The 57671-nt window shown below is 40.7% G+C and carries 55 protein-coding genes and 1 tRNA gene (1 of these 56 running past the window's edge); 32 read left to right on the top strand and 24 right to left on the bottom strand.

What is annotated here, in order from left to right; genetic code table 11:
* Positions 1-784 carry the 3' portion of a phosphatidate cytidylyltransferase gene (locus tag AB5062_RS16120; protein WP_118292508.1) on the top strand. The gene continues 56 nt to the left of window position 1, outside the view, so only the last 784 of its 840 coding nucleotides appear in the window; its start codon lies beyond the left edge, outside the window; its stop codon occupies positions 782-784.
* Here the strand turns inward: AB5062_RS16120 and AB5062_RS16115 are convergent.
* The 3 genes from AB5062_RS16115 to surE are packed head-to-tail and all read right to left on the bottom strand — an operon-like array spanning position 776 to position 3476.
* A complete protein-coding gene (locus tag AB5062_RS16115; RefSeq protein ID WP_032945822.1) occupies positions 776-1510 on the bottom strand; it encodes a NigD-like protein in 735 nt (244 codons plus the stop codon). The two genes, AB5062_RS16120 and AB5062_RS16115, sit on opposite strands and share 9 nt — an antisense overlap.
* A 56-nt stretch (positions 1511-1566) precedes the next feature.
* On the bottom strand, positions 1567-2706 hold the full coding sequence (gene lpxB / locus AB5062_RS16110; protein ID WP_032945824.1) for a lipid-A-disaccharide synthase: 1140 nt from the start codon (positions 2704-2706) through the stop codon (positions 1567-1569).
* Positions 2703-3476: a 5'/3'-nucleotidase SurE gene (gene surE / locus AB5062_RS16105; protein WP_005845809.1), complete on the bottom strand. Its 774-nt coding sequence runs from the start codon at positions 3474-3476 to the stop codon at positions 2703-2705. Before surE ends, lpxB begins: the two co-directional genes overlap by 4 nt.
* 257 nt (positions 3477-3733) lie before the next feature.
* On the opposite strand from surE, the gene AB5062_RS16100 reads away from it, so the two are divergent.
* The 5 genes from AB5062_RS16100 to AB5062_RS16080 all read left to right on the top strand — a co-directional run bounded on the left by AB5062_RS16100 (position 3734) and on the right by AB5062_RS16080 (position 9817).
* Positions 3734-4501 (top strand): ParA family protein, encoded by a 768-nt coding sequence (locus AB5062_RS16100; RefSeq protein WP_005845807.1) that lies wholly within the window; start codon positions 3734-3736, stop codon positions 4499-4501.
* A gap of 3 nt (positions 4502-4504) precedes the next feature.
* Complete coding sequence (locus tag AB5062_RS16095) at positions 4505-5401, top strand: ParB/RepB/Spo0J family partition protein (RefSeq protein WP_005845804.1); 897 nt, start codon at positions 4505-4507, stop codon at positions 5399-5401.
* 15 nt (positions 5402-5416) lie between these two features.
* Entirely contained in the window at positions 5417-6178 is a 762-nt protein-coding gene (locus tag AB5062_RS16090) for a DUF5683 domain-containing protein (RefSeq protein WP_224205276.1), read from the top strand.
* 4 nt (positions 6179-6182) lie between these two features.
* Positions 6183-7445 (top strand): lytic transglycosylase domain-containing protein, encoded by a 1263-nt coding sequence (locus AB5062_RS16085; protein ID WP_005845800.1) that lies wholly within the window; start codon positions 6183-6185, stop codon positions 7443-7445.
* Between the two features lie 101 nt (positions 7446-7546).
* The gene (locus AB5062_RS16080; protein WP_005845799.1) at positions 7547-9817 is read left to right on the top strand and encodes a bifunctional (p)ppGpp synthetase/guanosine-3',5'-bis(diphosphate) 3'-pyrophosphohydrolase; all 2271 of its coding nucleotides are present in this window, start codon (positions 7547-7549) and stop codon (positions 9815-9817) included.
* A gap of 91 nt (positions 9818-9908) precedes the next feature.
* Here the strand turns inward: AB5062_RS16080 and AB5062_RS16075 are convergent, their stop codons facing one another.
* Together AB5062_RS16075 and AB5062_RS16070 are read right to left on the bottom strand one after the other, a co-directional pair.
* Positions 9909-10256: a MerR family transcriptional regulator gene (locus tag AB5062_RS16075; protein ID WP_005845797.1), complete on the bottom strand. Its 348-nt coding sequence runs from the start codon at positions 10254-10256 to the stop codon at positions 9909-9911.
* 33 nt (positions 10257-10289) lie between these two features.
* Positions 10290-11258 (bottom strand): M23 family metallopeptidase, encoded by a 969-nt coding sequence (locus tag AB5062_RS16070; protein ID WP_005845796.1) that lies wholly within the window; start codon positions 11256-11258, stop codon positions 10290-10292.
* A gap of 139 nt (positions 11259-11397) precedes the next feature.
* Here AB5062_RS16070 and alaS point away from each other — a divergent pair, with 139 nt between their 5' ends.
* Positions 11398-14016: an alanine--tRNA ligase gene (gene alaS / locus AB5062_RS16065; RefSeq protein ID WP_005845795.1), complete on the top strand. Its 2619-nt coding sequence runs from the start codon at positions 11398-11400 to the stop codon at positions 14014-14016.
* Positions 14017-14337: 321 nt separating this feature from the next.
* On the opposite strand, the gene AB5062_RS16060 is transcribed toward alaS, so the two are convergent.
* Positions 14338-15756, bottom strand: a complete 1419-nt coding sequence (locus tag AB5062_RS16060; RefSeq protein WP_005849066.1) for an ATP-dependent RecD-like DNA helicase — start codon at positions 15754-15756, stop codon at positions 14338-14340.
* A 97-nt stretch (positions 15757-15853) separates the two neighbouring features.
* Between AB5062_RS16060 and AB5062_RS16055 the strand changes: the two genes are divergently transcribed.
* The 3 genes from AB5062_RS16055 to AB5062_RS16045 are packed head-to-tail and all read left to right on the top strand — an operon-like array spanning position 15854 to position 17918.
* Positions 15854-16540: a hypothetical protein gene (locus AB5062_RS16055; RefSeq protein WP_005845793.1), complete on the top strand. Its 687-nt coding sequence runs from the start codon at positions 15854-15856 to the stop codon at positions 16538-16540.
* A 2-nt stretch (positions 16541-16542) separates the two neighbouring features.
* Entirely contained in the window at positions 16543-17367 is an 825-nt protein-coding gene (locus tag AB5062_RS16050; protein ID WP_022508866.1) for a DUF3822 family protein, read from the top strand.
* Entirely contained in the window at positions 17358-17918 is a 561-nt protein-coding gene (locus tag AB5062_RS16045) for an RsmD family RNA methyltransferase (RefSeq protein WP_005845790.1), read from the top strand. The genes AB5062_RS16050 and AB5062_RS16045 overlap by 10 nt, the downstream gene beginning before the upstream one ends.
* On the opposite strand, the gene cls is transcribed toward AB5062_RS16045, so the two are convergent.
* The 3 genes from cls to AB5062_RS16030 form a co-directional block, all read right to left on the bottom strand.
* A complete protein-coding gene (cls, locus tag AB5062_RS16040) occupies positions 17887-19323 on the bottom strand; it encodes a cardiolipin synthase (protein ID WP_005849070.1) in 1437 nt (478 codons plus the stop codon). The two genes, AB5062_RS16045 and cls, sit on opposite strands and share 32 nt — an antisense overlap.
* Before the next feature lie 92 nt (positions 19324-19415).
* Positions 19416-22313 (bottom strand): TonB-dependent receptor, encoded by a 2898-nt coding sequence (locus AB5062_RS16035; RefSeq protein ID WP_057249455.1) that lies wholly within the window; start codon positions 22311-22313, stop codon positions 19416-19418.
* Between the two features lie 80 nt (positions 22314-22393).
* Entirely contained in the window at positions 22394-22798 is a 405-nt protein-coding gene (locus AB5062_RS16030) for a hypothetical protein (RefSeq protein ID WP_005849075.1), read from the bottom strand.
* 97 nt (positions 22799-22895) lie between these two features.
* Between AB5062_RS16030 and aroB the strand changes: the two genes are divergently transcribed.
* Positions 22896-23957 (top strand): 3-dehydroquinate synthase, encoded by a 1062-nt coding sequence (gene aroB / locus AB5062_RS16025; RefSeq protein WP_057249454.1) that lies wholly within the window; start codon positions 22896-22898, stop codon positions 23955-23957.
* Positions 23958-24230: 273 nt separating this feature from the next.
* Positions 24231-25091, top strand: a complete 861-nt coding sequence (locus AB5062_RS16020) for a helix-turn-helix transcriptional regulator (protein WP_005849077.1) — start codon at positions 24231-24233, stop codon at positions 25089-25091.
* Between the two features lie 521 nt (positions 25092-25612).
* Here the strand turns inward: AB5062_RS16020 and AB5062_RS16015 are convergent.
* From AB5062_RS16015 to AB5062_RS15985, 7 genes are all read right to left on the bottom strand, one after another.
* Entirely contained in the window at positions 25613-25867 is a 255-nt protein-coding gene (locus AB5062_RS16015; protein ID WP_016270920.1) for a hypothetical protein, read from the bottom strand.
* A 149-nt stretch (positions 25868-26016) separates the two neighbouring features.
* Positions 26017-26946: an ADP-ribosylglycohydrolase family protein gene (locus tag AB5062_RS16010; protein ID WP_032945827.1), complete on the bottom strand. Its 930-nt coding sequence runs from the start codon at positions 26944-26946 to the stop codon at positions 26017-26019.
* 240 nt (positions 26947-27186) lie between these two features.
* A complete protein-coding gene (locus tag AB5062_RS16005) occupies positions 27187-27627 on the bottom strand; it encodes a hypothetical protein (RefSeq protein WP_008669352.1) in 441 nt (146 codons plus the stop codon).
* Positions 27628-27938: 311 nt separating this feature from the next.
* Complete coding sequence (locus tag AB5062_RS16000; protein ID WP_008669353.1) at positions 27939-28925, bottom strand: phage/plasmid replication protein; 987 nt, start codon at positions 28923-28925, stop codon at positions 27939-27941.
* A 60-nt stretch (positions 28926-28985) separates the two neighbouring features.
* Positions 28986-29291 carry an AlpA family transcriptional regulator gene (locus AB5062_RS15995; RefSeq protein ID WP_008669354.1) on the bottom strand — a complete coding sequence of 102 codons (306 nt, stop codon included), beginning with the start codon at positions 29289-29291 and terminating at the stop codon, positions 28986-28988.
* 156 nt (positions 29292-29447) lie between these two features.
* The gene (locus AB5062_RS15990) at positions 29448-30221 is read right to left on the bottom strand and encodes a hypothetical protein (protein ID WP_032945828.1); all 774 of its coding nucleotides are present in this window, start codon (positions 30219-30221) and stop codon (positions 29448-29450) included.
* Positions 30218-31489, bottom strand: coding sequence for a site-specific integrase (locus AB5062_RS15985; RefSeq protein WP_008669356.1), 1272 nt, complete (start codon positions 31487-31489; stop codon positions 30218-30220). The genes AB5062_RS15990 and AB5062_RS15985 overlap by 4 nt, the downstream gene beginning before the upstream one ends.
* A 334-nt stretch (positions 31490-31823) precedes the next feature.
* Between AB5062_RS15985 and AB5062_RS15980 the strand changes: the two genes are divergently transcribed.
* Positions 31824-31898 (top strand) — tRNA-Pro (locus AB5062_RS15980).
* A gap of 264 nt (positions 31899-32162) precedes the next feature.
* On the top strand, positions 32163-33257 hold the full coding sequence (gene dinB, locus AB5062_RS15975; RefSeq protein WP_080552590.1) for a DNA polymerase IV: 1095 nt from the start codon (positions 32163-32165) through the stop codon (positions 33255-33257).
* Here the strand turns inward: dinB and AB5062_RS15970 are convergent.
* A complete protein-coding gene (locus AB5062_RS15970; protein ID WP_005849081.1) occupies positions 33238-34026 on the bottom strand; it encodes an ADP-ribosylglycohydrolase family protein in 789 nt (262 codons plus the stop codon). The two genes, dinB and AB5062_RS15970, sit on opposite strands and share 20 nt — an antisense overlap.
* 163 nt (positions 34027-34189) lie before the next feature.
* Here AB5062_RS15970 and gpmA point away from each other — a divergent pair, with 163 nt between their 5' ends.
* From gpmA to AB5062_RS15935, 7 genes are all read left to right on the top strand, one after another.
* Positions 34190-34951, top strand: a complete 762-nt coding sequence (gpmA, locus tag AB5062_RS15965; protein WP_005849083.1) for a 2,3-diphosphoglycerate-dependent phosphoglycerate mutase — start codon at positions 34190-34192, stop codon at positions 34949-34951.
* Positions 34952-35102: 151 nt separating this feature from the next.
* Complete coding sequence (locus AB5062_RS15960; protein ID WP_032946760.1) at positions 35103-36155, top strand: class I fructose-bisphosphate aldolase; 1053 nt, start codon at positions 35103-35105, stop codon at positions 36153-36155.
* Between the two features lie 158 nt (positions 36156-36313).
* Positions 36314-37543 (top strand): 3-phosphoshikimate 1-carboxyvinyltransferase, encoded by a 1230-nt coding sequence (locus tag AB5062_RS15955; protein WP_171030725.1) that lies wholly within the window; start codon positions 36314-36316, stop codon positions 37541-37543.
* Positions 37544-37547: 4 nt separating this feature from the next.
* Positions 37548-37967, top strand: a complete 420-nt coding sequence (locus tag AB5062_RS15950; protein ID WP_005839908.1) for a hypothetical protein — start codon at positions 37548-37550, stop codon at positions 37965-37967.
* Positions 37968-38019: 52 nt separating this feature from the next.
* Complete coding sequence (locus AB5062_RS15945; RefSeq protein ID WP_005839906.1) at positions 38020-38871, top strand: metal ABC transporter permease; 852 nt, start codon at positions 38020-38022, stop codon at positions 38869-38871.
* Positions 38855-39283 (top strand): tRNA (adenosine(37)-N6)-threonylcarbamoyltransferase complex ATPase subunit type 1 TsaE, encoded by a 429-nt coding sequence (gene tsaE / locus AB5062_RS15940; RefSeq protein ID WP_005849089.1) that lies wholly within the window; start codon positions 38855-38857, stop codon positions 39281-39283. Before AB5062_RS15945 ends, tsaE begins: the two co-directional genes overlap by 17 nt.
* A gap of 61 nt (positions 39284-39344) precedes the next feature.
* Positions 39345-39566, top strand: coding sequence for an immunity 17 family protein (locus AB5062_RS15935; protein WP_032946757.1), 222 nt, complete (start codon positions 39345-39347; stop codon positions 39564-39566).
* Positions 39567-39680: 114 nt separating this feature from the next.
* Here AB5062_RS15935 and AB5062_RS15930 read toward each other — a convergent pair whose 3' ends face one another.
* From AB5062_RS15930 to dnaE, 4 genes are all read right to left on the bottom strand, one after another.
* On the bottom strand, positions 39681-41240 hold the full coding sequence (locus AB5062_RS15930; RefSeq protein ID WP_368326894.1) for a plasmid pRiA4b ORF-3 family protein: 1560 nt from the start codon (positions 41238-41240) through the stop codon (positions 39681-39683).
* Positions 41241-41419: 179 nt separating this feature from the next.
* A complete protein-coding gene (locus AB5062_RS15925) occupies positions 41420-41755 on the bottom strand; it encodes a hypothetical protein (protein ID WP_005839898.1) in 336 nt (111 codons plus the stop codon).
* 35 nt (positions 41756-41790) lie between these two features.
* On the bottom strand, positions 41791-42105 hold the full coding sequence (gene trxA, locus AB5062_RS15920; RefSeq protein ID WP_005839896.1) for a thioredoxin: 315 nt from the start codon (positions 42103-42105) through the stop codon (positions 41791-41793).
* A 41-nt stretch (positions 42106-42146) separates the two neighbouring features.
* Positions 42147-45944 (bottom strand): DNA polymerase III subunit alpha, encoded by a 3798-nt coding sequence (gene dnaE, locus AB5062_RS15915; protein WP_368326895.1) that lies wholly within the window; start codon positions 45942-45944, stop codon positions 42147-42149.
* Between the two features lie 191 nt (positions 45945-46135).
* Here dnaE and AB5062_RS15910 point away from each other — a divergent pair, with 191 nt between their 5' ends.
* Genes AB5062_RS15910 through AB5062_RS15900 form a run of 3 tightly spaced genes read left to right on the top strand, consistent with a single transcriptional unit; the run spans position 46136 to position 47896 of the window.
* Positions 46136-46822, top strand: coding sequence for a phosphatidylserine decarboxylase family protein (locus tag AB5062_RS15910; RefSeq protein ID WP_005849101.1), 687 nt, complete (start codon positions 46136-46138; stop codon positions 46820-46822).
* Between the two features lie 11 nt (positions 46823-46833).
* Complete coding sequence (locus AB5062_RS15905) at positions 46834-47541, top strand: phosphatidylcholine/phosphatidylserine synthase (RefSeq protein WP_118292506.1); 708 nt, start codon at positions 46834-46836, stop codon at positions 47539-47541.
* Between the two features lie 52 nt (positions 47542-47593).
* Positions 47594-47896 carry a DUF4834 family protein gene (locus AB5062_RS15900; RefSeq protein WP_016270938.1) on the top strand — a complete coding sequence of 101 codons (303 nt, stop codon included), beginning with the start codon at positions 47594-47596 and terminating at the stop codon, positions 47894-47896.
* Positions 47897-47899: 3 nt separating this feature from the next.
* Here the strand turns inward: AB5062_RS15900 and AB5062_RS15895 are convergent, their stop codons facing one another.
* The gene (locus AB5062_RS15895; protein ID WP_005839880.1) at positions 47900-48334 is read right to left on the bottom strand and encodes a nucleoside deaminase; all 435 of its coding nucleotides are present in this window, start codon (positions 48332-48334) and stop codon (positions 47900-47902) included.
* 1 nt (position 48335) lies between these two features.
* The gene (locus AB5062_RS15890; protein WP_008674910.1) at positions 48336-48569 is read right to left on the bottom strand and encodes a hypothetical protein; all 234 of its coding nucleotides are present in this window, start codon (positions 48567-48569) and stop codon (positions 48336-48338) included.
* A 75-nt stretch (positions 48570-48644) separates the two neighbouring features.
* Between AB5062_RS15890 and AB5062_RS15885 the strand changes: the two genes are divergently transcribed.
* From AB5062_RS15885 to AB5062_RS15875, 3 genes are read left to right on the top strand one after another with little or no spacing between them, the layout of a single operon-like run.
* Positions 48645-49010 carry a YraN family protein gene (locus tag AB5062_RS15885; protein ID WP_005839876.1) on the top strand — a complete coding sequence of 122 codons (366 nt, stop codon included), beginning with the start codon at positions 48645-48647 and terminating at the stop codon, positions 49008-49010.
* 17 nt (positions 49011-49027) lie between these two features.
* A complete protein-coding gene (locus tag AB5062_RS15880; protein ID WP_005849107.1) occupies positions 49028-49384 on the top strand; it encodes an MmcQ/YjbR family DNA-binding protein in 357 nt (118 codons plus the stop codon).
* Positions 49368-50135, top strand: a complete 768-nt coding sequence (locus tag AB5062_RS15875; RefSeq protein WP_005849109.1) for a biotin--[acetyl-CoA-carboxylase] ligase — start codon at positions 49368-49370, stop codon at positions 50133-50135. Before AB5062_RS15880 ends, AB5062_RS15875 begins: the two co-directional genes overlap by 17 nt.
* Here the strand turns inward: AB5062_RS15875 and AB5062_RS15870 are convergent.
* Positions 50132-51571, bottom strand: a complete 1440-nt coding sequence (locus AB5062_RS15870; protein ID WP_005849111.1) for a S41 family peptidase — start codon at positions 51569-51571, stop codon at positions 50132-50134. The two genes, AB5062_RS15875 and AB5062_RS15870, sit on opposite strands and share 4 nt — an antisense overlap.
* Positions 51572-51729: 158 nt before the next feature.
* Between AB5062_RS15870 and AB5062_RS15865 the strand changes: the two genes are divergently transcribed.
* From AB5062_RS15865 to AB5062_RS15845, 5 genes are all read left to right on the top strand, one after another.
* On the top strand, positions 51730-53055 hold the full coding sequence (locus AB5062_RS15865; RefSeq protein ID WP_005849113.1) for an MATE family efflux transporter: 1326 nt from the start codon (positions 51730-51732) through the stop codon (positions 53053-53055).
* Between the two features lie 38 nt (positions 53056-53093).
* Positions 53094-53804 carry a UMP kinase gene (gene pyrH, locus AB5062_RS15860; protein ID WP_005839859.1) on the top strand — a complete coding sequence of 237 codons (711 nt, stop codon included), beginning with the start codon at positions 53094-53096 and terminating at the stop codon, positions 53802-53804.
* A 257-nt stretch (positions 53805-54061) separates the two neighbouring features.
* Positions 54062-55300, top strand: a complete 1239-nt coding sequence (locus AB5062_RS15855; protein WP_032953739.1) for a glycoside hydrolase family 105 protein — start codon at positions 54062-54064, stop codon at positions 55298-55300.
* A gap of 54 nt (positions 55301-55354) precedes the next feature.
* A complete protein-coding gene (locus AB5062_RS15850; protein WP_032953740.1) occupies positions 55355-57463 on the top strand; it encodes a glycoside hydrolase N-terminal domain-containing protein in 2109 nt (702 codons plus the stop codon).
* 24 nt (positions 57464-57487) lie between these two features.
* The coding region (locus AB5062_RS15845; RefSeq protein WP_368331264.1) for a hypothetical protein at positions 57488-57671 on the top strand (184 nt) is incomplete at its 3' end.

Below are 57671 nucleotides of genomic sequence, written 5' to 3'. Positions count from 1 at the left end.
GATAGGCAGCATCGTGGAAGGGGCTGTCTCATTCGGCATCCTATTTGCCATTATCAGCGCATTGGCAATCAATGAATTCTGTAATTTGGTCAATCATGTAGAAGGAATACAAGTAAATAAACGTATATGTATTCTCAGCGGAATTTTTCTTTTCCTGTGCTTTTTCTATTTTGGAATAGATCCTTCACAAACAGGTATATTTATTCCTTATTTAGCTTTATTTATTTATCTGATGGTCAGCGAACTTTATTTGAAAAAAGAAAACCCGCTGAATAATTGGGCTTATGCCATGTTAAGCCAGATGTATATTGCCTTGCCATTCGCTTTGCTGAATGTATTGGCTTTCCACTCGGACGAAACAGCCAGCCTTTCACAATACAACGCTATTCTCCCACTATCTATTTTTATATTCAACTGGGTGAATGATACAGGTGCTTACTGTACAGGCATGCTGTTTGGCAAACATAAACTATTTGAACGCATCTCTCCTAAGAAGTCATGGGAAGGCTCTATTGGCGGCGGCATTTTCTGTATCATAGCTTCTTTCCTGCTATCTCACTTCTTCCCTTTCATGTCTACCGGAGTATGGATCGGACTAGCATTGACAGTGGTAGTATTCGGAACCTGGGGAGATTTAACGGAATCTTTATTAAAACGCCGTCTAGGCATCAAAGATTCGGGCAATATTTTACCGGGACACGGTGGAATGCTCGACCGTTTTGACAGCGCGATTCTCGCAATCCCGGCAGCAGTAGTCTATCTGTATGTAGTTTCTTTATTTTAACTCCGCCAAATCCAAAGGATTAAAGCCCGGTACATCCTCGCCAGTGAGCGGATAAGAGAAAATATATGTTTTTTCTTCCCCGTCCACAGGATTAACCAATACCTTTATTCCTTTCAATTCACTGTTTTCCGGTGAATAATCATCTAATTTAAAAGAAACCATACCAGGTACCAATCTGCCCTGACTTCCGTTGTTATTATAGCGGAGTTCCAAATGCGCATATCCGTCCTTTGTCCAAGGAATCATCTCATTCACAACCAGATTAAGAATAGGTTTCTGCGGACTGGGAAAATTCAACATAAAACGTACATTCAGATAGTCATCAGAAGGCCACATATCCTTGATCTGTACTTTCATATTTCCAATACTGTCCATATTATCGGGGTTCAATCCGATAATTTCCTGAACAGGTACTAAGGTATAGTCATTCAAACGGATATTATAAGCAAATCCACTTTCACCGGCTTCCAAAAAAGAATAATTTCCAAAAATCCGTTCTCCTGCCTTCAAATCCCGGTAAGGAACAATATGCTGCACCACCCACAACTTCTCTCCGTTGTCCAACACCAAATAAGGAGCATCATACTGAGGTTGTTTTTCTACGGTAGCCATAGCTATAGTCACCGTACTGTCCGGATCACTTTCATCATTACCACAAGATGAAAAGGAGAATACTCCGCTCAAAAGAAGCATCGCCCCTAACATAGATTGAAAAAAATATTTCATATACTTCCAGGGTTTAAGTTGTTTACCCGAAAGAACAAAAAGAGATCGTGAAAAGTTTATTTCTTCAACAAAGCTACCATTTCACGGGCTGCTGTCCCCGAAGCTCCTGCCGGACCTAAAATCTGAATAATACGATCATACTCTTCCAACACCTTATTTCTGTATACCTTATTATATAAAAGAGATTCTAACTCTGAACGCACGTTATCCACCGTCATCGTATCCGCCACCAGTTCACGAACCACTTCCTTGTCGGCTACCAGATTAACCAACGAAATATATTTCACTTTTAGAATATGCCGGCGAAGAAAAGCGATAAATTTCCCTACCGGAGTATAGTAACACACCACTTGAGGAACACGGAAAAGAGCTGTTTCCAAAGTTGCAGTACCCGAAGTCACCAATGCCGCCTGCGCGTGCTGCAACAACCTGTAGGTCTGTCCGAAAATGATTTTAACCGGTACATTCGGATTTATATAATCCGAATAATAGGCAGGGTCCATCCCCGGAGCCCCTGCCAGCACCAATTGATAATCTTTGGTAAACGGAGCAGCAGCCTCCAGCATCATCGGCAGGTTGTCTTTGATTTCCTGTTTCCGGCTGCCCGCCAACAATGCGATAACAGGCTTTTCGGACAAGCCATTATCCGCCACAAATTCCGGAAATCCATCCGGATGTTCCTTACAATAAGCATCCACTGCATCTACACAAGGATTACCCACATAATGAACAGGGTACTGATGTCCGGCAAAAAACTCAATCTCAAAAGGCAGGATGGAAAACAGTTCGTCTACATCCCGCTTGATATTTTTAATCCTATACTCTTTCCAAGCCCATATTTTAGGAGAAATATAATAGTAGACAGGTATTTTCGTCTGCTTCTTTATAAACTCGGCTATTTTCAGGTTAAAGCCGGGATAATCCACCAGAATCACTACATCAGGAGCCCAACGAACAATGTCCTGCTTACATTCTTTCATATTCCGAAAGATAGTACGCAAATGCAACAACACCGGGATAAAACCCATATAAGCCAGTTCTTTGTAATGTTTCACCCGCGTTCCACCAACAGCCGTCATCAAGTCCCCGCCAAAGAAACGGAATTCTGCTTCCGGATCTTCCTGTATCAAGGCACGCATCAAATTAGATGCGTGCAAATCGCCTGATGCCTCGCCTACTATCAAATAGTATTTCATACTTCCAGATTCCAGTTTTTCAACTCATTCATCATCCCATAAGCAGTCACATCAATTTGGGTCGGAGTTACCGCCACATACCCATGCCCTAATGCCCAGTGATCCGAATCTTCCGCTTCCGGTTCATAGTTATCAAACTCTCCGGTCAGCCAGAAATACTCTCCCCCCCGAGGATGCAGACTACGCTTCCATTCATTAATCCAAGCCCCATTCGTCTGACGGCAGATGCGTACCCCTTTCAAGGAAGCTGTATCCGGAAAGTTCACATTCAAGCAAATCCCCAAAGGCAAGCCATGCTCCAGGACCTGCTCAGTAATACGGCGTATATAAGGCAGCGATGAAGAGAAATCAGCATCCGCAAAATGATTACATAATGAATATCCGATAGAAGAGATCCCCTTCAGACACCCTTCAATCACTACCCCCATCGTACCGGAATAATGCACATTCACTGAAGAATTATCACCGTGGTTTATTCCACCTATCACCACATCGGGACGACGGGGAACCACCGTATGCAATGCCAGTTTCACACAATCTACCGGTGTGCCCGTACATTTATACACAGTCAAATCCTCCTCTTCACGTACCTTGTAATACTTCACAGGATGCTCGGAAGTGATCGCCCCCGAAGCTCCCGAACGAGGACCGTCCGGTGCCATTACGATTATCTCACCCATTCCACGCAACCCGCGTATCAATTCATTCAATCCCTTAGCTTCCACGCCGTCATCATTTGACAGCAATATCAACGGTTTTTCTTTCTTCATATTTTTCCACTCTTTTTCTCGGAGCGTAAAGATACAACTCTTTGCCGGAACTACCCCTCACCGGAAAAGAAAATTATCTTAATGTTCTACAACCCAGTGCTAAAAATAGAATAGAATTGAATGAAAATTTCTATCTTTGCCGCCGTTGAGTTATTAACAAAACCAATGAGTTATCAACAGTTTTGCTAATGTCTGCCGTTTTTTATAGGTGCAATCACCTATTATTTGTTACTTCGCAGCGAGAAAAACTGATTAATATGGGAAAAATTATTGCTTTAGCCAATCAAAAAGGTGGCGTAGGTAAAACTACCACAACGATTAACCTCGCAGCTTCTCTGGCAACACTGGAGAAAAAGGTGCTGGTTATTGATGCAGACCCTCAGGCCAACGCATCATCAGGATTGGGTGTGAACATCAAAGAGGTAGAATGCTCTATCTATGAATGTATTATCAACGAAGCCGATATACGGGAAGCAATTTATACCACCGACATTGACGGACTCGACATTGTTTCTTCACACATCGACCTGGTTGGCGCAGAAATAGAAATGCTGAACCTGGAAGACCGCGAGAAGATCATGAAAAAAGTATTAGCCCCCATGCGGGACGAATATGACTATATCCTGATAGACTGCTCCCCGTCGTTAGGCTTGATAACAATCAATGCGCTGACAGCAGCCGATTCAGTGATTATCCCTGTTCAATGCGAATATTTTGCATTAGAGGGCATCAGCAAATTGCTGAATACCATTAAGATTATTAAATCGAAACTGAATCCTTCACTGGAAATAGAAGGCTTCCTGCTGACAATGTTCGATTCACGTCTGCGTCTGGCCAACCAGATTTATGATGAAGTGAAACGCCATTTTCAAGAATTGGTATTCAAGACAATTATACAGCGTAACGTCAAACTGAGCGAAGCTCCCAGCCACGGCATTCCTGCAATATTGTATGATGCCGACTCTACCGGAGCCAAGAATCATTTGGCATTGGCACAAGAAATTATAACACGTAACAGTAAGTAAACAATGGCAGTACAGAAGAAATTTGCTTTAGGACGCGGGCTTGACGCACTGATCTCGACTGAAGAAGTAAAGACAGCCGGCTCATCTTCTATCAACGAGATAGAACTGAGCAAAATATCCGTCAACCCTAACCAACCGCGTCGTGAATTTGATCCGGTGGCGTTACAGGAGTTGGCCGACTCTATTGCCGAAATTGGTATCATCCAACCCATTACGTTGCGTCAACTGAGTGAAGACTCTTACCAGATCATAGCCGGAGAACGTCGTTACCGTGCCTCCATACAGGCAGGACTTAAATCTATTCCGGCATACATCCGCACAGCCGATGACGAGAATGTAATGGAAATGGCGTTGATTGAAAATATTCAGCGTGAAGATTTGAATTCATTGGAGATTGCACTGGCTTATCAACATTTATTGGAACAATATGCATTGACACAGGAACGGCTGAGCGAACGTGTAGGGAAAAAACGTACCACTATCGCCAATTATCTGCGCCTGCTGAAACTTCCGGCCCAGATTCAAGTAGCATTGAAAAACCGCGAAATAGACATGGGACACGCCCGTGCCTTATTGTCCTTAGATGATCCTAAGACCCAAATACGTATCTTTAATGAAATACAGTCACAAGGCTATTCTGTCCGTAAAGTGGAAGAAATTGTCAAGGCACTGAGCAGTGGCGAGACAGTGGACAGCGGTGGGAAGAAGATCAAACCGAAAGGCTCCAAATTATCCGAGGAATACACTTTGCTGCAAAGCCACCTCTGCGGATTCTTCGGTTCGAAAGTACAGCTATCATGTACAGCCAAAGGAAAAGGCAAGATCAGTATTCCGTTCAACAACGAAGAGGACTTGGAACGAATCATGGAAATACTGGATTCACTGAAAAAGAAAGAATAAAGCGTTATTACTACATTGAAAAGAAGAACATCCACATATAAACTGTTTACATTCCTGCTTTTATGCCTTATGATGGCTGGAAGCATGAATGTTCACGCCCAAAAGGCACGCAACCGCCGTATGGGTATAAAGACAGATTCTATTATACAAGTCAAAGATTCACTTGTCATTGACAGCCTGAAACTGCTGGAAGAACGGCAAAAGATAGAAAATATGGAAGCACCTGTTGATACTGCCGCTTTAGTCCGTAAAAATGATTCCATACAGAAAGCAATGGCTGCCGAAACAAAACCCCGGTTTATCCCGAACTCCAACCGTGCCATCTGGCTGGCGTTGGTAATTCCCGGCGGAGGACAGATATACAACCGTAAATATTGGAAACTGCCGATAGTATATGGTGGTTTTGTGGGATGTGCATATGCGCTGACCTGGAACAACAGAATGTACAAGGACTATTCTCAAGCCTATCTGGATATTATGGACGATGACCCTGATACCAAAAGCTACGAAGACTTCCTGCCTCATGGCATGAGCGCGGAAGGTATGGAGGACACCTTTAAAAAACGAAAAGATTTCTATCGCCGAAATCGGGATTTAAGCATATTCTGTTTTATCGGTGTATATATACTGTCTGTCATAGACGCATACGTGGATGCCGAACTATCTGATTTTGACATATCCAAAGACTTAGGTCTTCAAATACAACCTGTTATTTTTAATGACGGCCGGAGCAGGATACCTAATACAATAGGCCTGCAATGCAGCTTCAAATTTTAATCGCATGAAAAACTTTTTAATTGGTTTATTTACATTTATAGGAACAACGGGAATAAGCGCACAAACCCAAAGTATTACCGTTCACTCGCAAACTACAGGAAAAGAAGAAATTATTGATGTTCCTGAAAGTATGCAGTCAGAAATGGACAGTCTTTACTGGGACTGGCAATCTAAGAATCACATCACATTGGGAGAGAACTGCACAATGGCCTCTACCAACCCTGTTGTAAGTGATTCCATCTATATGGATCGTCTGTCACGTATTCCCTCTATCATAGAAATGCCTTACAATGAGGCAGTACGCAAATTCATTGATATGTATGCCGTCCGTCTGCGCAATAAAGTATCCTTTATGCTTGCGGCAACCAATTTTTATATGCCTATCTTTGAAGAAGCACTTGATTTATACGACCTTCCTCAAGAACTGAAATATCTGCCGATTATAGAGTCCGCCTTAAATCCTGTCGCTGTTTCCCGCCAGGGAGCTACCGGCTTGTGGCAGTTTATGCTGGGTACAGGAAAAATATACGGGCTGAAGAACAATAGTCTGATAGACGAAAGACGGGACCCGGTCAAATCAACTTGGGCGGCAGCACGTTACCTGAAAGACCTGTACGACATCTATCAAGACTGGAATCTGGTATTGGCAGCTTACAACTGCGGGCCGGGCACTATCAACAAAGCCATACGCCGTGCCGGAGGAGCCACGGATTATTGGACAATCTACAACTATCTGCCCAAAGAAACCCGTGGGTACGTTCCTGCTTTCATAGCGGCAAACTACATCATGACCTATTATTGCGAACATGGCATCTGTCCCATGGAAACACAGCTTCCCAACGCTACAGACACCATTCACATTAACAAAGACCTCCACTTACAACAAGTGGCAGAAGTATGCAACATCAACCTAGACCAGCTTCGCAGCCTGAACCCCCAATACAAAAAGGATATTATTCCCGGTAACAGCGAGTTGTGCGCACTTCGTCTGCCCAATAACTTTGTCAGTACTTTCATTGACCGCCAAGACAGCGTGTTCGCTTATAAGCCCAATGAATATCTGACCAAAAGAAAAACGGTAGCCATCAAGGAAACAACCAGTAGCAGAAACCGCTCATCCAAGGGAACTCTTTATCATAAAATCAAACAAGGAGACACATTGGGAGGAATTGCTGCCAAATACCACGTATCCATCAGCCAATTACGTAATCTAAACGGTATAAAGGGCAATAATATCAGAGCCGGAAGAAGTTTGCGGATCAGATGATTGATAAAAAATACAGATTTAACACTATACATTTTCTGAAAATACTTGCTTGAATATGTTTTTTGTATATTTTTGCAGTATAGATTATAGGAGGCAAAGATATGACGGATGAAAAGCAGACTCAGGAACAGGCGGATGAGGAAATGATAAACCAAGGGTTTCAGGAACTTTTGGACAGTTATCTAGCGACCAAGCACCGCAAAAAAGTAGAAATCATCACAAAGGCATTCAATTTTGCCAAACAAGCACATAAAGGAGTAAAACGACGCTCGGGTGAACCATACATCATGCATCCCATAGCCGTTGCTAAAATTGTATGTACCGAAATAGGACTGGGATCAACTTCCATTTGTTCGGCTTTACTGCATGATGTGGTTGAAGATACAGACTACACTGTGGAAGACATTGAAAATCTGTTTGGTCCTAAAATCGCACAGATTGTAGATGGCCTGACTAAAATATCCGGCGGCATATTCGGAGACCGGGCTTCCGCACAAGCCGAGAATTTCAAGAAATTGCTACTGACCATGAGTGATGACATCCGGGTTATCCTCATCAAAATAGCCGACCGTCTGCATAATATGCGTACACTTGGCTCCATGCTTCCCAACAAGCAATACAAAATTGCCGGAGAAACCTTATACATCTATGCGCCACTGGCTAACCGCTTGGGGTTAAACAAAATAAAGACAGAACTGGAAGATCTCAGTTTCAAATATGAGCATCCGGAAGAATATGCACAGATAGAATCCAAGCTACAAGAAACACAAGCGGAACGCGAAGAAGTATTCCGTGAATTTACAGCACCTATCCGCGCACAACTGGACAAAATGGGTATCAGCTATCAATTGATAGCACGAGTCAAATCCCCTTATTCCATCTGGAACAAGATGCAGACCAAGCATATCACATTTGAAGAAATATATGATATCCTGGCTGTCCGTATCATCTTCTGTCCCAAAAATCCGGAAGAAGAACTCAACGAGTGCTTTAACATATACGTATCCATATCCAAGATTTATAAACCGCACCCAGACCGCTTGCGCGACTGGGTAAGCCATCCTAAAGCCAACGGCTATCAGGCACTTCACGTAACTCTGATGAGCAACAAAGGCCAATGGATAGAAGTGCAGATACGCAGCGAGCGGATGAATGATGTAGCCGAACAAGGCTTTGCCGCACACTGGAAATATAAAGAAGGCGGAGGCAGTGAGGACGAGGGCGAACTGGAAAAATGGCTGCGTACCATCAAGGAAATTCTGGATGATCCGCAACCGGATGCCATGGACTTTCTGGATACCATCAAACTGAACCTGTTCGCTTCTGAAATATTTGTCTTCACTCCGAAAGGTGAAATCAAAACGATGCCGCAAAACTGTACGGCACTGGATTTTGCATTCTCCATCCATACATTCTTGGGCAGCCATTGCATCGGAGCTAAAGTCAACCACAAGCTGGTGCCCTTGAGCCACAAACTGCAAAGCGGCGACCAGGTGGAGATTCTTACTTCCAAATCACAACATGTACAGCCTTCGTGGATAAACTTTGCCACCACTGCAAAAGCCAAGGCTAAGATACAGGCCATACTGAAACGCGAACAGCGAGGTATGCAGCAGGCCGGTGAGGAAATGTTACGGGAATTCTTCTCCAGGGAGGGAGTAGAGTACACTCCCGAAAACATACGAAAGATCTGTAATCTGCATACCCTCAAGACACAGGAAGAATTGTTTGCAGCCATCGGATTCAAAACAATCATTCTAGGAGAAAACGATAAAAACGAACTGAAAGACAAACCGGTTTCCAGTAACTGGAAAAAGTATATCTCTTTCGCTTTCGGAGGCAGCAAGACAAACAAGGAGAAACCGACAGAAGAGAAGGTTCCCCTACCAAAGATAGACAGCAAGAAAATATTGAAACTGACTCCCGAAGCTATCCAAAAGAACTATGTGATAGCAGAATGCTGCAAGCCTATTCCGGGAGATGACGTTTTGGGATATATAGGCGACAATAATCGTATCATCATCCACAAACGCCAATGTCCGTTGGCTACCAAACTGAAAAGCAGTTATGGCAACCGCTTGTTGGCTGTCCAATGGGAGACTGGAAAGTCCTTGTACTTCCCTGTAAATATCTACATAAAAGGTATTGACCACATCGGTCTGTTAAACAAGGTAACAGAAATCATTTCACAACAATTGAATGTAAATATCCACAAGTTGAATATTGAAAGTAACGATGGTATCTTTGAAGGAAGAATACAGCTATTTGTGCACGATGTGGATGATGTAAAATCCATCACTACCAACCTAAGGAAAATAGATGAGATAAAAACCGTCACCCGTATCGAAAAGTTCGAAGACCAGCCGAATTAACCAATACCAGTTTCACCGCAGATTACACTGATTTGTCCATAACGATTATCTGCAACTCGTTTTTAATCCGTGCAATCTGTGGTGAATATTCTTAAGTCAGGTAATCCAGTTCTTTACGCATACTGACCAATTCCTCACGTATCAGTTTCAATCTGTCCAAAATCTCCGTAGTACGGATAGTGGTTTCCCTGTTCATCTTCAGTTTCTGCTTGGCCCCCTGTAAAGTCATCCCTTTCTCTTTCACCAGATGATAGACCAGCCGGATATTCTCAATATCCTCTTTACGATACTGACGGACATTCCCTCCCGCCTTCTTGGGCGAAATAATAGGAAATTCCTTTTCCCAATAACGCAACAAGGATTCATTTACATCAAACATCTTCGCCACTTCCCCAATGGAATAGTAAAGTTTCAATTCTTTATTCGGATTATAGGCCATGGTAAATTAAAATTAAGAATTAAAAATTCACGGCTAGTCAAATACCTTACCGTGATTGGCTGCAATCTGTATCATCTTGTCATAATCTTCCGCACTCAAATCCATGAAATAATAATTCACAGGATTCTGCACTTTTCCTTTCACGTGCACTTCATAGTGCAAGTGCGGCCCAGTACTCTTGCCCGTATTTCCTACCTCCCCTATCACTTCCCCACGTACCACCTTTTGCCCCGGGCGAACCTTATACTTGCTTAAATGTGCATACCAAGTCACGTACCCGAAACCATGATCCACCTGGATCAGATTTCCATAACCGGTTTCCCATCCCGCCTTTACCACCGTTCCGTCTCCCGTAGCATAAACAGGAGTACCTATATTGGCAGAGAAATCCATTCCCGCATGAAACTTGGCTGTTTTATAAATAGGATCTATACGTACACCGTAACCTGAAGCCGTCTTCTTCAAATTCTTATTGGATACCGGCATTATGGCCGGAATACATTTCAGCATCTCGTCATGATTCTTGCACAAATCCACCACCTCGTCAAAAGACTTGGACTGGATATAAAGCTGCCGGTTCAACATATCCAGCTTCTGAGTGGTATTGATAACCAGATCGGCATTCGCCATATCCCGCAACTGTTCATAGCGGTTTGTCCCCCCATAACCGGCCTTACGGACTGCATCCGATACAGGATCGGCCTGCAACACCACCCGATACAAATTATCATCACGCTGCTGGATATCCTGCATCACCCCCATAGCCTCATCCAGACGATGGGACAACACATTATACTGGGCCAGCAAACGGGTATTCTCTATACGGAGCTCCTTCTCGGACGGAGAACCAAAGATCAATAATAAGATAATGAAACTGCCTGCCCCCAAGCCCATTCCCACAAACAAACGGCGCAAGATGCTTAAGGCACGCTGCCTCACTGTAGGGTAAATGCGGTCATAAGTTCGGGTCTTAGGATTATAAATATAGTAGACTTTACGCATCTAATTCTGCTTTTTGAAGTTTTTAATGCACAACACATCAATATTTTGCACAATTCTTGACGACAAAAATAATAAAACCAATTATCTTTGCAAATCCTTTTTGAGAATATTAACTAGAAGACAATATATTATAAGCGACATGATGACAGCTAAAGAAATTAGAGATTCTTTCAAAAGCTTTTTCGAGTCGAAAGGACACCAGATTGTCCCATCGGCTCCGATGGTCATTAAAGATGACCCCACATTGATGTTCACCAATGCAGGTATGAACCAGTTCAAAGACATTATTCTGGGCAACCACCCGGCCAAATACAAAAGAGTCGCGGACTCACAAAAATGTTTGCGTGTAAGCGGCAAGCACAATGACCTGGAAGAAGTGGGACATGATACCTACCACCATACTATGTTCGAAATGCTGGGCAACTGGTCTTTCGGAGATTACTTCAAGAAAGAAGCTATCGGCTGGGCATGGGAATATCTGGTAGATGTACTGAAGATAGATCCGAAAGATCTGTATGCCACCGTATTCGAAGGAAGTCCCGAAGAAGGACTGGAACGGGACAACGAAGCCGCCTCTTACTGGGAACAGTTCCTGCCGAAAGACCATATCCTCAATGGCAACAAACATGACAACTTCTGGGAAATGGGTGATACAGGTCCCTGCGGCCCGTGTTCCGAAATCCATATCGACTCACGTTCGGAAGAAGAAAAAGCTCAAATCCCCGGCAACCAACTGGTAAATAAGGATCATCCGCAAGTAATCGAGATCTGGAATCTTGTATTCATGCAGTTCAACCGCAAAGCAGACGGTTCACTGGAAGGTCTTCCTGCCAAAGTGATCGATACCGGTATGGGATTCGAACGTTTGGTGCGCACACTGCAAGGCAAGACATCCAACTATGACACTGATGTGTTCCAACCGATACTGAAAGCCATTGCCGAAATGGCAGGAACCACCTATGGTCAAGACAACCAGAAAGATATCGCCATGCGCGTTATAGCCGACCATATCCGTACCATCGCATTCTCAATCACCGACGGCCAGTTGCCCAGCAACGCAAAAGCCGGCTATGTAATCCGCCGTATCCTCCGCCGTGCCGTCCGTTACGGATATACTTTCCTGGGACAGAAACAAGCATTCATGTACAAGCTGCTGCCTGTATTGATTGAGAATATGGGCGAGGCCTATCCGGAGTTGAACGCACAGAAAACACTGATCGAGAAAGTGATCAAAGAAGAAGAAGAATCTTTCCTGCGCACACTGGAAACAGGTATCCGTCTGTTGGACAAGACTATGAACGATGCCAAAGCTGCCGGGAAAAAAGAGATCAGCGGTGTGGATGCCTTTACATTATATGACACTTTCGGTTTCCCCCTCGACCTGACAGAACTGATTCTCCGAGAAAACGGCATGACTGTAAACGAAGAAGAGTTCAACGCCGAAATGCAGAAACAAAAAGAACGCGCCCGTAACGCGGCAGCCGTTGAAACCGGCGACTGGATCACCATAAAGGAAGGTGACACCCACTTTGTAGGTTATGACTTTACCGAATATGAAACCAGCATCCTGCGCTATCGCCAGATCAAGCAGAAAAACCAGACACTGTATCAAATTGTACTGAGCGATACTCCTTTCTATGCCGAAAGTGGTGGTCAGGTAGGTGATACAGGGGTGATCGTAAGCGAATTCGAAACCATTGAAATCATTGACACCAAGAAGGAAAACAACCTTCCTATCCATATCACCAAAAAACTGCCCGAACACCTTGACGTTCCGATGATGGCTTGTGTAGATACAGAAAAACGTGCCGCCTGTGCCGCCAACCACTCTTGTACTCACTTGCTGGACGAAGCGTTGCGCCAGGTATTAGGAACTCACGTAGAACAAAAAGGTTCTTTGGTAACCCCTGAGTCATTACGTTTCGACTTCTCTCACTTCCAGAAAGTGACTGACGAGCAACTTCGTGAAGTGGAACATTTGGTAAATGCCAAAATCCGTGAGAACATCCCTTTGACGGAATACCGCAATCTTCCTATCGAAAAGGCAAAAGAACTGGGTGCTATTGCTTTGTTCGGTGAAAAATACGGTGATGAGGTACGTGTTGTCCAATTCGGAAACTCTATTGAATTCTGTGGAGGTACCCACGTTCCGGCTACAGGCAAGATCGGTATGGTCCGTATTATCAGCGAAAGCTCTGTTGCTGCCGGTGTGCGCCGTATCGAAGCTATCACGGGTGCCAAAGTAGAGGAATTGATGGATACGGTCCAAGATACGCTGAATGACTTGAAGGCATTGTTCAACAATGCCCCCGATCTGAAAGTCGCCATCCGCAAGTATATTGACGAAAATGCAGGATTGAAGAAGCAGGTGGAAGAGTTCATGAAAGAAAAGGGCGCCGCACTGAAAGCCAGACTGGTAGAGAATGCCAAAGAAATAAATGGTGTGAAAGTGGTGAAAGCCATCATTCCGATGTCTGCCGACGTAGTGAAAGATATTGCCTTCCAGCTGAAAGGTGAGATTCCTGCCAATCTGTTCGTTGTAATAGGTAGTGTGGACAACAACAAACCGATGCTGACTGTCATGATTAGCGAAGACTTGGTAAAAGCCGGACAGAATGCAGGCAAACTGGTCCGTGAAGCAGCCAAACTGATTCAAGGCGGCGGCGGTGGTCAGCCCCACTTCGCAACGGCAGGCGGTAAGAATCCCGACGGTCTGAATGCGGCTGTTGATAAAGTGATAGAGCTGGCTGCATTGTAATCTATTCGAATTTCGTCCATATTTCGTATATATCAAAACTCCGCCATCTGGTCTGAAAGCCGATGGCGGAGTTTTTTTATCTGGTTTACTAAGCCTTTTCTTCTTTATGGATAAGGGAAATAAAAAGGAAGATTTCTATCTCCCAAGCCTTTGGAGTTATCTCCATAACCTTTGGAGTTAACTCCATAAGCTTGGGAGTTAACTCCAAAGGTTATGGAGATAGAATACAAACGTTCAAAAAGGCTTAGCCATAAAGAAAAAAACATTAACCAAACGGTTGAAAACATATCATCAGTCATTAACACCTCACTGACTGCCCGCTCATTCCGTCTGCTCCTTCGGCCAGTTCACTAGATACAGAATTTCCGTAGCACGGGTGAAAGCCGTATACAGCCAACGGAAATAATCCGGAGTCAACATATCCTCCGTCATATAACCCTGATCCAAAAAGACCCGTTTCCACTGGCCACCCTGCGCTTTGTGACAAGTAACGGCATACGCATATTTCACCTGCAAGGCATTGTAATGAGGATCGGCTTTCATTTTCTTCATCCGCTCACGTTTCACTGTTATATCAGCATAATCCTCCAATACCGAATAAAACAACTTGTCATTCAATTCTTTAGGCAGTGCGGGTGTTTCAGTATGCAAGGTATCCAACAAAAGTTTCACCTCCAGTTCCATACCATCATAGTCGGGGAACGCCAGCACCACATCGGCAAAACGAAAGCCGTATGCCTCACGCACCCGACGGACACGGCGAACCACAGCTATATCTCCATTGGCTATAAAATCAATCTCCTTACAACCCTCCGTCCAAAAATAGTTATTCTTCGCCACCATCAGCAGGTCACCGCTGTTCAGCTCATCCTCCCGAAACAGAATCGTATTCCTAATTCCCTTATTATAAATATTCGCCCGTTTATTGGAACGGCAGACCACAATCGTTTCGTCCATACCTGCCTGACCGTAACAATCATTGATTACCTCAATCAGCTCACTACCAGAAACCATCCGGATATCCGGAAACCCTTCCACACGGACAGAAGGCAAAGTGAGAAAATTTTCCTCGGATATGTAGCGGCGCAATTCTGTCGCATTCCAAAGAATCCCCGAATCATGCATCTGACGAACCACCTCAGTGAGCTGCGCCTCATATACTTCCATGCCATACCCGCGTAACTTATCGGCCGAAAGAGCCGGACTCTCCTCCTCTCCCACCGGAGGAAGCTGCGCCGTATCTCCTATCAGCATCAGACGGCAACCTGTTCCGGCATATACATATTGAATCAAGTCGTCCAGCAAACGCCCTGTACCAAAGACCGCCCCCGCCAATCCGTCATTAGCGATCATCGACGCCTCATCCACAATAAACAAAGTATGCTGATGCAGGTTATCATCCAAAGAAAAGTTGTCCAGGTCATTTGAAAAGTTGCGCTGGCGGTAAATCTTCTTATGGATAGTATAAGCCGGATGCTGTGCATAATGTGAAAAGACTTTAGCCGCCCTTCCCGTCGGAGCAAGCAGAACACACTTTTGCTGTAACTGGTCCAAGGTCTTCACCAATGCTCCGATAAGGGATGTTTTACCCGTACCGGCATATCCCTTTAAGAGAAAAACCGAGTCCGATTGGCGGGAAAAGAGAAAATCTGCTAAAAATTTAACAGCTTTTTCTTGTTCTAAAGTTGGTTTATATAGAAAATTTCCCTTAATTTGCTGCACTAAATAACTATTAATCATAATTGCGTAATAAAAAGTTCCTTGAACTGTGCGTTATTAGATTTATTTGTTTTATTTTTGCGATGCGAATATAAACTAAAAAAAACACATATTTATCATGAAAACAGTTATTAATATTGTATTGGCTGCTTGCGTTATCGGTTTGATATACGTTTGCTACGGCAGTATCATGGGACCGATCAACTTCGATGACGCTAAAAAGACTAGAGAGAAACAAGTTATTGCACGCTTAATTGACATCCGTAAGGCACAGTTGGAATACCGTAACCTGCACAATGGACGATATACTGCAAGCTTCGACACCTTGATTGATTTCGTCAAAACTGCAAAACTTCCGTTTGTAAAGAAAGAAGGAGTTTTGTCTGATACACAACTGGAAGCCGGTATGACTGAAAAGAAAGCGATGGCAATCATCAACAAAGCCAAAAAGACCGGTAACTGGAAAGAAGTTGAAAAAGAAGGTTTGATGAACTTCAAACGTGATACTTTATGGGTTGCCGTAACAGATACAATCTATGCTCCGGGCTTCAATGCAGACTCTTTGAGATATGTTCCCTTCGGAAACGGCGTACAATTTGAGATGGTTACCCGCAGCGATACTACCAAATCGGGTGCTCCTTTGAACTTGTTCCAAGCTCAAACTCCGTATGAAACATATTTGGGCGGCTTGAATACTCAAGAATTGGCTAACCTTAAAGACCTTCAGACCAAATTGGGTAAATATTGCGGTTTAAGAGTGGGTGATATCGAACAGCCTAACAATAACGCAGGTAACTGGGAATAAGAATGACTGAACGTATCGATTTTACAAAATCGGAACAATATACATTATCCATCCGCCTCAGTGCGGATGGATTTTCTTTTTCTATCTATAACCCACTGACAGATAATGATTTCTGCTTTGTTCCGCATCCGGTCAACACCGGATATTCCATGACGGCCAATCTGAAAGATATGCTGACTAAAACAGAAGCGCTGAAGTATCCGTATAAACGGGTTAACATCTTGTATGACTCCCCCCGTTTCACCCCTGTTCCTTTGGAATTATTCGAAGACGAACAGATGGATACAATTTTCTATCATAATTTTCCTAAAGCTAAAGGAAATAACGAGATTGTACTTTGCAATGTCCTGGGAAGAAGCAATGTGGTAATACTTTTTGCTATGGACAAACATACCCATTTGTTACTGACTGAACATTTTCCTACAGCTCGTTTCTTCTCCACCGCCAGCCCGCTGACTGAATATTTCGCCCGGAAAAGCAGGTTGGGTAACAGCCGGAAACTATATACATACATACGCGAGCAACAAATGGAAGTTTTTTGTTTTGATAAGGGCAACTTATTACTGATCAACTCATTTCCATGCAAACAAACCACAGACCGTGTGTATTACCTATTATATGTATGGCAACAATTAAATTATAGTCAGGAAAGAGACGAGCTGCACTTGACAGGAATATTAGAGGACAAAGAAGAATTACTGAAAGAGTTGCGCAATTATCTGCGCCAGGTATTCGTCATCAGCCCCAAAGCGGAATTCAACCGCTCCGAGATAAGTAAAATAGAAGAGATACCTTTTGACATGCAAACCTTATTATTATGCGAGTAATCAGCGGTATATACAAACGGCGCCGTTTCGATGTGCCTCATACATTCAAGGCACGTCCGACAACGGATTTCGCCAAAGAGAACCTTTTCAATGTATTAAGTAACAATTATTTTGACTTCGAGGACGGAGTTACAGCCTTGGACCTTTTCGCCGGTACGGGCAGCATCAGTATAGAACTGGTTTCACGCGGTTGTGACCGGGTTATTTCAGTAGAAAAAGATCCCCAGCACCTTTCTTTCATCTCACAGGTGATGCGTGAAGTGAAGACTGACAAATGTTTTCCTATCCGTGCTGATGTCTTTAGATTTATAGACAAATGCAGCGAGCAATTTGATTTCATCTTCGCCGACCCTCCATACGCCTTGAAAGAGTTGGAAAGCATCCCCACCCGTATTTTCGAAAGCGGGATTTTAAAGGAAGACGGATTACTGGTACTGGAACATGGCAAAGAGAATCATTTTGAGGATGACCCCCATTTTATTGAGCGCCGTGCATATGGCAGTGTGAACTTCTCTTTCTTCAAAGCAACGGTGCCAGCAACCGGACAATAGATTCTTGTGCTTTTTGATACCAAGGACGCTTTATCCATGTTTTTCTCTGCAACAGGATGGCGTCCTTCTGGTCTTGCAGGAAAATACCTTTCAACAGCAATGCTGAGGACGGATCATACATAAAGGCATTCACCTCAAAATTATGCTCAAAGCTACGGAAGTCCATATTTGTAGAACCTACCGTAGAAAGAGTATCATCACTGACCATCAGCTTGGAATGCAAAAAACCTTTCTGATAAAGGTAAATCCTGACACCCGCACGCATGATATCATCCAAATAAGATAACGAACCTAAATGTGTTATCCATGTATCGGCACGTGCCGGTATCATAATGCGAACATCCACGCCTGCCAAAGCTGCCGTTTTCAATGCCATCAGAATAGGTTCGGTAGGCAACAGGTAAGGTGTTTGTATATAAAAATACTTTCGGGAGCTGCTGATAGCTATCAGTAGCCCTTGCATAATATCCCGCCATTCGCCTACAGGATCGGAAGTGACAATCTGTATCAGAGCCTTTCCAAAGATTCCGACTTCGGGGAAATAACGGGAGGAAGTGATAAGGGTACGGTCTACTACATACCAATCGGTCAAAAAAGCAGTCTGTAACCCATATACCGCTTTTCCTTCTATTTTAATGTGAGTATCCCGCCATATCCCCCATGGAAAGCCTTTCATATAGCGCAAAGCAATGTTCATCCCTCCCGTATAAGCCACACGACCGTCGATTACTACTATTTTACGGTGATTACGATAATTTACCTTACTGGTAAATAAAGGAAAACGGACTTTCAAAAAACTGCGTGCCTCAATACCTGCTCCCCGCATTTCATCAAAAAAAGCATGGGGAACTTTCCAGCAGCCCACATCGTCATATAGTAAACGCACTTCTACTCCCTGCCGCGCTTTATCTATCAACAAATCGCGCAGCAACCTGCCTGCCGGATCATCCTCAAAAATATAAAACTGCAAATGGATGTGATGCTTTGCCTTACTGATTTCTTTCATCAATGAATACAGCATGGAATAACCATCCGTAAAAACTTCCGTCGCATTTCCTTCAAAGGGCAAAGCATTATTCACTTTCCGGAAAAAACGCATCAACTGGTGCTGTTCATCAGGACACTTAAACGCCTTTTGCGCCTGGTATTCTGCCATGGGACGTTTTATGAGACGGGTGAACCCTTTCTTGCTGATCAATTTCTCCTTACGTGTGCTTCTGCCGAAAAAGAAATAGAACACAAGCCCCACAATGGGCAGGAAAAAGAGCACAAGTACCCATGCCATTGTTTTAACGGGATTACGATTATCAAGTATCACTATAAAGATAGTTCCGATGATAATCACAAAATAAAGCACGTTAAAAGCAACAGCAAAGATTTCATTAAAGATACTCCACTCTACCATATAATTCCAGTAATTTACTTATAAGCAAACTTATAAAAAAAATCCCAACCTATAACAATATAGATTGGGAAAAGATTAAGATATAGTTTCATTTAAAAAGGACGCCGGCCATGTCTTCCCGGACCGGGACCAAAACCGGGACCGCCGAATCCCCTATGGCTATTCATCATCTTGTCACGGGCGGCTTTACTTCCAAAAATATTCAGACGATAGATAAAATGTACCATACAATAACTGTTGATACTGTTGTATTCGGTAACCGAACGTACATCCGCAGTCAAAGAACGGCTGATATTGCTCTGTTGTTTTAAGATGTCGTACATTTCAAAACTAACAGTTGCAGCTCCTTTCAATAGACTTTGTGCTATTTGGGCATTCCAAATCAGTTCATTATTGTTCAAACTGGCATCATCATATCCTCTACGGGACTGGTTGGTGATATTAGTAGACAATGTCATCTGCCATGGTAAAGTGACATTGGTACTCGCTCCATATGAGAATGTATATGGATTCTGGTTCTTTTCAGGACGCAGCTTGCTACGTTCCGCTGTATACTCAATAGAACCATTCAATGAAAATTCAAACCAGTCATTCCGATAGGACCCATTCAGATTCTCCGCCAAAGTCAAACCGGTAGTCGTATTCTTATCATCATGCAATGTTTCCTTATTGTATAAGAACGCTACCTGATTCCGGTAGCTCACACGAGAAAAAGAATTTATAGTAAACTTTTTATTCTTCAAAGCCGAATTAAAACCGAACAATCCAAACGCATTCCAGTTTCCATTGATATTCTGAGGAGTTGAAGTAGTACCACCCGTATTCTCATCATATACCGTACTATTACTGATACTATTCTGAGTAGCAGTGAAATTTACATGAGTCATTATGCCACGCTGCTTCTCGGCATTATAAGTGTTATAAAACAAACGCATGGTATGGGCAAACGAAGGCTTCAAACCTGGATTACCCACACGGATATTCAACGGATTGGAATTATCGACAATCGGCAACAGGTTTTCCATACTAGGCTGGCTACTACGCCCACGATAAGTGATACGCAACTGACTTACTTTGGAGAAGCGATAACGAAAATCCAGATTCGGAGCAAAATTAAATACCGTTCTTGTGGTATCAGTCATGTAATCTCCCTTCTTATAGGACAATTTCGTATTTTGAGGCTGTAAGGACATGCCGGCACTCAACTGATATTTCTCCCGGATAAATCGTAGTCCCAAAGAAATATCATGATTAAAGTATTTATATTCAGCATCCTTACTCAAGCTATCCACATAAGCAGTTTCATAGTTTTCGGGTAATCCGTCATTTATATCCCAAGGATACCCCAAATCGTATGTCGATTTATCACTCTTGCTATTCTTATATTGGAATCTATAACTAAATTGCAGGAAAGTAGCCCGTGCTATAGGTTCGCTATAAGTAAACTGTGCTGTATAATTATAATTTTTAGTAGGCATCGTAATGTATTGATTACGATGTTCTATAGAATCCCCTCCTAAATAGTTCTTTATCTGATAATAACGGGTTTCCGATTGAGCATACTGATCGCTGTCATCATCTCCATATCCAAATGAACCACGGAATGTAATGTTACGTCCCTCATTATTCAGTTTCCGGTTCAGCTGCAATGTTGCATTAGCCGACAAACTATTTGATTTGGACAGATTATGTTCATTGGTAGCATTAATACGAGTATCCCTTAACGGATCATCAGACCCTATATTGTCAAAGTTCAAATAATCATTGGGATTTACCACATACTGATAAGGATCCTCATTAAAAGTACCTGACTCTGCAACTGAAGCTCCCCTTGTCTTATCATAAGAAACATTCGGCCGGAAAATAATATTGGTCATTGAATCGGGACGCCATTCCATACGGAAATCTGCCTTGAAACCTGTTTCCTTATTACTATTGGCTTTGTTTGAATTGGAATAAGAATCCCCCGACTGCAAAAAACGCTGTGAAGATCCGACTGTTACTACATCTGCATCACGATAGTTGTAACGCATACTACCTCCCAATTCCAGTTTTTCTGTTTCTGTAGCAAAATTCGCTCCTAGCATTTTAGTCGCGTTCAATCCATTGTTACGCCTCCAACGAGGTCCTCCCCCCGAAAATCCCTGATCATTCACATTATTGGCGGAACCAATAATAGAAACCTGAGTTTTATCATAAAAACGGTTAATCATAGCTCTTCCTGTATAACGGTCTTCCGTTCCGGCGCCTAAATCCACGTTTCCAAACCAGCCTTGATTCATCCCCTTCTTCACCGTCAAATCGAGCACTGTTTCCTCCTCACCATCATCAATACCCGTAATGCGTGCCAAATCGGATTTCTTATCATAGGTTTTCAGTTTTTCCACCATATCGACTGGCAAGTTCTTCAAACCGGTCTTCACATCACCGCCAAAAAACTCTTTGCCATCTACCATAAGTTTCTTGATTTCCTTGCCGTTCATCTTTATGTTTCCGTCTTCATCTATTTCTGCTCCCGGAAGTTTTTTCACCAATTCTTCCAACATCGCCCCCTCAGGAGTACGATAAGCAGAAGCGTTATAGCCAATAGTATCTTCTGAAATGGTTACCTGCGGAGCCTCGGCTACAATAACCGCCTCACCCAACATGATAGCATCGGTGGGTAAAGTGACTGTTCCAATATTAACACTCGGTTTACCAGCTGTCAGCTGCAAAGATTTTTCCTGAGTAAGGTAACCTACAAATGAAATTTTAAGTACATATTTCCCCGGACGGGCAGCAATAGAGAATACTCCGTTGTTATTGGTAACATTTCCTACCACCATTGTACTATCGGGTAGAGAAAGTAACTGTACGGTAGCTTGTCCAACCGGGCTTTTATCATCACCATCAATCACAGATCCCGTCACGGTTATGCGCTTGCCACTTTGCGCCCAAGAGAGAGTTGCACAGGTACATACCAGTAACAACAATAATACTAACTTCTTCATTTTTTCTTTTTCCTTGAAATTTTAATGCCTAATGTCCTTTGGACACTCTTGTCGACAAAAGGTTTAACGGAAAAATGTATTTATTTCTTAAACAATCGGTCAACCCGGCTTTTTTGTACACCAAATTCCAGACAAATAACATTAAAAACCATATAAACTATAGCAATGGAATTATCCGCTTCTTCCAGATTTCCATTATATACTCCTCTGACCAACATTACAATATAATAAATGCCCAACAAATAAATAGCATAACAAATAGCCTTGATACGTATTCGGGAAATCTTCTCATTCTCATCCTTCACTTTTGCCAAGAAGATCATAAACAAAGAAAACCAGATAAGTAACTTGATAGAAGCCTTTGTAAACAACAGGTTACTATCGTTTATCATGCCAAACATAAACATGAACAACGGTACGAAAACAGACAACAACAGAACAACATATCCCATCGTCCTACAATAAACCGGTAAAATTCCTTTCATTATTTTATATTTTAACGTACAAAAGTAATTATTTGTAAGCAAAGAACGGTCATCTTTTTGCTTTTTTACCTAAATTTGCAGGCAAATAATAGAAAATATGAGTAAACAAGAAGTTATTATCTGCCATAACTTAGAAGAAAATCTCAATAAGGCAATAAACCAATGCCCACATGACAAATTATTTGTCTTGGCTGACGAACATACACGTGAACTTTGCATTCCTGTTGTATCAGAATTTGATTGTATTAAAAATGCCCATTTTATTTATATAGGGGCTGAAGATGTGCACAAAAACTTGGAAACACTGGCATATGTATGGAAAGAGTTGGGAGATAAAGGTGCAAGCCGTCATTCGCTACTTATCAATTTAGGTGGAGGGATGGTTACAGATTTAGGAGGATTCGCCGCATCAACTTTCAAACGAGGGATCAAATATATTAATATTCCTACCACACTGCTGGCTATGGTTGATGCATCTGTAGGAGGCAAGACCGGAATCAATTTCAACGGATTAAAGAATGAGATCGGAGTCTTCTCTCCTGCCGAAAGTGTATTGATTGACGCTAATTTTCTAAAATCACTGGATATTCGCAATCTATTGTCCGGATACGCTGAAATGTTGAAACATGGTCTTATCAGCACCCATGATCATTGGATAGAATTGTTGAAATTTGACTTCAACAATATAGATTACAAGGTCTTACAGACTTTAGTCGGAAAATCTGTACAGATTAAAGAAGATATAGTGGAACAGGATCCTTTTGAAAGAGGAATCCGCAAAGCTTTAAATCTGGGACACACCGTAGGGCATGCTTTTGAAAGTCTGGCATTAGAAACACAGCATCCGATATTACATGGTTACGCTGTGGCATGGGGAATAGTTTGTGAACTTTATTTCTCCCATATCAAAACTGGTTTTCCTAAAGACAAGCTACGTCAGACCATCCTGTTCGTCAAAGAACATTATGGAGTTATGCCTTTTAATTGCAAACAATATGAACGCCTCTATGAATTCATGAAACATGATAAGAAAAACTCAGCAGGCATTATCAATTTCACCCTATTAACTGAAATAGGAAATATACAGATTAATCAATCGGCAAGTAAAGACGAAATTTTTGAAATGCTGGATTTTTATCATGAATCCATGGGTTGCTGATCTCCCTTCAAACAGATGGAAAGGATTGTACAAACTTTCCATCTGTCCGATACAATAAAAACATCTTTTATTTATTCCCAATTATAATCGATCAAACTTTTAACAATCAAGCAATTAGAGTATTTATAATACATTAGTTAAAAAACAGACCAATCATTTAAAAAAGACAAATATAAAGCACCTTTTTTCCGTAAAATTGTTCCTAAATACCATTGATCAACTTTTCAATGCTTCAGAAACCCTATTTTTGCATTATATAATTGGTTGGTATAAATGTTATATAAGGAATTTGAAAAGAATAGAGAAGATATATTAGAGAATGAATTTTGCATGCAATCTAATGCATCAACATTGCCCATTACAGATTGCCCTTCTTATACCCCTATATGTACTATTGGAATCTGTATACAAGGAAATGCTAAAATAAGAATGGATTCTCAAGAATATACTATACACCCACATGATGTTTTTGTCTTTATGCCGGGACTGCTAGTCTCAGTCATAGAGACAAGTCCTCATTTCACAACAAACTATTTTACACTTTCAAACACATTTTTCTATGATGTAATAAAAACTATCAGGAGTTTTTCTCCTCAATTTTTCTCTTACATGAAATCTCGTTTCCTTTATCCCTTGCCGGAACAAGAGATGCAGTATTTCATGAATTATTATACGTTACTGAAGAGTCGGATCAAACTTCCCAAAAGTTTTTCCAGAGAAGCAATTATAGCTCTGCTAAGAATTATATTCCTAGATTTATATAACGATTTTGAAAATTACATCAATCATAGAAATAATACAAGTACAACACGTAAAGAAGATTTAACGCATAGATTCTATACGCTAATGATGGACAACTACAGAGAGCATAAAGAGGTTATCTTTTATGCCGACAAACTTCATGTTTCTTCCAAATATCTGTCTGAAGTAGTTAAAGAAACCAGTGGAAAATCTCCTAAGGACTGGATTATAGATTATTCATTACTGGAGATAAAAGAATTATTGAAAAACAGTTCTCTTAATATTCAGGAAATAACAATCAGAACTAAGTTCCTGAACCAGTCTGCTTTAGGTCGTTTTTTTAAAAGACACACCAATATGTCTCCCTCTGAATATAGGGAATCGACTTATTAGTTTCATCAATACCTTGCATAAAAAGATGCACTTTTAATGTAAAAAAGTACAGAGAATATTTGCAAATACCAAAAAAAGCCGTACCTTTGCATCCGCAATTCGGGGTGTAGCTCAGCCCGGTTAGAGTACGCGTCTGGGGGGCCCAAAAGATTTATTATAAAACATTTAACATAAAACACTAATATAGAAAGAGTTAAACAACAAAGTTTAGCTCTTTTTTCTTTTTCATCTACAACTATCCTAAAACTTTCATTACAATTTAATGCAAATAGATGCAAATCAATCATCAACATATTCATTTTTTTAAAACTTATTGTTATTGCCTAAAGATAGACCATAGTCCTATTTTAGACAACAAATTTCGACAACATTTATTCAATGTATCAGTAATGTCACCTCTTTCATTATTCATTCACTATTTTTTTAAACAACTTATCTCTTAATTTAGCCTTCTAATATCTTTTCTATCCCAATAAGTGAAGTGAGTCAGCCTTTGCTTTTTCTATAATTTCGTCCATAAATTATTGTTCAATATTTATATTTGTTGTATCTTTAGGTTGTGATAGAGAGTCGGGAGAGAAAGTTGATAACGTCACACCCTTCTCTAAAGAATATTGCAAGGGACTACTGCTATTCACCTCTTTCTTAAAAGCAGTTTCTTCGGAGACTACTTTTCTTAATTTATCTTCTTCTTTTCGAGAAGCATCATAAGACGTTAACACCCAAAGTTTATTTCTAAAATTATCGTTTTCATCATAAAAACAAGCACAGACCATTCCAATACCAATATCATTCTCCTATAAACATTTTCCATCTATCCCTTAAACGCCATATCATCTTTAACAAAATAGAAATCTCTATATAACAAAAAATGCTACTTGATAAGACATCAAATAGCATTTATACTTTTCACAATATATCAAATTCATTCCTTTTTTTCATCCGTTTCCGAATTTAAGCTGTTTAAAATTAGTCTTACAGACTCTGTTTTTAACTTCTCTACTTCTTCTTTAGAAGGTTCACTAACAACTATTGATATTGATTCTCCATCTTCTTCCCATCTAGGATGTATAAACCATTCGCGCCTAGCATCTATAAATTCCTTAACAATTCTTCGCAAATCATCATCCAATAAAGAAAGAACCTTGCTGCGTATTCCATAGGGAATTCTATATCTATAAAAAGCTTCTGCAATCCCTCCTGTTATACAAGCCAGTGTATCACTGTCACCACCCAATGAAACAGCCAACCTTATGGCATCCTCAAAACTCCGACTCTCTAAAAAAGCAATAAGAGCTTCGGGAACTGTACCTTGACAGCTTTCATCAAATTTATAATCACAACGAATATCATCGCAACAGCGATTCAAATCATAGCCAAAATTATCTGTGATAAAACTGCGGATATATTCTTTTGATTTACCTTTTCTTGCCAAATAAATAGCCGATGCCGTAGCCTGAGCTCCTTTGATTCCTTCAGGGTGATTATGAGTAACCACAGCTGTCTCTTCCGCCACGTTTATTGTTTCTTCCAAAGAATCAAAATACCATCCCACAGGACTAACACGCATTGCCGAACCATTTCCCCAACTATTATAAGGCTTAGGATTCTTTTCATGCAGCCATTTGTCGAAACGAGCACCATATCCACCCATAGGAAAAGGATATTTAGAACCATAATACTGCATCACTCTCACCAAATCACCTCCATGAAGCAACCAATCAGCCACAGCTATCGTCATAATCGAATCATCAGTATAGAAAGATTCTTTACTGAACAAAGGAAAATCTTTCGTCTTTATATTATTAAACTCATATACAGAGCCTATAATATCACCTGCAAGCGCGCCTATCATATTAATAAAAAATCAATTCATTAAACAAGAAACATAATATCACACAAGACAAATATACAAGAATACTGTATATAGAACAACTAAATTTACCCTCCACCATTTCCCACTTTCCATCCTTCCATTTCCTAAAATCCACTCTCTCTGCCAAAAACGTATAGCCACTTTAGGAATAAACCTCATTTATTTGCCATACGACATGAACAAGATCTCCATAAATTCTACATTTAAAATTATCCCTCATCATTTTTTTTCTGTAGAAAGTTCACCATTTTCTACAAATGTACCCAAAATTTCCCACTTATTCTGATACTCTATAATATCTTTCTTGAATATATCAATAGGACCACCATTAAATTCCTTTCTTCTCTCAACAACAATATGGCTAGGAACAATATAAAAATCAGGATGAACAGATAAATCACTAAACTTATTATTATAAATTACAAAAACATAATAATGATTATCCTTATCCACTGCATTCCCTACAGGAATAGCATTTCCCTTACGTACAGACTTCACATCAACAGAAATCCAACTTCCGTCATCCTTAGTAATCCTTATGTCAATACTCTTTTCATTACCCAAAGTCAAATATGCTTTTGCACCCAAACGATACAACATAGACAAAACCAAATGCTCACTCGCAATTCCAGTCTGATAACCACTACTCTTCTTTTCCATAATCAATATATTTGTATACTATTATTTACTAAAACCAGTATTAAACACGCTGTTTATCGCTGATTCATTCCATTAATATACAAATATATTTAATAAATTATTCCTATCAAAACATTTATTACATAATTTTTTCTAAGTAAAAGAAATAGGAAAAGGAAACACCAAGTTTTTTTCTAATGAACATTGATAGAAAATCTCACAAGCATTAAATTAAACTACTGAAAAGCCTGTTTAATTACGTTTTATTCCATTTCCTACAAAAAAGTGATTATTTACCTATCTTGCGTCTGTTTCTTTGTTAAAACTACATTTTAAACCCTTAAAGAACGATCAGCCATTCTATTCAATAACTCCCAACGATATGGAGAAACGTTTTCCACAGACTTTTTCATTTCCTCATAAAAAACACTCACCTTATTAGTCAATTCATCTATAATAGAAATAAAGTTTTCCTTATCCAGTAGTAATTTCTCTGCTTCTTTCATAACCTCCTTTATATCATATTTATTTTTACTATTGATTTTTCCTTGTGCAAATTCCCTATCCAAAACTTCATATAGATTAAATTGACCCATTACTAAAGCAACACAAGAACGCTGAAACTCTTTCTTGCCACCAAACCTGAGTAAATCAACTTCCGATACAAATCCTTTCTGTATAATCATGTAGCCATCATACCATTTTTGCAATACTCGCAAATAGAAAACAGGACTATACAAGTCAGCCCCTCTTACTACACCGCCAAAAATCGATGTAACTTTTTTGAAACGAAACTCATATCGCAGCACGTTTATTTTTTTTAAACATTCTAAATTCTCAACCTCCCTATTCTTTTTCATCTCCGTCTTTTTATCATAAAAGCAAAGCTGCGAATCATACTTGTCAAAATACAAAGTTTCTTGTTTTATATTAGAACGAAAATAACCATCGCTATGAAGCAGACAATCCCAATATACCCAAGGAACATTAACCATAGAAAAACAGATACCAATATCAATCCTATTGATTACAGCCTGTCGCATAGGAACATTCAACTCATTACTCAATTTATTTATCGATTTTCTGACATCCCATACAGACAAACACTCTGCATAATTATAACCCTTGAAATATTTAAGCAAACTACCTTGCACTATCAAAGTAGTATTTCGCACTTCAATCTTCATATTCTTCAAAAAACCTACCACTCTATTTGAAGAAGTAGACTTTATCGATATCCTACACGGAATCTCTTCTAAAAAGCAAATCGCATTATCCAATTCACTTTCTTTTATTACAAATTTTATTGTATCATACATAAAAGTATCCTCTTCCTTTATTATTAATATAATAATATTATTTCACTTATTATTATAAACTCAATCCTGAGATTCCAAAAACTCATCAATAGTCCCTATACGATGGCGCAACATCCAATTTAGAATCTCAGAACGTCTAAAACGCAGGAAGGACCTTTTGTTCAGAGTGGATTTATAAAAAGGAATTTCGTGATTAGAAGTCTTTTTATAAATCGTGCTGCGAGAAAGACTTGTTATTTTACAGACTTCGTCTATACCAATAATATCAGACACTATCATGATGCTTTCTGAAACACCTGAATTTATTCTCATGCCTTTTTCCTTACTTGATTCTGCTGTAGAAACAGCTTTTTTTCTTTTTATCATATCTTTTTTTTAAAATTATGATGCAAAGAAAGGGCACTACAATTAATTTTTCAAATTCATGTTGCGACACAAAGCAAAAACAAAATCGATATATACATCTGAATATCAAACATATATATCGATTTAAAAAAGCGCATTTAATTCAAGGAAGTTATTTTAAGACAGTATACGAGCTATTTCCCTCCGATAATCATCATAAGCCGTGGCTCTATGATGGCTGGCTATTTTCAAATCACCACCATCTTTATCCGCAAAAAACAAGTTAACCAATGAAGCAGAAAATTGTTTAGTCAACTCTTCGACAGCAACTCTCAATAGAGCCTTTGCACCTGTTCTAGAGGTATTCACTTTTATTTTATGCGTTACATCAGAAGCTTCAGATTTAAATATCTTAAAAAAATTACTGAATTCATCTTTGTTACAAAACAGAGATTTAGAACAAAGATATTCATAAACAAGTTTCAATTGCTCCTCCGAATAACAGGAATACATGGGAGAATTGCCGGTTCGTTTAAGACAATCCTTTAATAAACATGAGTAATTATGAAGATTTATATTTTCCAAATATAACAAATCAATCAATAGATGCGCGGCATAATTCCAATCCTGCTGAATACGTATTCCAATTCCACTCTCCTTTTCATATCCCAGCGAATTTATCTTATTACGGATATCGTCTAAAGTGACAGACAACCTGTTCAAGGCATAATAACCTCTCCTAAAAGCCTCTATATTATCACCCTCATTTATTATGCCGTATTTTTCATATTGATTTTCAATAAGTTCATTTATCCGAAAATATTCTTTTTCAAGCGAAGACTTATCATAGCCGACAACATTACGGATGTGTTTCTCCAATTCGGCAGCATCAATAATATCTTTAGTCATCATCAATTTCGCGATAAAATTTTCATATTTTTTCTTTCTCATAATTTTAATTCTTTATTATTATATAATGATTTCAATGTAACTTTCTCTATTTCAGCATCTCCAAAACTATCCAAATAAGTGTTTGTCGTGCTCAAGTCCTTATGACCCATCACCTGACCAATCATTTCACGGGGAACGCCACTGCTCTGTAAAGTCATTGCCATAGAGTGCCTGCTGACGTAACTTGTTAATTTCTCTTGAAAACACAATTCTTCTCCTATTTCTCTCAGTCTCTCATTATACCTGCCCAATCTGCTGCGAAGATGATTGTACAGCTTCTCACCGACATAATCCTTGGAAACAAAAGGCAACAAATAATCACTTACCAACAAGGTATTATCTCGAAACCACTGAAGCAGCAGGCACAATTCATTTGTCAAAGGGATTCTGATGAATCTCGCGTTTTTACTATGCTCCGTCTTATGACGCTTATAGACAAGGTATTTTCCTCCTCCTTCCGATTTTATATTATCACGCTTCAAATATGCCATATCAATGAAGCTCATTCCATAACAAAAATAGGAAAACAGGAAAAGCCGCCTTGCCACTTCTCTAGGCTTATTCGCAAACACAGTATTCATCAGCTTGTCCAAGTACTCCTGTGAAAGATACCTTTTACGGGTTTCTTCCTCCAAAGCAGAGATACAGAAACCGTCTTTCCCGAAAGGATAAGAATTACCTGAATATTCCTTTGTTTTGATGGCACGGTTCAATATAGCACTCAAGGTTTTCATATCATGTTTACGGGTATTACCGCTCCATCCTCTCTTCTCCATGAATTGATTATAGGAATTCACATACTTTATATCTATCTCCTGAAAACAGAGCACATGAAGTTTCTTATCAAACAGCTTCAGATTATAAAGGAGCCTCTCCCACACGTGTGCATTACCTATATGTCCTGTGGCTTTCATCTCCTCTATGCAGAGAACTGCAAAATCAAGAAACTTACCCTGCTTACTCTTATATAAAAAAGCATCAGCAAACTGATTCAAAGTCCAGTCTATTTTATCATGCTCAAAATCAAGTTCAACATTCTGAACACGTGCCAATAATTGGACTAATCGCGCATTATACTCCTTGTAATTAGGACAGACACGCTTGTCACAACGGAAACGCTCACTTTTTTCGTCCCATTCTTCTTTCTTGCCATAAAGACCTAAAGAGATATACTTATGCTTCATGTTTTTTGTTATCCGCAACGAGACAGGATAACTTCCATTCTTTCTTTTATTTGCCGAATGAAGCAATAATTTGAATGTTGCCATATCAAACTAATTATAAATTAATAAATCAAGTGCAAAAATAAAAAGACCACAGTACAAACATCTTATAAATGATTCATAAAAAAAAAGTTAAAAAAAATAGCAACTCCACGAATTCCAAAAACTTCCATTTCTCTAACATATTCCTAAAACTTTAGAAATAACTTAATGCAAATAAAGGAAATCTAATACCATTACAGCCATCAACTATTCCACTGAGCAACAGAAACTTATAAATAAAGCCAATTAAAAAACGTTTTTTTTTGAGCAAAAAAGCGCCTGAAAATTTTGCAAATTCCCCGTAAATACGTACTTTTGCACCCGTTAAACAAAACAACGGGGTGTAGCTCAGCCCGGTTAGAGTACGCGTCTGGGGGGCGTGTGGTCGCTGGTTCGAATCCAGTCACCCCGACAAGCTGAGCATGAAGGAGTTTAGTGAAAACTAACTCCTTCTTTTTATTATACTACCCAACATTGATCTTACCTTACCGAAACCAATATTCGGGGCCCAGCGGAAATTTCGCATCATCAGATAAATAAAAGGGGCAGTTCTTATGTGTCTCTCTCGTATTCGTTATACAGAAATAACATTAATGAAAATATAACAAATAAAGCTGTTAAAGAACTCATCAACCAAAAACCTTTTTCATACCTTTGCTCTACAAATTTCATGAAGATGTCCGAACGCAAAATAATACATATCGATATGGATGCATTCTACGCATCGGTAGAACAGCGTGACAACCCCGAATTATGTGGAAAACCGCTTGCTGTGGGACACGCTGAAGAACGAGGTGTGGTAGCTGCTGCCAGTTACGAAGCCCGTCGTTACGGAGTACATTCCGCCATGTCATCACAAAAAGCCAAAAGACTTTGCCCAGAACTGATTTTTGTTCCAGGGCGAATGAATGTATATAAAGCTGTATCCCGGCAGATACACGATATCTTTCATACCTATACAGATATCATAGAGCCTCTGTCACTAGACGAAGCCTTTCTGGATGTAACTGAAAATAAAGCAGGCTTTTCACTTGCTATAGATATAGCCAAAGATATAAAAAAGCGTATCCGCAAAGAATTGGGATTGATAGCTTCAGCCGGGGTCTCTTATAACAAATTTCTAGCCAAAATAGCATCGGATTACCGCAAACCCGACGGATTATGTACAATACATCCCGACCAAGCATTGGATTTCATCGCCCATCTTCCCATCGAATCTTTTTGGGGAGTAGGTCCGGTCACAGCCCAAAAAATGCACGCATTAGGTATTCATAATGGTACCCAATTACAAGCCTGCACTTTAGAAATGCTTACCCGACAGTTTGGCAAAGCAGGTAATCTATATTACGATTTTGCACGAGGCATAGACCTCCGTCCTGTAGAACCCATAAGAATCCGTAAGTCCGTAGGATGCGAACATACATTGGAAAAAGACATTTCTCTTCATTCTTCCGCCATCATTGAACTATATCATGTAGTCACCGAATTGCTAGAAAGACTGAAACGCACTAATTTCAGTGGTAATACACTTACTTTAAAAATAAAATTCCATGACTTTAACCAAATAACCCGCAGCATCACTCAAGACAGTGAACTGACAAGCATGGATAAAATTCTTCCTTTAGCAAAAAAATTACTGAAAGAAATTGATTATGAAAGCCACCCCATCCGCCTTATCGGACTATCCGTATCTAATCCAAAAGAAGAAAAAGAAGAAATAAAAAAACAATGGGAACAACTTTCATTGGAATTTAAAGAGTGGGATGATTAAGGTACTGGATAAATGAATCAATATAAGATTCCATTGTTTCAAACCCTTTCACTCCATTCTTTAATTCTAATCCATAATATATTCCCGCCAGCAAACCTGTCAATGCTCCTACCGCATCACTTGACTTACCTGAGTTTATAGCCGAAAATACGCACTCCTTATAACTATTTCCTGCCATAAACCAATTGACCACTGACTCCACCGTATCTACAACAAAGCTTCCATTACAAAGATTTTGCCTGTTAACCTCCACACCACATCTCTGCTCAGCCTGCTGTAATGCCTGTCCTTTATCTTCATATTCCAACAGGCAACGAATAAACTCAATAAAAAACCAAGTATACTTAAAGCTATAACGACTATTATGAGTAATCTTAATAAAAGGAAAAATCTCCTCTTTAGATAAAGGCGAAAAAGCCAAAACACAACATCCCATCAAACTACGGTTGCCGCTATTAGAATCCGAAGACACTCCCCTGAAATTTTTCATGATTGCTTTTTGGGTTACCTGATCAATATCAAACTCAATGTTTTCTCCTGTATACTTTCTATTAAAATACCAATCTCTTAAATTCTGCTGATAAAGTTCCAAATTACAACGACTGTCCAAAGCACATAATAACATCGAAGTATTTCCTGAACATTTGTCTCCCCGAAGATAAGATTTTGTCCACATAGGTTTAAATGTCCCTTTTCCTTTTCCCCTGTAAGGCATTCCCAACCAATCTCCTAATATAAATCCCGTTAGTCCTGTTTTAATTCTTTTCATGGCATGTGTTTAATTACAAAGTACAAAAATAATAAAAAGAGAAACAAAACCTTGCCTTCCGCTGTTAAATTCATAATTAATGGGTATTGATAAGTATGTATGCTACAACTAATTTTGCCACCAACAGAAAATGTATTACCGGGTAATAAAGAAAGGAGAACAAATGAAAAGAATCGTATTACTCCGCCATGGAGAAAGTACTTGGAACAAAGACAACCGTTTTACAGGATGGACAGATGTAGATTTAACCGAAAAAGGTATCGCTGATGCCAACCAAGCAGGTATACTCTTAAAAGAAAAAGGATTTCATTTTGATAAAGCTTACACTTCTTTTTTAAAGCGTGCGGTCAAAACATTAAACTGTGTCCTAGATAAAATGGATCAAGACTGGATACCTGTAGAGAAAAGTTGGCGCCTAAATGAGAAACATTATGGCGCATTGCAAGGATTAAACAAAAGCGAAACAGCTTCTAAATACGGAGAAGAACAAGTCTTGATATGGCGCCGTAGTTTTAACGTAGCCCCCAATGCCCTACCGGAAGATGATCCGCGCAATCCGAAAACAGATACCCGTTATAAAGAAGTTCCTGACAAAGATCTTCCACGTACCGAATCTCTGAAAGAAACAGTAGAACGTATATTACCTTATTGGAAATGCATCATCTTCCCCAATCTAGCTACAGCAAACGAACTGCTGGTAGTAGCTCACGGAAACAGCCTCAGAGGAATTATTAAATATTTGAAACATATACCGGATGAGGAAATTGTAGGTCTTAATCTACCTACTGCTGTTCCGTATGTATTCGAGTTTGATAATGACCTGAATTTGAAGAAAGACTACTTTTTGGGAGATCCGGAAAAAATAAAAAAACTAATGGAAGCTGTAGCCGATCAAGGAAAAACCAACCCCGGTGGCAGGAAATAATTTTCCTGCGCTGTCCGAAACCTCCATCACAGAATGGAGAATACATCAAAATAGTGTTTTCAATAATGCATTCAAACGCAATCATACGCTTTTATACTAGAAAGAAAACACTATGGATAAAAAATTATTAATCAATTAAAGAAAAAAGAGTATGAGCAAAATAACAAATTTATTGGGTGACCAAGCAGCATTTTATTTAGAGCACACCTGTAGAACTATAGATAAATCATTAATCCATATCCCTTCTTCAAGCACCATTGATGATACTTGGATATCATCAGACCGCAATATTCGTACCCTGAGCAGTATTCAAACCCTGTTAGGACACGGGCGACTTGCAAATACAGGGTATGTATCTATTCTTCCTGTAGATCAAGGCATAGAACATACAGCAGGAGCCTCATTTGCCCCCAATCCACTTTACTTTGATCCGGAAAATATTGTAAAACTCGCTATTGAGGGGGGCTGTAATGCCATAGCCTCTACTTTCGGAGTATTAGGTTCCGTTGCCCGCAAATACGCCCACAAGATTCCTTTTATTGCCAAACTAAATCACAATGAATTATTGACTTATCCCAATTCTTACGACCAAGTGATGTTTGGTACTGTAAAAGAAGCCTGGAATATGGGAGCTGTAGCAGTAGGTGCCACTATCTATTTCGGTTCTGAACAGAGCCGCAGACAACTGGTTGAAATAGCGGAAGCTTTTGAATATGCCCACGAACTAGGCATGGCTACTATTTTATGGTGTTACTTACGTAACAATGCTTTTAAAAAAGACGGTGTAGATTATCATACAGCAGCCGATTTAACCGGACAAGCCAATCATTTGGGAGTTACTATCAAGGCAGATATTGTAAAACAGAAATTACCGGTCAATAACGGTGGTTTTACAGCCATTAAATTCGGAAAGACAAATGATAAAGTTTATACCGAACTGACTTCAGAACATCCTATCGACCTCTGTCGCTATCAAGTAGCCAATGGATACATGGGACGTGTAGGATTAATCAACTCTGGAGGTGAATCTCATGGCAGTTCTGATCTAAAAGACGCAGTAATAACAGCAATCGTCAATAAACGTGCCGGAGGTATGGGTCTCATAAGTGGACGTAAAGCCTTTCAAAAACCAATGAAAGACGGAATTGAATTGCTAAATACCATTCAAGATGTTTATTTGGATTCAAGCATCACTATAGCTTAACTTTCACTATATGTCCGGGCCGGGAACAAAACAACCACCTTTCCATGTTCCCGGCTTTTTTATACTCTCCGGCCTCCTTTTTTAAGTAGCAACCTTCAAGTATTAAGATAATATTCCTACCTTTGCAATCCGATACACATTATTATATTATATAAGGTATGATGCAAATAAAAGTAACGGCACCCGCTCAAATACATACAACTATCCAGCTCCCCTCTTCCAAGAGTATCAGCAACCGTGCATTGATAATCAATGCACTGGGAAATAGAATATTCCAACTTGAGAACCTATCTGACTGCGATGATACCCAAGTAATGATTCACGCCTTAAATGACGGCAAAAATACCATAGACATTATGGCAGCCGGAACAGCCATGCGCTTTCTTACTGCTTATTTGTCCGTCACTCCGGGAACACGGATCATCACTGGTACACAACGTATGCAACAACGTCCTATCCAGGTGTTGGTCAATGCTTTACGTGAGCTTGGAGCAGAAATTGAATACATAATCAATGACGGATATCCTCCTCTGCGTATCACCGGGCACAAACTGCAGAAAGATACCATCAGCCTGCCGGGTAATGTCAGTTCTCAATATATCTCAGCCTTATTGATGATTGCCCCTATACTAAGTAACGGACTGACCCTTACACTGACAGGAGAAATCATATCCCGCCCTTATATCAACCTTACCCTGCAGCTGATGAACGATTTTGGTGCTAGAGCCAAATGGCTCAATGAATATCAACTAAAAGTTGAGCCGCAACCCTACCAATCCATACCTTTCTACGTGGAAAGTGATTGGAGCGCAGCTTCATATTGGTATCAGATAGCCGCTCTTTCCAACAAAGCGGAAATCATCTTACCGGGATTATTCGAAACAAGCTATCAAGGAGACAGTAAAGTGGCTGAAATTTTCCAGTTACTAGGAATCGAAAGTATTTATGGAAATAAAACGGTAACATTGAAAAAGACCGATAAAATAACCGAACGGCTGGATTATGATTTCATCAACCAACCGGATTTGGCACAAACGTTTGTCGTCACTTGTGCGTTAATGAATATTCCCTTCCGCTTCTCAGGCTTACAAAGTTTGAAGATTAAAGAAACAGACCGTATGGCAGCCTTGATACAAGAAATGGGAAAGCTAGGATATATACTTCATGAAACAGATGATCGTATTCTGTCTTGGGAAGGTGAACGATGTGAAATGACCGCTGATGTTGCCATTGACACTTATGAGGACCACCGTATGGCTATGGCATTCGCTCCGGCTTGTGTAGTAATGCCCGAAATCCGGATTAACAATCCACAGGTCGTTTCAAAATCCTATCCTTACTATTGGGAAGATTTAAAGAAAGCTGGTTTTATAATAGAGGAGGTATAAAGTTATGCTCATACTTATTATTGGTCTGATTATTTTGGCAGGTATCGCCATGACAGTGGGAGTTTTACACAACCGCCAGATACAAAAAAAGATAGAAAGCGGAGAATTGAAGGCTGCTCCCGAAATAGTGGAAGCAGACGCTGAATGTTGTGGGCAACATGAAATTTGTGAAAAAGAAAGCCTGCTTGCCGCTGTCAGCAAAAAAATAGAATATTATGATGACGAGGAACTGGACCGCTTTCGCGGCCGTCCCTCAAATGGTTATAATGAAGAAGAAGTGGAAGAATTTCGGGAAATCATGTACACTTGTAAAGAAGATGAAGTAGCCGGATGGAGCCGTAGCCTGCAATTGCGTGGAATAGAACTGCCGGACGAGTTGAAAGACGAGCTTTTCCTGATTGTAGGTGAACGAAGATTCAAATAATCTGCCTACACCAAGCAAAGTCTCCATTTGAATAAAAACCACTGAAAAAAATATGGATATATTAGAACTTTTGCATTATACTTTCTTCCAACATGCCTTGCTAGGAAGCTTATTTGCCAGCATTGCCTGTGGTATTATCGGAACATACATTGTGACGCGCCGTTTGGTATTCATCAGTGGAGGAATTACCCACGCCTCTTTTGGAGGTATCGGCCTAGGATTATACGCAGGCATCTCTCCTCTATTATCTGCTGCAATCTTCTCCGTACTCTCTTCCTTTGGGGTAGAATGGTTAAGCAAACGGAAAGATATGCGCGAAGATTCCGCTATCGCCGTGTTTTGGACTTTCGGTATGGCAGTAGGTATTATCTTTAGCTTTCTAGCTCCAGGATTCACTCCCGATTTATCCGCCTTTCTGTTCGGCAACATTCTGACCATTACGCCCACAGATATTCTGTTACTTGCCATTCTTTCCGTGCTGCTGACACTATTCTTCACTTTATTTCTGAATCCTATCATTTGCATCGCTTTCGACCGGGAATTCGCCCGTTCCCAACGTATACCGGTAGCTTTATTTGAATATATTCTGATGATGTTCATCGCACTGACCATCGTATCATGCCTCCGCATGGTAGGTATAGTACTTGCCATTTCCCTGCTGACTTTACCGCAAATGACCGCCAATTTGTTTACCCATAGTTTCAAGAAAATTATCTGGTGGTCCGTCATCACCGGTTATGCAGGTTGTTTAGGTGGACTGTTCATTTCTTATAAATTACAAGTTCCTTCGGGTGCAGCAATAATCTTTTTTTCAATCCTCATCTATACTTTTTGCAAAATGGGGAAAAGCATGTACCTTTGCAAACAAAAGAAACTCAATCAAACCAATGGATATGGAAATTAAAATCAATTCTTTAGACTCTATCCACGAAGCTGCCAAACAATTCATCGCAGCTATGGGTGATAATACCGTTTTTGCTTTCTACGGAAAGATGGGAGCCGGTAAAACAACATTTATCAAAGCTGTATGCGAAGAGCTGGGGGTAACAGATGTCATCAACTCGCCAACTTTTGCCATTGTCAACGAATACCGTTCGGATGAAACCGGTGAACTTATTTACCATTTTGATTTCTATCGTATCAAGAAACTGGACGAAGTATACGACATGGGATATGAGGATTATTTCTATAGCGGTGCCCTCTGCTTCATCGAATGGCCGGAACTGGTAGAAGAACTTTTGCCTGGCAATGCTGTAAAAGTCGAGATTGAAGAATCTGAAGATGGAAGCCGCATCATGCACTTTGAAGCTGAATAAAAGAAAAATATTCACTGTAGGGACGAACAAAATCTGCCCCTACAGCCAAATTCATTAAATTATGGGAATGCATTATCTGATCCAAGCCATATTCGTATTGGTAGGACTATTGTCCGTTCTGGCAGCCTTATTTAATTGGGAGTGGTTCTTTACCGCACACAACACACAGTTCATTGTCAGTAATGCAGGGCGTCAGCGTGCACGACTTTTCTATGCTATATTAGGACTATTAATGATAGCTACAGGCATTTATTTCTTTTTGAATATACAAGGCATCGTATAAACACATAGTGAACAAAATCTGTGGATATTACATTCCCCTATCCACAGACATAAAACAAGTTTTTTAGGAAAGAGCAGGATTTCCACCCGCCCCCTGTTATAACAAAAATCCAAATCAATCTACAATTTCAGCCAACAGCCCCCTAGTTTCATCAAGATCAAATTCAGTAGGATCAAAATTATACCCCAACCATTCTTTATATTCACGCGCAGCTTTAGAGCGAGGCTTTTCTAAAGCTTTCAGCATTTTCCTATACCCCCATATGCCATTACAATCTTCTGGCGGACAAGCATTTTCACCATCCAACAAGGCTATAACCGGAATTTCCTCTTTCTTATAGGACTGGCAGGATTCTAATATAATTTCATGTATCCAACTATCACCGAAATCATATTCATACTTAATTTTTGATCCCTTACGACTTAATAATTCACCTAAAGAAAGCATACCGGAATCAAACTGTTTGGGTACACCCTCAAAAAAACAATCATCTGCCCGATCTTTGGGAGGAAGATAATAAGTGTTCCCCTTAATAAAACGATGCAAATGATAACCATCCCATCCCATTGCCACTTCTACCACCTCAGAAAATCTTTCCAAACAAATATTCGAAGGAACCTCCAATATGCGCCAGACTAATGGTTCAGAGTCTTTCAACTCTATTTTTATTCTAAATTTTTTAGCAGGCTGCTCCTCCATATAAAGCGGATCATCATAAATCTCCTCATCTTCTTCCTCGTCAGTAGCAACCTCGAAAACTTCAACTAGATAATCCTCTACCCGTTCCATTTCCAACCCATGCATTTCCGCATAAGGCATTTTTTTCTTTAGTTCATTAATACTTGGAATACCATAAGGTTTAATATGATAAGTCCGATAAATCTTTTGCAAAATAGGTAAAGTTTCTACCCCGCGAATATCCATCATGCAAGCTGTAACATGATCAAGCAGCAAAGTAGAACAAATATCATTCTTCTGCTCTTTCAGTACATCAAAATAGTAACTCAACAAATTACCAAACCAATCCATCACTTCCTCTCTTCTGTCAGGATGAGTTATCACAATATGAGCAACAGCTTCAATCACTCTATATTTAGACATAGGAAGCAGTCCGGGCTCTTTCATAAAGTCTATCAAAACATCTAATTGATTCTGTCCCAATTGATAGGTAATGGCAGACAACATTGTTTCATACAAATAACCGAAATAAAAATCATAAAAATCCAAATCTTGCCGCAGCACTTCCAAAACAATATCCAAACAATGTTCCATACGAAAATGCTCCATTATTCCTAATGCATACCACATTCTATATGAATAACATTTTTCGGGCATTTTCCGATATACGACAAAGATATTAAAGATAAAATTGCGGAGATCTCGTTCCAATGTTTCTTGTGGAATAACAGCACAAGAAGAGTAGATTTCAGCCGGTGACAGACTACTCATATCATCCATCGTCCACAAAGGCATCAGATAAGATGCGATCGGCTGCGCAATCAATCTATAATCGGGACACTGATGATGATAATAAATATGAGACAGTTCTTCATCTACCTGATTCGCTCCATCATTAAACAATTCAAATGCAATTTCTTGTTCTTCCGGGGTCAATAAAGACATGATATCCTCCAAAAGACCAGGTAGGAATTGGGAATTTTTCTTTTTAGCCATTAAGCAATGTTTTTATAGTTAAAATGAGCATGAGTGTTTTTACAAAGGTATTCTATTATTTTCTTTTACAAAAGAAATAAGAGAGCTAATAGTAGATACTACCTTGTTTTCAAGTATAAAAAAATGCGCATCCCCCACATAGAGATACGCATCTTTTATTTTATTATGAGACTTTCTTCTTAATCCACTTGTCCCAATGAATTCCCATATTCCATTTCCCCTTGGACTACAAAGAATACATCATCGGGGTCATAAGGCCCCATTCCGTCTTTCTTGGCTTCCTTGACTATGTAATTCACAATTTCATCTTGATCAATGTTAATGTATCCCTCTTCATCAGGTTGTACATCAAGGCATCCGCTGGAGGTATAGTAATCCACAATCACATCAAGGATATAATATAAATCATCCTCCGTGAATTTATCTTTCAAATCCTGAGGCAGATAATTTTTGATAAACTCTATAGTTTTTTGATCATCCTCATCTTCCAATAAGAAATCGTCTTCCATTCCCATAGTCGTATATATTAAAGGGGTGAATATTCTTTTTATTACAGTAAAGCTTTTATTTTTTCTTCCAGCTGAGCTTTGGTCACTGCACCTACAGTCTTATCTTTCACTTCACCGTCCTTGATAAAAAGAACAGTAGGAATGTTACGTACACCAAATTTACCGGTCAGTTCGTCGTTATCATCCACGTCGCACTTTCCAATTATTACCTGATCCTTATATTCTTCTGCCAAAGCTTCAACATCCGGAGCTATTTTTTTACAAGGACCACACCATGTTGCCCAAAAGTCCACTACTACAGGCTTGCCTGATGCCAGCAATTCTTCAAAATTGCTATCTTTAATTTCTAGTGCCATAATTATTATACTTAGTTATTTAAAATGTTAGCGCAAATATACTAATTAATTTTGTAAGAGAGCTGTGGTTGGCTCTTTAAATAAGTCATGATCTCTTTTTGAACTGAAATTTTCATAGTACGTGACATCAGATTGACATACATTTGTCCATCCTCATCCATCACATGAAAATAAAGCTCTGCATTACCGGGATGTGCCTTGATTAAGGCTGAAAACTCCGTTATCAGCTCTTCATCCAATGCAGACAAAGGAGCTGAAACTGTAAGTTTCTCAATAATCTTTTCCTTTACTTCCGGTAACAACTCAATAGTACTTATCTTCACCTCCCATTCTTCCTGCCGCCATTGTTTTGGCTGACATTTCCCTCGCATAAATAAAAACATACCGGTCATAAAAAAGTTCTTCTTCTCTACCCATTCATTACCGAAGAAAGCAAATTCTGCTGAGCCCGAATAATCTTCCACTTTAGCAATACCGTATGGTTTTCCCGTCTTGGTATACCCCTCACGCACTGCAGTCACAATCCCTCCCATGGTTAAGTCTCTGTTCTGCAAAGGGGTTAAATCGGCAAGTTCCGCCATGTGGACATTGCATACATTCTCTAATATAACAGCATACTCATCCAACGGATGGGCAGAAAGATAGATACCTACCAAATCACGTTCCTTATTCAAACGTTCCAAATCCCCCCATGCAGGAGACGGAATGATTTCGGGAGTAGCAATATCCACCTGATTCTCACCTCCAAACAAAGAATTTGCAGCCGCGGCTTTATCCATCTGATACTTATTCCCATAACGTACCAACACTTCGGTAAATGTTTCATCTTTAGCGTTCTTTACAAAGAAGTCTTCACGCTTTATTCCTGTGAAACTATCAAAAGCACCTGCCAAAGCCAAGTTTTCTATATTCTTACGATTGCAAGCCGAAAGATTTACACGCTGCACAAAATCGAAAATATCTTTATATTCTCCATTTCTCTCACGTTCTTCAAGGATAGACTGCACAGCACTTTCCCCCACTCCCTTAATGGCTCCCAGTCCAAAACGGATATCCCCTTTACGATTCACAGAAAACTTCAGATAACTTTCATTCACATCAGGTCCCTTGGTCATGATACCAGTCGCCTTACTCTCGTCCATCAATTTAGTAATTTCCGTGATATTCGAAATATTCCGGCTCATCGTAGCCGCCATATATTCCGCCGGATAGTTTGCTTTCAGAAAAGCTGTCTGATAAGCCACCCACGAATAACAAGTAGCATGAGATTTATTGAATGCATAAGAAGCGAACTTTTCCCAGTCCGTCCAAATCTTCTCAAGTACTTTGGGATCATGACCGTTCTTCCGTCCGCCTTCAATAAACTTAGGCTTCATATGGTCTAGTTTGTCCCTCAGTTTTTTACCCATTGCTTTACGCAAGGCATCGGATTCGCCACGAGTAAAATCCGCCAGCAAACGTGACAAAAGCATGACCTGCTCCTGATATACCGTAATACCATATGTATCTTTCAAATATTTCTCCATAATAGGAATATCATACTCAATAGGCTTACGGCCATGCTTACGGTCGATAAAGTCCGGAATGTAATCCATAGGTCCCGGACGATAAAGGGCATTCATCGCAATCAAATCCTCAAAAGTGCTAGGTTCCAATTCCCGCAAATATTTCTGCATACCGGCAGATTCGAACTGGAATGTACCAATCGTCCGTCCTTCACTATAAAGAGCATAAGTAGGAGGATCCGAAATGTCAACCTCGTCAATATCCAAGATAATCCCCTTACTATGCTTGATATTTTCAATCGCCTCTTTGATAATAGAAAGGGTCTTCAGACCCAAAAAGTCCATCTTGATCAATCCAGTATCTTCAATAACTGAACCTTCATACTGGGTCACCAGCATTTTTTCACCGGTTTCCTTATCATCTGCCGTACTTACAGGCACCCAGTCCGTTATATCATCTCGACATATAATAGTACCGCACGCATGCACACCTGTATTACGGACATTCCCCTCCAACATCTTTGCATACTTTATCGTATCACGCAAAATAGGATCGGGTGAGACTTCCGCTGCCTGTAGTTCGGGAACATAAGCTATGGCATTAGGCAAATTCATTTTTTTATCAGGAATCTTATCCGGAACCAACTTACACAAACGGTCGGACTCCGATAAAGGTAATTTCTGTACACGGGCTACATCCTTGATTGCCAGCTTGGTTGCCATCGTACCGTATGTAATGATATGCGCCACCTTTTCCTGACCATATTTTTCAGTTACCCAATTCAATACTCGTCCACGACCATCATCATCAAAATCCACATCAATATCAGGCAAAGAAATACGGTCGGGATTCAGGAAACGTTCGAACAGCAAATCGTATGCAATAGGGTCTATTTTAGTGATGCCCAAACAATATGCTACGGCAGAACCTGCCGCTGATCCACGTCCCGGTCCCACAGACACATCCAATTCTTCACGCGCGGCACGAATAAAATCCTGCACAATCAAGAAGTAACCGGGAAAACCCATCGTCTTCATAATATGAAGTTCGAATTTGATCCGTTCCTGCACTTCCTCACTCAATACTTCTCCATAACGCTTATGCGCACCTTCCAACGCTAATTTCTTCAGATAATCAGCTTCCAGTTTAATACGATAGAGTTTGTCATAGCCACCCAGTTTCTCTATTTTGGCTTTAGCGGCCTCCTCACTCATTACCACGTTACCGTTTTCATCTTGAGTGAACTCATCAAACAAGTCCTTTTCTGTATATTTCTTCCGATATCCCTCTTCTGTTCCAAAATCTTCAGGAATAGCAAAAGTAGGCATAATCGGTGCATGATCTATACTATAAAATTCCACCTGATCACAAATATCCACCGTATTTGAAAGAGCCTCGGGAACATCAGCGAAAACTTCATTCATCTCGGCACGTGTCTTCATCCACTCTTGCTTTGAATAGAGCATACGGTTAGGATCATCCAAATCCTTACCCGTACTCAGACAGATCAGCCTGTCGTGTGCTTCAGCATTCTCTTCATCTACAAAGTGAACGTCATTGGTACAAACCAGCTTGACATTGAATTTTTTAGAATACTCTATCAGCTTTTCGTTAGCAATTTGCTGCAATTTATAAGCTTCATGGTTCGCACGAGGAACCGTCGCTTTATGACGTTGCAATTCCAAATAGAAATCATCTCCGAATACACGTTTATACCATTGGATAGCTTCCTCAGCCTCTTCATATTTTCCAGCTATGATATTTCTAGGAACCTCTCCGGCAATACACGCAGTACAGACAATCAACCCTTCATGGTATTTTTCCAATTCCACACGGTCAGTACGCGGACGCATATAGAACCCTTCCGTCCATGCCTTTGATACTAATTTTATGAGGTTGTGGTATCCTTTTTCATTTTTAGCAAGCACAACCAAGTGATAACCACTTTGATCGGGTTTTCCTTCTTTGTTGAATAAACGACGGCGCGCCACATACATCTCACAACCGAAAATCGGTTTAAACAGTTTCTTCTTTGCCGTTTCCAATTTTTCCTTGCATGCCACAAGTTCCGTCTCGGGATTATCACATTCCACCATACCTTTTTCCAGTCCGGCTATTCTTTTCTTCAAATCCTTTATCTCACTGTTAGTACTGCTATTCTTCTTATTTACATAGTTGAAGAATTCCTTGATACCGAACATATCACCATGGTCTGTTACGGCTATACCTTTCATTCCATCAGCCATAGCCTTGTCTACCAAACGTGGAATAGACGCCTGGCCATCAAGGATGGAATACTGGGTATGGACATGTAAATGGACAAAATCCTGCATAATCGTTACTCTACTAAAAAATTGTCTAAAGATACTCTGCTTTCATAAAACCTGCAAAAAGATAAAGAAGAAGTTATCAACATTCGCTTTTTTTATCTTAAATGAAGTCGAAATAGGCATTTCTAACAACTTTTATTTGCAAGGTTTTCAAAATAAGTTTATTTTTGCACGATAATTGGTTTTATACAATCATGAACCGACTGAAGAAATTAAAGAAAATAAGACTACATAGAGAGGGAACAAGCATCTTGATTGTCAGTGCCATCCTGTTAATTGGTATCAATGCCCTATTGTTTTGGGGAATTGAGTGCAAAATTCCATTTTATATATTTGCCACCGCAAGTATCGTTGTTTACCTGTTAATGGTTAACTTTTTCCGTTGTCCCATTCGATTATTCGAGCACGACACTGAAAAAATCGTAGTAGCCCCGGCAGACGGAAGAATAGTAGTTATAGAAGAAGTAGATGAACATGAATATTTTCATGACCGCCGGTTAATGATTTCTATTTTTATGAGCATTGTCAATGTACATGCCAATTGGTATCCCGTAGACGGAGTAGTGAAACATGTAGACCATCATAACGGTAAATTTATGAAAGCATGGCTGCCTAAAGCCAGTACGGAAAATGAACGTTCTATGGTCGTTATTGAAACTCCTGAAGGACATACTGTCATGGCGCGCCAGATAGCAGGAGCAATAGCCCGTCGAATCGTGACCTATGCCGAAGTAGGAGAAGATTGCTATATTGATGAACACATGGGGTTTATTAAATTCGGTTCGCGTGTAGATGTTTATCTCCCACTAGGAACCGAAGTCTGTGTCAAGATGGGACAAGCGACTGTAGGTAACGAAACCGTCATTGCTAAACTAAAATAAGAAAATCACCAATGGCAAACTGTATCACACGCCACATTCCTAACGCGGTAACTTGCTGTAATTTATTCTCCGGCTGTATTGCCAGTGTCATGGCTTTTAACGAAAACTATACCTTGGCCATCTCTTTCATTATACTAGGCGCTGTATTTGATTTCTTTGATGGCATGTTGGCACGTTTGTTCAAAGTATCAGGGTCTTTAGGAAAAGAATTAGACTCGTTGGCCGATGACATCACTTTTGGGTTCGCTCCTTCCGCCATTGTCTTTTCTTTATTTAAAGAGGTACACTATCCTGATTTTCTATTGCCTGTTGCCGATTATATGCCTTATACAGCATTTCTTATTTCCGTATTTTCAGCTTTGCGTTTAGGCAAGTTCAATATTGACCCACGCCAGAGCAGTAGTTTCATCGGTATGCCCACTCCGGCTAATGCTTTATTTTGGGGGTCATTGACTGTAGGAGCACATTCTTTTCTTATATCCGATTCTTTTAATGCGGCATATCTTTTCATCTTGGTAGTTATTATGTCATTATTGCTGGTGGCAGAAATTCCAATGTTCTCATTAAAATTCAAGAGTCTTGCCTGGAAACAGAACAAAGTCAGCTATATTTTCCTCATTGTATGTATTCCCCTATTGGCTTTCTTCAAAATCAGCAGTTTTGCAGCTATCATCCTGTGGTATATCATTCTATCTCTTTTAACTAAAAAAAGAGCGTAAACAATAAACGTGGCACGCTTGTTGTACGTGGTATATAAAAAAAGAAATTACTATGTTTGGATTTTTAGGCTTTCTACTTATTATTTTTCTGCTGATTATTTTTATCGGCTTCACTATATTAGGCAACATTCTGCGTGTATTGTTCGGGATCGGCAAGCATCCCCCCTACCAGAATCGAACATCTACCCACCAAAAACAAAATACATATACCCAGACTCAAACGAATGACGAGAATGAAAACTTTGCAGAATTCTCTTCATCTTCTTCAAATAGACATTCTCATTCATCGGGAAACAGAAAAAAAATCTTTGATGACGATGAGGGAGAGTATGTAGATTATGAAGAGGTGAAATAAGAATTATCGTTTTTTCTTAAAGAAATCTTTCATCAATCGGGCACATTCATCAGCGAGTATTCCTTTCACCACGATCGTCTTTGGATGCAAGGCATCGGGGGCATATTTTTGATATCCCCTTTTGGGATCTTCAGCACCAAAGACAAGTTTTCCTGTCTGTGCCCAGGCTATGGCACCGGCACACATCACACACGGTTCCACAGTGACATACAAAGTACATTCATTCAGGTATTTCCCGCCCAAGGTATTAGCCGCAGCTGTGACAGCCTGCATTTCGGCATGAGCTGTAACATCATTCAATGTTTCTGTCAAATTATGCCCACGACCAATGATGCGGTCACGACAGACTACCACCGCCCCCACCGGAACTTCTCCTTGTTCAGCCGCTTTTACAGCCTCCATCAAGGCTTGTTTCATATAATAGGTATCATCTGCCATCTTATCTTCTCATATCATGTTCATTAAACAATGTAGGATAATCCTCTTCCATCTTCTGATGGATAAAAGTCAATACTGTTTCGCGTAACCAACGCGCCTTATTGGTTATCTTATACTTTTTAAGATAACAATCCACAATCCGTACCTCCTCTTCACTCATCAAACATACCATACGCTGCTTGCGTTTAGGGGTTGATGCCGGTACTTTTACTCTCTTTTTTACGTTGTTTGCCATATTCTCTGCAAAATTAGCTTTACTTCTGTAAATACAAAGCATAAAAAAGAGTATTTTTGTACAAAAAGAAACAGAATGGCAGAACACAACGAATTTGGCAAAGAGGGAGAAGAAGAGGCCGCTGCATATCTTATAGATAAAGGATATTCTATCCGCCACCGGAACTGGCATTGCGGAAAAAAAGAACTGGATATTGTCGCCGAATATCGGAACGAACTAATTGTTATAGAGGTAAAGACCCGCAAGAATACTAGATTCGGTAATCCGGAAGATGCAGTAACAGATAAGAAGATTCGCAGAATTATAGCTTCAACTGATGCATACTTGCGCAAGTTCTCAGTAGATTTACCTGTACGTTTTGATATCATCACCTTAGTGGGCGAAAAGACTCCTTTCACTATAGAGCATATTGAAGAAGCCTTTTATCCTCCGATTTGGTAAAAATATATATATTATATATGGACATAGAAACAATACGCGATTACTGTATCAGAAAGAAAGGAACAACAGAAGAATTCCCTTTTGACAATGTCACCTTAGTATTCAAAGTCATGGGGAAAATGTATGCCTGTATCGGATTGGACAACCCGGAATGGCTATCTTTAAAATGTGCACCCGAATATGCCTTGGAATTAAGAGAACATCATTCCGGCATTGAAGGAGCCTATCACTTCAATAAGAAATATTGGAACCAAGTATCCTTACAAGGTGACATTGACGACAAACTTATTTTATCACTGATAGACCACTCATACGAAGAGGTTATCAAAAAATTCACCCGTAAACTTAAAAAAGAATATGATGAGATCCCCTAACTGGTCAAGCAAAATCTTAAAAGAAGAAACCGTAACCTCAACAAATGACCGACTTGCAGAACTTTGCCAGGAAAAAGAAATCAAGGAATTCACCACGCTTATGGCAGAATATCAAACCGCCGGAAAAGGGCAGCGTGGAAATTCATGGGAATCAGAATATGGCAAGAATCTGACATTCAGCACTGTATTTTACCCCCAAACAATCGCTCCCGCCAGTCAGTTCATTTTATCTATGGCGGTAGCTTCTGCCATTTGTACCGCATTGGCCCATTATGTCCATGCAGATTGCCTGCAAATAAAATGGCCCAATGATATCTATTGGAAAGACAAAAAAATAGCCGGCATATTGATTGAAAATGATTTAACAGGAAGCCAAATTTCACAGAGCATTATTGGGATAGGGATCAATATTAACCAGGAAGAATTTCATTCATCTGCTCCCAACCCTGTTTCATTAAGACAAATTACTAAAAAGGAAACAGACAGAATGGAAGTTCTGAACAGCGTATTGGAACATATCATAGATCTCTATTCCCGGATAGAAAACAGAGAAACCGATATCATTACCAAAATTCAGGAATACTACCTGAAAGCACAATACCGCAAGGAAGGTTATCACCCCTATTGCGATGCAAAAGGAGAGTTTACTGCCAAACTGATCCGTGTGGAGCCCGACGGACATTTGATTCTGAAAGATAAAAACGGTTCTCTTAGAAAATATGCTTTCAAAGAAGTTAAATACCTCCTTTAGTTGTTCTTCTCTTCAGGAACCATCAACATTCCTCCAGTGGCATGACGTTCTGTCGATTGATACACAGATTCCCCCCTCATAATCGGTTGGGATAACGTATTCATGCTTCTGGCTGACCGGTTTATTCCTGTGATCAAGGAGATGGCCTTACCCAGCATGAATTCATCCGGATCACCCAATGGTAATAAAGCGTCTGTCGGATTCTGAGTCAAATCATACTCATTCCATTCTATATCCGGTTTAAAACCAGCACTGTAGTCATCATTCACCGCATTAGTCACTCTCAATGTGATAGGCCAATATATCCATTCATATTTATCATTCTTTTGCATCTCCATTCCTACATTTTTCCCTTCTGTCAATTCGCCAATAAGGGTAACATCCATAAATGGGTTGAGGCTGTTAATAACGACTTCCGAAGAAGAAGCCGTACTTTGGCTTGTCAATATATAAATTCGATTGGAATTAAGTTTCAAGTAACCTGCCGTTCCTTTCGTTTCCACACAAAAATCATTGGAATAGGATTGTCCCTTATTGTCAGAGAAAACAGCAAACACCTTTTTTCGAGAAGCTTCTGGAATGAGGAGTCCTGCGAGCATATTAGCAGAATTCTCATATCCACCTCCATTATAGCGCAAGTCCAGCACAAATTCATTCACACCTTGCGCCTGAAATCCGGCGAATATCTTCTTCATTTCCTCATCATAGGTACGATCCGAATATCCATTCGGTCCGGAAGTAAAATGATTATAAACCAAATACCCAATCTTCTTATCTCCCCGAGTATATACATTGTGATAGAACAAGGGATTGTCCTCCACGGCCCGGGAAGCTTCTATATCAATAGTTCTGACCTCTGTATCGCCACGTTTGACGAGCCATTGAGTCCTATCTCCATTTAATAAGATTCCATAATTATCGGAATTAATATTATTTTTTCCTTTAACACCCACGATCCAATCCCCTCTTTCCAAACCTGCACTTGATGCCGGACTATTAGGAAGAACATACAGAATACGGGCATAATAATATCCTAAAGGTTGATTACTATCGTTTACAACATTAAATAAAGTAAACTCCATACCATAAGTATCATCCGCATCAATGCTGGTACGTGCTTTATAATCTTTATTCTTCTCCATATAAGAATAATAATAAAGATGCTTTCCGTTTCTCGTCTTTCCATCTTTCAAACTGAGCATAGATCTAAAGAATGTTTGGGGATCAGCAGAGAAATCCAACTTATTTTGAGCAGGAATGTCGTTATTCCACAAATAATCACTGCGCATGACACTCTCTATCCACTCATTGACTTCCAACTCCGTGTTACCATTTCCCGGGTCATCTCCTTTAGCCGGAGTATCATCCGAACATGACATGCCTAACAGACATAACAATAAGCCCAACCAAATATGGATTTGAAAATTCTCTTTCATAATTCTCCTGTTTTGATCATTTTAATAACCGCAAATATATCTATATTCCAATGATATATCATCTTAAACAACAACTATTTTCAATTCAAATTTAAATTTTCATTGGTTATTTATGAGAAAGAGAGTACCTTTGTATCCATCTCTATCAATCTACACTCATGATTCAACTTAATAACGGAAACAAAAAAATACTTCAAATAGCCATCCCTTCTATCGTTTCAAACATTACAGTTCCTCTGTTGGGCTTGATTGATGTTACTATTGTAGGTCATTTGGGCTCTGCCGCCTACATCGGAGCGATAGCTGTAGGCGGAATGCTTTTCAACATCATCTACTGGATTTTCGGTTTTCTGCGTATGGGAACCAGCGGCATGACTTCACAAGCATACGGCAGGCACGACCTGAATGAAGTCACCCGGTTACTACTCCGTTCCGTCGGAGTAGGATTATTCATTGCATTTACTTTGCTAGCCTTGCAATATCCTATAGAAAGAACCGCCTTCACCTTTATCCAAACGACTGAAGAAGTAGAACATCTGGCGTCCCTCTATTTCTATATCTGTATTTGGGGAGCACCGGCTGTATTAGGGCTTTACAGTTTTGCCGGCTGGTATATCGGTATGCAAAATTCCCGTTTCCCCATGTATATAGCCATCACACAAAATATAGTGAACATTGCGGTCAGTCTTCTTCTTGTATATGGATTAGGAATGAAAATAGAAGGTGTCGCCATCGGAACGTTAACTGCACAATATGCCGGGCTAGTCATGGCATATTTGTTGTGGTTACGCTACTACAGCACCCTGCGGAAACGCATAGAATGGCATTCCTTCTTTGACAAACAGGCCATGTACCGTTTCTTCCAAGTAAACAGGGATATCTTTTTCCGTACCATCTGCCTGGTGGCGGTTACTGTCTTTTTCACCTCGGCTGGTGCGGCACAAGGAGAAGTGGTGTTGGCGGTCAATACATTACTTATGCAATTATTCACTTTATTCTCCTACATTATGGACGGCTTCGCATACGCCGGAGAAGCATTGGCAGGAAGATATATCGGAGCCAATAATCAGAAAGCACTCCACACGACGGTTCGCCAACTATTCGGCTGGGGAGTAGGATTATCGCTTGCTTTCACCTTATTATATAGTATAGGGGGACAATCCTTTCTCGGATTACTGACTGACGAAACAACTGTCATTCATGCTTCCGAAAGTTATTTTTATTGGGTACTTGCCATTCCTTTGGCAGGCTTCTCTGCTTTTTTGTTCGATGGAATATTCATCGGTGCGACAGCCACCCATCTGATGCTGAAAGCCATGATAGTAGCCTCTGTCAGTTTCTTTCTTATTTACTATGGTTTCCGGGGGGCAATGGGCAATCACGCTTTATGGATGGCATTCATTACCTATCTTCTACTTCGCGGAGTAATGCAAGGAGTCATGGGAAGAAATATTTTAGGATATAAAACAAGTAAAAAAGATTAATATTTTTATCTTTGCAAAAAACTAAAAGACAAACCAATATGGCAAGATTTAAAAGAATTCTACTGAAGCTGAGCGGCGAAAGCCTGATGGGCGAAAAGCAATATGGTATAGACGAAAAACGTCTGGGTGAATATGCGCAACAAATCAAGGAAATACACGACCTTGGCGTACAAATAGGTATTGTAATCGGTGGTGGAAACATCTTCCGGGGGCTGAGCGGAGCTTCCAAAGGTTTTGACCGTGTAAAAGGTGACCAAATGGGGATGTTGGCAACCGTTATCAACAGCTTGGGATTGAGTTCCGCATTGGGAGCGGCCGGAGTCAAGGCACGTGTATTGACAGCTATCCGCATGGAACCCATCGGTGAGTTTTACAACAAATGGAAAGCGATTGAAGCGATGGAAAACGGAGAAGTTGTGATTATGTCTGCCGGAACAGGCAATCCGTTTTTTACTACCGATACCGGGTCTTCACTGCGTGGTATCGAGATAGAAGCCGATGTGATGTTGAAAGGAACACGCGTGGACGGCATTTATACAGCTGATCCGGAAAAAGACCCCACTGCTACGAAATTTGACGATATCACCTACGATGAGGTATTGAAGCGCGGTTTGAAAGTAATGGATCTTACAGCAACCTGCATGTGCAAGGAAAACAACCTGCCCATTATCGTTTTCGACATGGACACAGTAGGTAACCTGAAAAAAGTAATGACCGGTGAAAATATAGGAACACTGGTACACAACTGATTATCTCATCAAGTTCATCCATTTGTCATTCCTTATTTCCTTCTAGATGACAGATGGGTGAACAGTTTTTCTCTGTCTTACCATTTTTTCCACAAATTCGTTCTTTATTGACACATATTCCTTAAAAAAGAGACTCAACCGATAGATTTTCCATCTAAATGAACAATTATTCATGGACTTATAGCGTTAATTAGCCTATTTTTACATCAGCAAAAAATGTAAATCATTCAAAGACTATAAAAACGACAGGAAATACCATGAAAAATTACTGTTACATCTGTTTATTGACTGCCTGCATGGCTCCCATGTCTCTCCAAGCCCAAAAAGCAATTCCGTACAGTGGAGAAGTATGTGTAGCCCCTCTCCCTACAGTCCCCACAACCCTTCCCGGCATATCTTCCGACTCGTATGCCCGGCGCTTTGCCGACTCTGAGATGCTCCGCTTTCCCAAAGCTTATCAGCTGGATCATGGCAAACGGCTCTTTTTCGGGTATTCACAAGGAGTAGGCTGTTGCGCCATGCTGGATATGTGGAAAAATACCGGTGACAAACGTTACTTTACGTATGTTGAGGAATGGGCGGATAGTTTGATTAACGAAAAAGGAGAAATCCACCTTTATGATATGTCAACTTACAACCTGGATTACATCAATTCAGGAAAAGTACTGTTCGACCTCTATAAAGAAACAGGCAAAGAAAAATACAAAGCAGCCATGGACTTACTGGTAGAACAACTCAAAAGACAACCACGTACGCTGGAAGGTGGCTTCTGGCATAAATTGATCTATCAACATCAGATGTGGCTGGACGGACTTTATATGGCTTCTCCTTTCCTAGCCCGCTATGGAGCGGAATTCAACCGTCCTGATCTGATTGATGAAGCGGTAAAACAATTCACACTTTGCCACAAACATACCTATTCACCGGAAACCGGATTATATCATCATGCCTGGGACGAGAGCAAATCCCAACGTTGGGCAAATCCGCAAGACGGTACTTCACCTAACTTCTGGGGACGCAGTATAGGCTGGTGGTTCATGGCCATGGTAGATGTACTGGACTATATTCCCGACAACCACCCCGGACGTGCCTCGCTTATCAGTTGGATTCAAGGTTTGGCAGAAAGCCTGCCCAACTATCAAAGAGACGGGCTATGGTATCAGGTAATAGACCAGCCCGAACGTGAAGGTAATTTTCCCGAAGCATCCGTAACCACCCAATGTATGTATGCTTATGCCAAAGCGGTGAACAAAGGATATATAGACGCCCGATACCGGAGCATCGCGGAAAAAGCCTTCAACGGATTAAAGAAAACATTGCTTCGCGAAAACCCCGACGGAACTCTGACGCTGACCCGTTGCTGTCAAGTAGGCGGACTGGGCGGCACTCCTTACCGCGACGGAAGCTTTGAATATTACATTGGCGAAAAGATGCGTGACAACGATGCCAAAGCTACCGGTCCTTTCATCATGGGTTGCCTGCAACTTGGCAAATAGAATCATATCGCATAAACAACAGAATTATCCATCTTTTTAAATTAGCTATATACAATGAAACACACCATTTATGCTCTGACAATGTTTGCATTGGCCGCTTGCACCTCTCCCCAAGAGGAAGCCATAGACCGCCATGCACTGGTAACGCGCAATAATCCGGAAGTAACTGCCATGGATTCATTATCCTCCCTGTCGGTAGGAAACGGAGAATTTGCCTACACGGTAGATGCTACAGGATTGCAGACTTTTCCCGAAGTCTATAAAAACGGAGTTCCACTGGGTACACAAAGCCAATGGGGATGGCACAGCTTCGGAAATCCCGAAAACTATAAACCGGAGGAAGCCTTGGTGGAGTATGACTTCGGCCACGGGCACAAAGAGCTATATGCCACCCAACCCAAAGAACCCGACAGAGCAAAGGAAGCATCCGACTGGTATCGTGTAAACCCACACCGCCTGCATCTGGGTATCATCGGACTCGAATTAGAAAATGAAGTACGTCCCTCGGATGTGCAAAACATACAGCAATCACTGGATATGTGGAACGGTATCATCAACAGCCGGTTCACTCTCAAAGAAACTCCCTACCACATTCAGACAGTCTGCCATCCGGAGCGTGACATGATTGCCGCACGCCTGTCGGCCCAACAACCTGCCGGCATCAAGTTTCACTTCCCCTATCCCACGGGCGGTCACTGTGACGATGCTTGTAATTGGGAGGCGAATGATAAACATAGCACGACCCTGGTCAGTGAAGACGCACAATCGGCCGTGTTAAAAAGAACACTCGACGCAACCACCTATTATGTAACAATCAGTTGGGAAGGCGCTGCGAAGCTGAGGGAAAAAAGTGCAAACTATTTCGTACTCACGCCAACGGACAGTGTATTTACATTCACCTGCCAATTCACACCGCAAGCGTCCGCTTCTCCCATCCTGACTTTTGCGGAAGTACAACAAGCCTCTTCCGGACACTGGCAAAATTACTGGACACAGGGAGCTGTCGCCGACTTCTCACAATGTACGGATGTCCGTGCCAAAGAATTGGAACGCCGGGTCGTATTAAGCCAATATCTGCTCGCCATCCAATGTGCCGGATCAACCCCGCCACAGGAAACCGGACTGACTTACAACTCCTGGTTCGGGAAATTCCATTTGGAAATGATCTGGTGGCATCAGGCACAATTCGCCTTATGGGGACATCCCGAATTACTGGACCGCACTTTATCCTGGTATGAAACCGTGGAACCCATAGCTCGCCAGATAGCGGAAAGACAAGGTTTCAAAGGCATACGCTGGATGAAAATGACTGATCCCAGCGGTACGGAAGCCCCCTCTAAAGTAGGCAGCTTCCTGATCTGGCAACAGCCTCATCTCATCTACCTGGCAGAATTGCTCTATCGGGCTAATCCATCGGAAGAACTGCTGAAAAAATACAATAGCCTGATACAGGAAACCGCCGAATTCATGTATTCATTCGCCACATACGAGGAAGAGCACGACCGTTATGTCTTGAAAGGCGCTATCCCCGCACAGGAAACGTTGCGCGCCGCCGAAACTGTCAATCCGCCTTTTGAACTTTCGTACTGGCATTTCGCCATGCAAGTTGCCCAAACATGGCGTGAACGTACAGGGATGGAACGTGTACCCGAATGGGATGTGCTGATAGAGAAATTATCTCCGCTGGCATACAACGACGAACAGCTGTATCTGGCAGCCGAGACCGCGGTGGATACCTATAAAGATATCCGTTTTACCTCAGACCACATGGCAGTGCTGGGCGCTGTCGGCATCCTGCCCATGAATCAGCTGATTCATGCCGGATATATGAAAAACACCCTGCACTGGATTTGGGATAACTGGAACTGGGACAAGACCTGGGGCTGGGATTATCCGATGACAGCCATGAATGCCGCCCGAATGGGTGAGCCCGAGAAGGCAGTCAGCGCATTATTGATGGACAAACGTACCAACACCTATCTGGTAAACGGTCACAATTACCAGGACGGGCGTCTGCGTATTTACCTGCCCGGCAACGGTGGATTACTGACCACAGTCGCCATGATGTGCGCCGGATGGGACGGATCGGAAGGAAACAATCCCGGATTTCCGAAAGATGGCAAATGGAATGTACGCTGGGAAGGGTTACAGCCGTTACCGTAAGAACAGGAGTTAGCAGTTATTATCATGAAAACGACATATTTACTTCTATGCCTATTGGGCATCGGTAGCGTTTCCGGCGCAGGACAAACCAAACAGCCACAAAAGATAGGTGATTTCATAGAATCCACTTCGTACAACGAACATCGCCGGAATGCCACCCGAAGCCTGCAATATACCCCTGACGGAGACGATTTTGTCTGCATCAACG

It is taken from the genome of Phocaeicola sp. RTP21359st1_B8_RTP21360_211022, assembly GCF_040911965.1.
In the GTDB taxonomy this organism is placed as follows: domain Bacteria; phylum Bacteroidota; class Bacteroidia; order Bacteroidales; family Bacteroidaceae; genus Phocaeicola; species Phocaeicola vulgatus.
This window is presented reverse-complemented; position numbering and strand designations above follow the sequence as displayed.

Coding starts and splice junctions, on each gene's coding strand:
- tsaE (WP_005849089.1), top strand. CDS start 38,855: ATGGATATGGAAATTAAAATCAATTCTTTAGACTCTATCCACGAAGCT.
- AB5062_RS15960 (WP_032946760.1), top strand. CDS start 35,103: ATGAGCAAAATAACAAATTTATTGGGTGACCAAGCAGCATTTTATTTA.
- AB5062_RS16070 (WP_005845796.1), bottom strand. CDS start 11,258: ATGCGTAAAGTCTACTATATTTATAATCCTAAGACCCGAACTTATGAC.
- AB5062_RS16115 (WP_032945822.1), bottom strand. CDS start 1,510: ATGAAATATTTTTTTCAATCTATGTTAGGGGCGATGCTTCTTTTGAGC.
- AB5062_RS16060 (WP_005849066.1), bottom strand. CDS start 15,756: ATGATTAATAGTTATTTAGTGCAGCAAATTAAGGGAAATTTTCTATAT.
- AB5062_RS15850 (WP_032953740.1), top strand. CDS start 55,355: ATGAAACACACCATTTATGCTCTGACAATGTTTGCATTGGCCGCTTGC.
- AB5062_RS15950 (WP_005839908.1), top strand. CDS start 37,548: ATGCTCATACTTATTATTGGTCTGATTATTTTGGCAGGTATCGCCATG.
- AB5062_RS15990 (WP_032945828.1), bottom strand. CDS start 30,221: ATGAGAAAGAAAAAATATGAAAATTTTATCGCGAAATTGATGATGACT.
- AB5062_RS15995 (WP_008669354.1), bottom strand. CDS start 29,291: ATGATAAAAAGAAAAAAAGCTGTTTCTACAGCAGAATCAAGTAAGGAA.
- AB5062_RS16035 (WP_057249455.1), bottom strand. CDS start 22,313: ATGAAGAAGTTAGTATTATTGTTGTTACTGGTATGTACCTGTGCAACT.
- AB5062_RS15885 (WP_005839876.1), top strand. CDS start 48,645: ATGGCAGAACACAACGAATTTGGCAAAGAGGGAGAAGAAGAGGCCGCT.
- dinB (WP_080552590.1), top strand. CDS start 32,163: ATGTCCGAACGCAAAATAATACATATCGATATGGATGCATTCTACGCA.
- AB5062_RS15935 (WP_032946757.1), top strand. CDS start 39,345: ATGGGAATGCATTATCTGATCCAAGCCATATTCGTATTGGTAGGACTA.
- AB5062_RS16045 (WP_005845790.1), top strand. CDS start 17,358: ATGCGAGTAATCAGCGGTATATACAAACGGCGCCGTTTCGATGTGCCT.
- AB5062_RS16095 (WP_005845804.1), top strand. CDS start 4,505: ATGGCAGTACAGAAGAAATTTGCTTTAGGACGCGGGCTTGACGCACTG.
- alaS (WP_005845795.1), top strand. CDS start 11,398: ATGATGACAGCTAAAGAAATTAGAGATTCTTTCAAAAGCTTTTTCGAG.
- AB5062_RS16085 (WP_005845800.1), top strand. CDS start 6,183: ATGAAAAACTTTTTAATTGGTTTATTTACATTTATAGGAACAACGGGA.
- AB5062_RS15985 (WP_008669356.1), bottom strand. CDS start 31,489: ATGGCAACATTCAAATTATTGCTTCATTCGGCAAATAAAAGAAAGAAT.
- AB5062_RS15865 (WP_005849113.1), top strand. CDS start 51,730: ATGATTCAACTTAATAACGGAAACAAAAAAATACTTCAAATAGCCATC.
- AB5062_RS15955 (WP_171030725.1), top strand. CDS start 36,314: ATGATGCAAATAAAAGTAACGGCACCCGCTCAAATACATACAACTATC.
- AB5062_RS15890 (WP_008674910.1), bottom strand. CDS start 48,569: ATGGCAAACAACGTAAAAAAGAGAGTAAAAGTACCGGCATCAACCCCT.
- AB5062_RS16080 (WP_005845799.1), top strand. CDS start 7,547: ATGACGGATGAAAAGCAGACTCAGGAACAGGCGGATGAGGAAATGATA.
- AB5062_RS16010 (WP_032945827.1), bottom strand. CDS start 26,946: ATGATAGGCGCGCTTGCAGGTGATATTATAGGCTCTGTATATGAGTTT.
- AB5062_RS16015 (WP_016270920.1), bottom strand. CDS start 25,867: ATGGTCTGTGCTTGTTTTTATGATGAAAACGATAATTTTAGAAATAAA.
- AB5062_RS16055 (WP_005845793.1), top strand. CDS start 15,854: ATGAAAACAGTTATTAATATTGTATTGGCTGCTTGCGTTATCGGTTTG.
- AB5062_RS15900 (WP_016270938.1), top strand. CDS start 47,594: ATGTTTGGATTTTTAGGCTTTCTACTTATTATTTTTCTGCTGATTATT.
- AB5062_RS15905 (WP_118292506.1), top strand. CDS start 46,834: ATGGCAAACTGTATCACACGCCACATTCCTAACGCGGTAACTTGCTGT.
- AB5062_RS15870 (WP_005849111.1), bottom strand. CDS start 51,571: ATGAAAGAGAATTTTCAAATCCATATTTGGTTGGGCTTATTGTTATGT.
- AB5062_RS16000 (WP_008669353.1), bottom strand. CDS start 28,925: ATGTATGATACAATAAAATTTGTAATAAAAGAAAGTGAATTGGATAAT.
- gpmA (WP_005849083.1), top strand. CDS start 34,190: ATGAAAAGAATCGTATTACTCCGCCATGGAGAAAGTACTTGGAACAAA.
- aroB (WP_057249454.1), top strand. CDS start 22,896: ATGAGTAAACAAGAAGTTATTATCTGCCATAACTTAGAAGAAAATCTC.
- surE (WP_005845809.1), bottom strand. CDS start 3,476: ATGAAGAAAGAAAAACCGTTGATATTGCTGTCAAATGATGACGGCGTG.
- AB5062_RS16020 (WP_005849077.1), top strand. CDS start 24,231: ATGTTATATAAGGAATTTGAAAAGAATAGAGAAGATATATTAGAGAAT.
- AB5062_RS16005 (WP_008669352.1), bottom strand. CDS start 27,627: ATGGAAAAGAAGAGTAGTGGTTATCAGACTGGAATTGCGAGTGAGCAT.
- AB5062_RS16050 (WP_022508866.1), top strand. CDS start 16,543: ATGACTGAACGTATCGATTTTACAAAATCGGAACAATATACATTATCC.
- AB5062_RS15945 (WP_005839906.1), top strand. CDS start 38,020: ATGGATATATTAGAACTTTTGCATTATACTTTCTTCCAACATGCCTTG.
- trxA (WP_005839896.1), bottom strand. CDS start 42,105: ATGGCACTAGAAATTAAAGATAGCAATTTTGAAGAATTGCTGGCATCA.
- cls (WP_005849070.1), bottom strand. CDS start 19,323: ATGGTAGAGTGGAGTATCTTTAATGAAATCTTTGCTGTTGCTTTTAAC.
- AB5062_RS15880 (WP_005849107.1), top strand. CDS start 49,028: ATGGACATAGAAACAATACGCGATTACTGTATCAGAAAGAAAGGAACA.
- lpxB (WP_032945824.1), bottom strand. CDS start 2,706: ATGAAATACTATTTGATAGTAGGCGAGGCATCAGGCGATTTGCACGCA.
- AB5062_RS15855 (WP_032953739.1), top strand. CDS start 54,062: ATGAAAAATTACTGTTACATCTGTTTATTGACTGCCTGCATGGCTCCC.
- dnaE (WP_368326895.1), bottom strand. CDS start 45,944: ATGCAGGATTTTGTCCATTTACATGTCCATACCCAGTATTCCATCCTT.
- AB5062_RS16030 (WP_005849075.1), bottom strand. CDS start 22,798: ATGAAAGGAATTTTACCGGTTTATTGTAGGACGATGGGATATGTTGTT.
- AB5062_RS15930 (WP_368326894.1), bottom strand. CDS start 41,240: ATGGCTAAAAAGAAAAATTCCCAATTCCTACCTGGTCTTTTGGAGGAT.
- AB5062_RS15925 (WP_005839898.1), bottom strand. CDS start 41,755: ATGGGAATGGAAGACGATTTCTTATTGGAAGATGAGGATGATCAAAAA.
- AB5062_RS15910 (WP_005849101.1), top strand. CDS start 46,136: ATGAACCGACTGAAGAAATTAAAGAAAATAAGACTACATAGAGAGGGA.
- AB5062_RS16100 (WP_005845807.1), top strand. CDS start 3,734: ATGGGAAAAATTATTGCTTTAGCCAATCAAAAAGGTGGCGTAGGTAAA.
- pyrH (WP_005839859.1), top strand. CDS start 53,094: ATGGCAAGATTTAAAAGAATTCTACTGAAGCTGAGCGGCGAAAGCCTG.
- AB5062_RS16075 (WP_005845797.1), bottom strand. CDS start 10,256: ATGGCCTATAATCCGAATAAAGAATTGAAACTTTACTATTCCATTGGG.
- AB5062_RS15895 (WP_005839880.1), bottom strand. CDS start 48,334: ATGGCAGATGATACCTATTATATGAAACAAGCCTTGATGGAGGCTGTA.
- AB5062_RS15970 (WP_005849081.1), bottom strand. CDS start 34,026: ATGAAAAGAATTAAAACAGGACTAACGGGATTTATATTAGGAGATTGG.
- AB5062_RS15875 (WP_005849109.1), top strand. CDS start 49,368: ATGATGAGATCCCCTAACTGGTCAAGCAAAATCTTAAAAGAAGAAACC.